The sequence below is a fragment of the Shewanella decolorationis S12 genome (assembly GCF_000485795.1).
In the GTDB taxonomy this organism is placed as follows: Bacteria; Pseudomonadota; Gammaproteobacteria; order Enterobacterales; family Shewanellaceae; genus Shewanella; species Shewanella decolorationis.
The window spans coordinates 1-46,791 of record NZ_AXZL01000001.1 but is presented as its reverse complement, the minus strand read 5'-3'; the positions used below and the strand labels follow the sequence as shown (position 1 = coordinate 46,791).

45 protein-coding genes are annotated in these 46,791 nt (G+C 45.4%); 21 read left to right on the top strand and 24 right to left on the bottom strand.

Going from position 1 to position 46,791, the window contains the following annotated elements; genetic code table 11:
* Nucleotides 1–124: 124 nt before the first annotated feature.
* Together SHD_RS00230 and SHD_RS22155 are read right to left on the bottom strand one after the other, a co-directional pair.
* On the bottom strand, nucleotides 125–1,420 hold the full coding sequence (locus SHD_RS00230) for a tyrosine-type recombinase/integrase (RefSeq protein ID WP_023265297.1): 1,296 nt from the start codon (nucleotides 1,418–1,420) through the stop codon (nucleotides 125–127).
* Between the two features lie 61 nt (nucleotides 1,421–1,481).
* The gene (locus SHD_RS22155; RefSeq protein ID WP_039976895.1) at nucleotides 1,482–1,709 is read right to left on the bottom strand and encodes a hypothetical protein; all 228 of its coding nucleotides are present in this window, start codon (nucleotides 1,707–1,709) and stop codon (nucleotides 1,482–1,484) included.
* Nucleotides 1,710–1,879: 170 nt separating this feature from the next.
* Here SHD_RS22155 and SHD_RS00220 point away from each other — a divergent pair, with 170 nt between their 5' ends.
* Nucleotides 1,880–3,457: a DUF3369 domain-containing protein gene (locus tag SHD_RS00220; RefSeq protein WP_023265296.1), complete on the top strand. Its 1,578-nt coding sequence runs from the start codon at nucleotides 1,880–1,882 to the stop codon at nucleotides 3,455–3,457.
* 107 nt (nucleotides 3,458–3,564) lie between these two features.
* Here the strand turns inward: SHD_RS00220 and SHD_RS00215 are convergent, their stop codons facing one another.
* On the bottom strand, nucleotides 3,565–4,050 hold the full coding sequence (locus SHD_RS00215; protein ID WP_039976894.1) for a hypothetical protein: 486 nt from the start codon (nucleotides 4,048–4,050) through the stop codon (nucleotides 3,565–3,567).
* A 223-nt stretch (nucleotides 4,051–4,273) separates the two neighbouring features.
* On the opposite strand from SHD_RS00215, the gene ccoN reads away from it, so the two are divergent.
* The 11 genes from ccoN (at nucleotide 4,274) to ttcA (ending at nucleotide 14,367) form a co-directional block, all read left to right on the top strand.
* Nucleotides 4,274–5,710 carry a cytochrome-c oxidase, cbb3-type subunit I gene (ccoN, locus tag SHD_RS00210; protein ID WP_011072351.1) on the top strand — a complete coding sequence of 479 codons (1,437 nt, stop codon included), beginning with the start codon at nucleotides 4,274–4,276 and terminating at the stop codon, nucleotides 5,708–5,710.
* A gap of 12 nt (nucleotides 5,711–5,722) precedes the next feature.
* Nucleotides 5,723–6,349: a cytochrome-c oxidase, cbb3-type subunit II gene (ccoO, locus tag SHD_RS00205; RefSeq protein WP_023265294.1), complete on the top strand. Its 627-nt coding sequence runs from the start codon at nucleotides 5,723–5,725 to the stop codon at nucleotides 6,347–6,349.
* Nucleotides 6,350–6,360: 11 nt separating this feature from the next.
* Nucleotides 6,361–6,537 (top strand): CcoQ/FixQ family Cbb3-type cytochrome c oxidase assembly chaperone, encoded by a 177-nt coding sequence (locus SHD_RS00200; protein WP_023265293.1) that lies wholly within the window; start codon nucleotides 6,361–6,363, stop codon nucleotides 6,535–6,537.
* Complete coding sequence (gene ccoP / locus SHD_RS00195; RefSeq protein WP_023265292.1) at nucleotides 6,537–7,505, top strand: cytochrome-c oxidase, cbb3-type subunit III; 969 nt, start codon at nucleotides 6,537–6,539, stop codon at nucleotides 7,503–7,505. The genes SHD_RS00200 and ccoP overlap by 1 nt, the downstream gene beginning before the upstream one ends.
* Before the next feature lie 110 nt (nucleotides 7,506–7,615).
* A complete protein-coding gene (locus SHD_RS00190; RefSeq protein WP_023265291.1) occupies nucleotides 7,616–8,095 on the top strand; it encodes a FixH family protein in 480 nt (159 codons plus the stop codon).
* Nucleotides 8,096–8,117: 22 nt separating this feature from the next.
* Nucleotides 8,118–10,517 (top strand): heavy metal translocating P-type ATPase, encoded by a 2,400-nt coding sequence (locus tag SHD_RS00185; protein WP_039976891.1) that lies wholly within the window; start codon nucleotides 8,118–8,120, stop codon nucleotides 10,515–10,517.
* Nucleotides 10,518–10,537: 20 nt separating this feature from the next.
* Entirely contained in the window at nucleotides 10,538–10,750 is a 213-nt protein-coding gene (ccoS, locus tag SHD_RS00180) for a cbb3-type cytochrome oxidase assembly protein CcoS (RefSeq protein WP_023265289.1), read from the top strand.
* A complete protein-coding gene (locus SHD_RS00175; RefSeq protein ID WP_023265288.1) occupies nucleotides 10,747–11,439 on the top strand; it encodes a sulfite exporter TauE/SafE family protein in 693 nt (230 codons plus the stop codon). The genes ccoS and SHD_RS00175 overlap by 4 nt, the downstream gene beginning before the upstream one ends.
* A 55-nt stretch (nucleotides 11,440–11,494) precedes the next feature.
* Nucleotides 11,495–12,247, top strand: a complete 753-nt coding sequence (gene etrA, locus SHD_RS00170) for an electron transport transcriptional regulator EtrA (protein ID WP_039976890.1) — start codon at nucleotides 11,495–11,497, stop codon at nucleotides 12,245–12,247.
* Between the two features lie 142 nt (nucleotides 12,248–12,389).
* Complete coding sequence (gene uspE / locus SHD_RS00165; protein WP_023265286.1) at nucleotides 12,390–13,322, top strand: universal stress protein UspE; 933 nt, start codon at nucleotides 12,390–12,392, stop codon at nucleotides 13,320–13,322.
* A 76-nt stretch (nucleotides 13,323–13,398) separates the two neighbouring features.
* Nucleotides 13,399–14,367, top strand: a complete 969-nt coding sequence (gene ttcA, locus SHD_RS00160) for a tRNA 2-thiocytidine(32) synthetase TtcA (RefSeq protein WP_023265285.1) — start codon at nucleotides 13,399–13,401, stop codon at nucleotides 14,365–14,367.
* A 699-nt stretch (nucleotides 14,368–15,066) separates the two neighbouring features.
* On the opposite strand, the gene SHD_RS00155 is transcribed toward ttcA, so the two are convergent.
* The 4 genes from SHD_RS00155 to astE all read right to left on the bottom strand — a co-directional run bounded on the left by SHD_RS00155 (nucleotide 15,067) and on the right by astE (nucleotide 20,028).
* On the bottom strand, nucleotides 15,067–16,662 hold the full coding sequence (locus SHD_RS00155; protein WP_023265284.1) for a dihydrolipoyllysine-residue acetyltransferase: 1,596 nt from the start codon (nucleotides 16,660–16,662) through the stop codon (nucleotides 15,067–15,069).
* 9 nt (nucleotides 16,663–16,671) lie between these two features.
* Nucleotides 16,672–17,649: an alpha-ketoacid dehydrogenase subunit beta gene (locus tag SHD_RS00150; protein ID WP_023265283.1), complete on the bottom strand. Its 978-nt coding sequence runs from the start codon at nucleotides 17,647–17,649 to the stop codon at nucleotides 16,672–16,674.
* A 3-nt stretch (nucleotides 17,650–17,652) separates the two neighbouring features.
* A complete protein-coding gene (locus SHD_RS00145) occupies nucleotides 17,653–18,831 on the bottom strand; it encodes a thiamine pyrophosphate-dependent dehydrogenase E1 component subunit alpha (RefSeq protein ID WP_023265282.1) in 1,179 nt (392 codons plus the stop codon).
* Between the two features lie 162 nt (nucleotides 18,832–18,993).
* A complete protein-coding gene (astE, locus tag SHD_RS00140) occupies nucleotides 18,994–20,028 on the bottom strand; it encodes a succinylglutamate desuccinylase (protein WP_023265281.1) in 1,035 nt (344 codons plus the stop codon).
* A gap of 278 nt (nucleotides 20,029–20,306) precedes the next feature.
* On the opposite strand from astE, the gene msrA reads away from it, so the two are divergent.
* Nucleotides 20,307–20,786: a peptide-methionine (S)-S-oxide reductase MsrA gene (gene msrA, locus SHD_RS00135; protein ID WP_023265280.1), complete on the top strand. Its 480-nt coding sequence runs from the start codon at nucleotides 20,307–20,309 to the stop codon at nucleotides 20,784–20,786.
* A 120-nt stretch (nucleotides 20,787–20,906) separates the two neighbouring features.
* Here msrA and pgm read toward each other — a convergent pair whose 3' ends face one another.
* Both pgm and seqA read right to left on the bottom strand, forming a co-directional pair.
* Nucleotides 20,907–22,559, bottom strand: a complete 1,653-nt coding sequence (gene pgm, locus SHD_RS00130) for a phosphoglucomutase (alpha-D-glucose-1,6-bisphosphate-dependent) (protein WP_023265279.1) — start codon at nucleotides 22,557–22,559, stop codon at nucleotides 20,907–20,909.
* A gap of 71 nt (nucleotides 22,560–22,630) precedes the next feature.
* Nucleotides 22,631–23,182 carry a replication initiation negative regulator SeqA gene (seqA, locus tag SHD_RS00125; protein ID WP_023265278.1) on the bottom strand — a complete coding sequence of 184 codons (552 nt, stop codon included), beginning with the start codon at nucleotides 23,180–23,182 and terminating at the stop codon, nucleotides 22,631–22,633.
* A 295-nt stretch (nucleotides 23,183–23,477) separates the two neighbouring features.
* On the opposite strand from seqA, the gene SHD_RS00120 reads away from it, so the two are divergent.
* The 6 genes from SHD_RS00120 (at nucleotide 23,478) to efp (ending at nucleotide 27,316) form a co-directional block, all read left to right on the top strand.
* Complete coding sequence (locus SHD_RS00120; RefSeq protein ID WP_039976887.1) at nucleotides 23,478–24,254, top strand: alpha/beta fold hydrolase; 777 nt, start codon at nucleotides 23,478–23,480, stop codon at nucleotides 24,252–24,254.
* A gap of 101 nt (nucleotides 24,255–24,355) precedes the next feature.
* Nucleotides 24,356–24,577, top strand: coding sequence for a DUF2788 domain-containing protein (locus tag SHD_RS00115; RefSeq protein WP_039976885.1), 222 nt, complete (start codon nucleotides 24,356–24,358; stop codon nucleotides 24,575–24,577).
* Between the two features lie 11 nt (nucleotides 24,578–24,588).
* Entirely contained in the window at nucleotides 24,589–24,861 is a 273-nt protein-coding gene (gene ybfE, locus SHD_RS00110; RefSeq protein WP_011622798.1) for a LexA regulated protein, read from the top strand.
* A 55-nt stretch (nucleotides 24,862–24,916) separates the two neighbouring features.
* Nucleotides 24,917–25,444: a flavodoxin FldA gene (gene fldA / locus SHD_RS00105; RefSeq protein ID WP_023265275.1), complete on the top strand. Its 528-nt coding sequence runs from the start codon at nucleotides 24,917–24,919 to the stop codon at nucleotides 25,442–25,444.
* Between the two features lie 79 nt (nucleotides 25,445–25,523).
* Nucleotides 25,524–26,729, top strand: a complete 1,206-nt coding sequence (gene earP, locus SHD_RS00100) for an elongation factor P maturation arginine rhamnosyltransferase EarP (RefSeq protein ID WP_023265274.1) — start codon at nucleotides 25,524–25,526, stop codon at nucleotides 26,727–26,729.
* A gap of 26 nt (nucleotides 26,730–26,755) precedes the next feature.
* Complete coding sequence (efp, locus tag SHD_RS00095) at nucleotides 26,756–27,316, top strand: elongation factor P (RefSeq protein WP_023265273.1); 561 nt, start codon at nucleotides 26,756–26,758, stop codon at nucleotides 27,314–27,316.
* 247 nt (nucleotides 27,317–27,563) lie between these two features.
* On the opposite strand, the gene SHD_RS00090 is transcribed toward efp, so the two are convergent.
* From SHD_RS00090 to SHD_RS22435, 9 genes are read right to left on the bottom strand one after another with little or no spacing between them, the layout of a single operon-like run.
* A complete protein-coding gene (locus SHD_RS00090; RefSeq protein WP_023265272.1) occupies nucleotides 27,564–28,634 on the bottom strand; it encodes a protein-glutamate methylesterase/protein-glutamine glutaminase in 1,071 nt (356 codons plus the stop codon).
* Between the two features lie 13 nt (nucleotides 28,635–28,647).
* Nucleotides 28,648–29,262, bottom strand: coding sequence for a chemotaxis protein CheD (locus SHD_RS00085; protein WP_023265271.1), 615 nt, complete (start codon nucleotides 29,260–29,262; stop codon nucleotides 28,648–28,650).
* Between the two features lies 1 nt (nucleotide 29,263).
* On the bottom strand, nucleotides 29,264–30,094 hold the full coding sequence (locus SHD_RS00080; RefSeq protein WP_039976878.1) for a CheR family methyltransferase: 831 nt from the start codon (nucleotides 30,092–30,094) through the stop codon (nucleotides 29,264–29,266).
* Nucleotides 30,094–30,627 carry a chemotaxis protein CheW gene (locus SHD_RS00075; protein ID WP_023265269.1) on the bottom strand — a complete coding sequence of 178 codons (534 nt, stop codon included), beginning with the start codon at nucleotides 30,625–30,627 and terminating at the stop codon, nucleotides 30,094–30,096. The genes SHD_RS00080 and SHD_RS00075 overlap by 1 nt, the downstream gene beginning before the upstream one ends.
* A gap of 14 nt (nucleotides 30,628–30,641) precedes the next feature.
* On the bottom strand, nucleotides 30,642–32,582 hold the full coding sequence (locus tag SHD_RS00070; protein WP_023265268.1) for a methyl-accepting chemotaxis protein: 1,941 nt from the start codon (nucleotides 32,580–32,582) through the stop codon (nucleotides 30,642–30,644).
* Between the two features lie 25 nt (nucleotides 32,583–32,607).
* Nucleotides 32,608–34,791 (bottom strand): chemotaxis protein CheA, encoded by a 2,184-nt coding sequence (locus tag SHD_RS00065; protein ID WP_023265267.1) that lies wholly within the window; start codon nucleotides 34,789–34,791, stop codon nucleotides 32,608–32,610.
* Nucleotides 34,788–35,108 carry an STAS domain-containing protein gene (locus SHD_RS00060; protein ID WP_023265266.1) on the bottom strand — a complete coding sequence of 107 codons (321 nt, stop codon included), beginning with the start codon at nucleotides 35,106–35,108 and terminating at the stop codon, nucleotides 34,788–34,790. Before SHD_RS00060 ends, SHD_RS00065 begins: the two co-directional genes overlap by 4 nt.
* A gap of 12 nt (nucleotides 35,109–35,120) precedes the next feature.
* Nucleotides 35,121–35,486 (bottom strand): response regulator, encoded by a 366-nt coding sequence (locus SHD_RS00055; RefSeq protein WP_039976876.1) that lies wholly within the window; start codon nucleotides 35,484–35,486, stop codon nucleotides 35,121–35,123.
* Nucleotides 35,487–35,518: 32 nt separating this feature from the next.
* A complete protein-coding gene (locus tag SHD_RS22435; RefSeq protein WP_039976874.1) occupies nucleotides 35,519–36,694 on the bottom strand; it encodes a methyl-accepting chemotaxis protein in 1,176 nt (391 codons plus the stop codon).
* 569 nt (nucleotides 36,695–37,263) lie between these two features.
* Between SHD_RS22435 and eco the strand changes: the two genes are divergently transcribed.
* Nucleotides 37,264–37,815, top strand: coding sequence for a serine protease inhibitor ecotin (eco, locus tag SHD_RS00045; protein ID WP_023265263.1), 552 nt, complete (start codon nucleotides 37,264–37,266; stop codon nucleotides 37,813–37,815).
* A 204-nt stretch (nucleotides 37,816–38,019) separates the two neighbouring features.
* Here the strand turns inward: eco and serS are convergent, their stop codons facing one another.
* The 6 genes from serS to lrp form a co-directional block, all read right to left on the bottom strand.
* Nucleotides 38,020–39,306: a serine--tRNA ligase gene (serS, locus tag SHD_RS00035; RefSeq protein WP_023265261.1), complete on the bottom strand. Its 1,287-nt coding sequence runs from the start codon at nucleotides 39,304–39,306 to the stop codon at nucleotides 38,020–38,022.
* An 18-nt stretch (nucleotides 39,307–39,324) separates the two neighbouring features.
* Nucleotides 39,325–39,699, bottom strand: coding sequence for a fluoride efflux transporter CrcB (gene crcB, locus SHD_RS00030; RefSeq protein WP_011622732.1), 375 nt, complete (start codon nucleotides 39,697–39,699; stop codon nucleotides 39,325–39,327).
* On the bottom strand, nucleotides 39,692–41,023 hold the full coding sequence (locus SHD_RS00025) for a replication-associated recombination protein A (protein WP_039976868.1): 1,332 nt from the start codon (nucleotides 41,021–41,023) through the stop codon (nucleotides 39,692–39,694). The genes crcB and SHD_RS00025 overlap by 8 nt, the downstream gene beginning before the upstream one ends.
* Before the next feature lie 8 nt (nucleotides 41,024–41,031).
* Complete coding sequence (gene lolA, locus SHD_RS00020; RefSeq protein WP_023265259.1) at nucleotides 41,032–41,652, bottom strand: outer membrane lipoprotein chaperone LolA; 621 nt, start codon at nucleotides 41,650–41,652, stop codon at nucleotides 41,032–41,034.
* A gap of 69 nt (nucleotides 41,653–41,721) precedes the next feature.
* Entirely contained in the window at nucleotides 41,722–44,478 is a 2,757-nt protein-coding gene (locus SHD_RS00015) for a DNA translocase FtsK (RefSeq protein WP_023265258.1), read from the bottom strand.
* A gap of 310 nt (nucleotides 44,479–44,788) precedes the next feature.
* Complete coding sequence (gene lrp, locus SHD_RS00010; protein ID WP_007647640.1) at nucleotides 44,789–45,295, bottom strand: leucine-responsive transcriptional regulator Lrp; 507 nt, start codon at nucleotides 45,293–45,295, stop codon at nucleotides 44,789–44,791.
* Between the two features lie 180 nt (nucleotides 45,296–45,475).
* Between lrp and ald the strand changes: the two genes are divergently transcribed.
* Entirely contained in the window at nucleotides 45,476–46,591 is a 1,116-nt protein-coding gene (gene ald, locus SHD_RS00005; RefSeq protein WP_023265257.1) for an alanine dehydrogenase, read from the top strand.
* The last annotated feature ends 200 nt before the right edge of the window (nucleotides 46,592–46,791 follow it).

Sequence of the window (46,791 nt, the reverse complement as noted above, 5' to 3'; positions counted from 1 at the left end):
AAAACTCAGCCCTTTCAGGGCTGTTTTTTTGGAACCCGATTATCCAAAAAAAAGCAGTTCTACATAACTTTAGGCACATTGTGCGCAGTTTTATGTGGGAGGGATTTGGGAGGCCAACACAGCACTAGCCAATGCCTTGTAGATGGTCTAATGGCTTATTGAATGCGCTTTCGTGTCTTTCGATTTGTGTGGTGTGCAAATATTTCGATGTGGTGTCGATACTCTCATGGCCTGCATCGGCTTGCACGTGTGACAACGGTCGACGATTGATATTGATATCATGGGTGATCCCTGTGTGCCGGATATTATGCGCAGTGAGTTTTCGCATTTGCTCGGCATCGTGATTAAAACCATCTGTTTGCGCATTATCCGCTGCGAGATTAATAATGGTCTGAATATCTTCACGGATTTGCCGGATCCCAAGATTGGCATTCACAAGACCTGCATCTCGGCCTCGACCAGCGGCACGATGACGAACAAATAAAGGATGATGTTCACCTTGACTGGGAAAATCTGACAGCCCTAGAAACTGCCGATATTTTACTAGGCCATCGAGTAATGCTTTGGAAATCGCCACACTGCGCTTTTTGCCGCCTTTACTGAGCGGAATGTGAAAACTCCATATACCTGTCTGTGGATTTTGCCTAAATTGCCCCATAACCGGTGAATAGCCGACCCGCGCCGAAACATCAGAAATGCGCAGATAACAGGAATAAACCAATGAAATCAAGAATAAACTACGTTGATGCAATTCTGGGAACTCAGTTGCCAACTGAGTGACTGTACTCATGACATAGGACCATTGTAATTCTGTGAAAGCCAAGCTGTTTTCATCTTCATCAGTTTGTCTTTGATACTGCTTATTCTGCGCAAAACGGCTGTGATTCAACCAAATTTGCGCGGGATTACGCTCACAAAACTCCTCGCTTATTAAGTAACTATAAAACGAGGATAAAATAGCAATCTTGGTTTTTAGCGCATTATCGCTCAACACATAGGGTTGAATTTGCCCTAACTGTTTCTTGCCCACAAATGGCCGCCAAAGGCTGTTTGGTACCCGTTCATCGCGCAATTTGTCCAATTTAAATTGCGGCACATTAAAATAACCGATCAGTTCTAGCGGCGGCGTCAAACAGTAATCCACATAACGACTCATATCCTTACGTAGCACCTGTGTGGGCGACATTTTCGCGACATCAAAGCACCAATGCAGGAACGTGGTCAGTTCACTTCGATAGGCTTTATAATTGTTTTCACTGTGTTTTTGCTCAAACAACCAATCGGTTGCGTGTTCCATCACTAAACCTGCATCGGGTACATCAGATAAGCTCACTTGAGTGATGTATTGATTCACCACACTGTTACCATATTGTATGAATTCAATTGAATCAAACAGAGGTAAAACTGGAGGAAGCTGCATATAAACTTTAAAATTTAACTATTTACTGCATGATAATACTTAAAGGCAAATGCCGATAACGTTATTTATCGGCATTAACCAAAATATCAATTTTTGAACAACTGGGTTGCGTACATTGACTGCAGCTCAATCGTTTTTGACAACAAATAAGACATAATTGCCAGACTTTTTGTTTTGATTGAGCATCTAAGCATCTGAAGTCAGAGGCGCATAAACTGCCATCACGTATGAGTTGGGCTAACTTTTCTTCTGAGATCGATAAGTTGATCCTTTCAGTTGTATATGCCATATAAATTAAAAAATGAGTTGGTTTACTTTGATATTATACGGATGAGAATAATTATCAATAATATTATTAAAGGTTGTGACCTACCCTTACAAACAATTATTTTTTTACTGATTTTATTAGCTTCAACTACACTCTAATTGTGCGTTGTAACTTTAGCAATGAGGCCTCTGATGGTGATTGATCTTTCAAAGAAAAAGCCGCTCTTCTCAGGAAAAAAAACCATAGAAACTTCTGCATCTCTTGCACCTTGGAAAATTCTCGTCGTCGATGACGAACCAGATGTTCACACCGTTACCAAACTTGCCCTTTCCCGTTTTAAGCTCGATGGCCGAGCGCTCCACTTCATCAATGCTTACAGCGCCAAACAGGCAAAAGAGTTGTTAGTCAAAGAACAAGATCTTGCGATAGCGTTTATTGACGTTGTCATGGAAAGTGACCATGCAGGATTAGAATTAGTTAAGTGGATCCGTGAAGAGCATAAAAACAAAACGATTCGACTCATTTTACGTACAGGGCAACCAGGGCAAGCCCCTGAAGAAGATGTCATAGTCAATTACGATATCAATGATTATAAAGCCAAATCTGAGTTAGACTCCCGTAAACTCATGACGAGTGTATACTCTGCCCTACGTTCGTATAGGGACATTATGGAGATTGAGCAAGCAAGGCGCGCACAGGTGAATCATCGAAAGGGATTAGAGCGCGTTCTTGAGGCCACCTCAGGATTATTTGAGCTCAGAACCTTGTATAAGTTTGCCGATGGCTTGTTAACACAGGTTGCTACCCTGCTTAATCTTGATACAGAAACCCTGCTGCTAACGTGTAATGCGATGGATGCGATTAGTGGCCATGTAGACTCTGCGGAAATAGAAATCCTCGCTGGCACAGGTCAATTTGCTGATAGCCCTCCAAATAAAGCGCTCCCGATGCATATCGACAAATTGCTTCGCACCGCATTGGTGCAAAAACGCTGTTTATACGAAGATAATTGCTTTGTAGGCTACTTCCCTACTAAGAGTGGCCTTATCAATCTATTGTATATGGATGGGATTGATAGAATTGATGATTTAGATAAAAAACTCATTGATATATTTGCGATAAATGTGGGAGTCGCTTTCGAAAATCTACTCCTAAATCAGGAGGTTGAAGATACTCAATCTGAATTGATCCTACGTTTAGGGGATGTGGTTGAAAGCCGTTCAAAAGAAGCCGCCAATCATGTGAAACGCATGGCTGAATACTGTGCCCAACTAGCCCTACTCGCAGGATTATCTGAAACAGAAGCGGAATTATTACGTCGCGCTTCACCTATGCACGATATTGGTAAAATCGCCATCCCCGATGCGGTGTTACTCAAACCCGGTAAGTTAGATGACCAAGAATGGTCAGTGATGCGACAGCACCCAACTATTGGCTATCAAATCCTCGCCAATTCAGAGCGGCCAATCCTTAAAGCAGCGTCGATTATCGCCTTACAACACCATGAAAAATATGATGGCTCTGGCTATCCAGGTAATTTAAAACAAGATCAAATTCACATTTTTGCCCGCATTGTAGCCATCGCAGACGTGTTCGATGCACTCTCTCACGCCCGTTGCTATAAAGCTGCATGGCCACTAGAGGAAGTGATCGATGAAATGCGCAAAGGAGCGGGTAAGCATTTTGACCCCGATTTACTCGAACTTTTTATCAATAACATCGATATTTTCGTGCGGGTCAAAGAGAGTTGGAAGGATCATGATGAATAATGAAATAAGCTGAAAAATCAGTAGAGAACCCATCATCAATCGTTATTTCAACGCGTTTATTGGTTTAAATTGACCAAAAGAGGTTTAATGGGAATTAATAACCCTCTTTAGTGAGGATTATCGGCAAGAAAGTCAAAAATAACGGCGTGTTCCTCTCCGTTTCGGTTAAAACGGATAAATCCTCGCCACACCATGAATCCACTGCTGCAAGAACCGTAAATCATCTGTCCTTCATAGTGAGTTTTATTCAGTTCATTAAGATTGACAGGAATAACACCCATAAACATATCTCGACCTTCTAAACGTATTTGAAGATTGTCAATCGGCTCTGAGGTTAATAGCTTCAATGTTAATGGCTTTTCGCTCGGCGCATGGGCTGGTGATAGGCTAATTCGCAGTTCAACACCTGCGACATTTTTAATGCAATCACCCTGTGTAAAAGCACAAAGTGTTGGGTCTACAACCTTTGTTTCGGCCTGTTGCGTTGCTTTTTCATTACAAGCAGTGAGATTCATCATAACTAGCATGATGGTGAGCGGGAGAAGTTTGCGAGTAAGCACAAAAATTAACCTTGTGATGCAAGATGTTAACATTCTATGGCGTAGGTTGATCTAGATCAACTTTCCAGACCCCATCTTTGGTATCTTTTTTGACATGGCTCAAGTATCATTGCGAAACCTCATATTTGAGCACAAATGTGTAGGGTAACGCATTGACATAGCTTCACAACCCTAATAGGGAAGTGGGCTTTGTGTCATATATAACAGGTAAAGCTTGTCTTTACTAAAAGTAAAAGTAATAAGCAGTGGAAGCATTATGATGAACCATTCCCAGCCAACAGGCGCTGATTACAATTACACCATTGTCCGCCAATTTGCCTTAACCACAGTTTTGTGGGGTATTGTTGGTATGTCAGTCGGTGTATTAATTGCGGCTCAGTTAATCTGGCCACATCTGAACTTTGATACTCCTTGGTTTACGTATAGTCGCTTGCGACCATTACATACCAATGCGGTTATCTTCGCGTTCGGAACATCAGCCCTCTTTGCAACATCCTATTATGTCGTACAACGCACCTGTCAAACCCGACTATTTGCACCTAAATTAGCTGCATTTACGTTTTGGGGATGGCAAGCCATCATTCTGTCAGCAGCAATCACTCTGCCAATGGGTTACACCAGTGGTAAAGAATATGCTGAATTAGAATGGCCAATCGATATCGCTATCACCATCGTTTGGGTCTCCTATGCAATAGTGTTCTTCGGCACTATTATCAAACGAACAACATCGCATATTTACGTAGCGAACTGGTTCTTTGGTGCATTTATCATTACGGTTGCCGTGCTTCACATCGTGAACTCTATGGCCGTTCCTGTTAGCTTGTTCAAGTCATACTCTATGTACAGTGGCGCGGTCGATGCCATGGTGCAATGGTGGTATGGTCACAACGCAGTAGGCTTCCTGTTAACCGCAGGCTTCTTAGGTATGATGTACTACTTCGTTCCTAAGCAAGCGGGTCGTCCTGTTTACTCATATCGTCTGTCTATCGTGCACTTCTGGGCACTGATCGCACTGTACATTTGGGCTGGTCCTCACCACTTACACTACACTGCCCTGCCAGACTGGACTCAGTCTTTAGGTATGGTGATGTCACTGATCCTGTTCGCACCATCTTGGGGTGGTATGATCAACGGTATCATGACCTTATCTGGCGCATGGCATAAACTGCGTACTGACCCAGTACTGCGTTTCTTAGTGGTTTCGCTGTCTTTCTACGGTATGTCGACCTTTGAAGGTCCGATGATGGCCATCAAGACAGTTAACGCTTTATCTCACTACACAGACTGGACCGTGGGTCACGTTCACTCAGGCGCGCTAGGCTGGGTGGCAATGGTGTCTATCGGTTCTCTGTATCACTTGATCCCAGTACTGTTCGGCCATGGCCGTATGTACAGCATCAAGTTAGTTAACGTGCATTTCTGGTTAGCGACTATCGGTACTGTTCTTTACATCGTGTCTATGTGGATTTCAGGTGTAATGCAGGGTCTGATGTGGCGTGCAGTTAACGCTGACGGTACTTTGACTTATAGCTTTGTTGAAAGTCTGGAAGCTTCTTATCCTTTCTACTTCGTACGTTTCCTCGGTGGTTGTTTCTTCTTAACCGGTATGCTGATCATGGCATACAACGTGATCCGTACTGTGAAAGCCTCTAAAGATTCATTGCCAGCACTGGCTGAAGCAAAAGCGGCTTAAGGAGCAAACTCGATGAAATTTAATCATGAGATAGTTGAAAAAAACATCGGTTTGTTAGCGATCTTCACTGTTATCGCTATCAGCTTCGGTAGCTTAGTAGAAATCACGCCGCTGATTTTCCAAAAAGATACCACTGAGCCTGTTGAAGGTTTGAAACCCTACACTGCCCTGCAACTTGAAGGCCGTGACATCTATGTGCGTGAAGGTTGCTACAACTGCCACAGCCAGATGATCCGTCCTTTACGTGCAGAGACTGAACGTTACGGTCACTACTCTGTTGCCGGTGAGTCTGTTTGGGATCACCCATTCCAATGGGGTTCTAAGCGTACTGGTCCAGACTTGGCCCGTGTTGGCGGTCGCTACAGCGATAAATGGCATGAAGTTCACTTAATTGATCCTCGTGCTGTGGTCCCTCAATCGAATATGCCAGCCTTCCCATGGCTTGCCGAAAACAAGTTAGACGGCAAGTTAACCGGCGACAAGATGACTATTCTGCGTAACATGCATAAAGGCGGTTACAAAGGTAAGGATCTTTACACCGATGAAGAAATTGCAGGCGCGCAGAAAGCTGTTGAAGGTAAGACAGAGCTGGAAGCCTTGATTGCATATCTTCAGTCTTTGGGTCACGCACTCAAATAAGGAGGCAATATATGGATTACGGCACATTACAAGGTATTTTAACCATCATTGTGATGCTGACCTTCGTCGGTATATTTGCTTGGGCATATAGCTCGCGTCGTCAAAAATCCTTTGATGAAGCAGCAAACCTTGTGTTTTCCGATGAGGAAATTAACAAGGAATCGAAGGACTCAGGAGAGAATAAGTGATGAGTAGCTTCTGGAGTATTTGGATTAGCGTACTCTCGTTAATTGTGATCGCAGGATGTTTTCTGTTGCTACGTGTGTGTTCAAAGAACACCACTGATGTCAAAGAAGGCGAATCCATGGGTCACAGTTTCGATGGTATCGAAGAACTCAATAACCCACTGCCAAAATGGTGGAGTTATATGTTCTATATCACTATCGTGTTTGGCCTAGTGTACTTAGCCCTGTTCCCAGGTTTAGGTAACTACAAAGGTCTACTAAACTGGACCAGCTCTAACCAAAGCATTGGTACAGAGAAAGGAATTAAAGCCGATTCTGCAGCCGCGATTGAGCTGGCAGCAAAAGAAGGCATGTACGTTCAGTACGACCAAGAAGTTAAACACGCTAACGAAAAATATGGCCCAATCTTCGCGGCTTACTTGGCAACACCACTCGAAGAGTTAGTGAAAAACCAAGAAGCGTTGAAAGTGGGCGGCCGTTTGTTCCTACAAAACTGCGCGCAGTGCCATGGCTCTGACGCACGTGGTAGCAAAGGCTTCCCTAACCTAACCGACAGTGATTGGTTATACGGTGGCGATTTAGCCACTATCAAGACCACTATCATGAACGGTCGTCATGGCATGATGCCACCAAAAGGTGGTTTGCCAATCGACGATAGCGAAATTGCAGGTCTGGCCGAGTACGTTGTTAAGTTATCTGGCCGTGAGCACGACGAGAAACTCGCCGCTCAAGGTCAAGGTTCATTCATGAAAGGTTGTTTTGCGTGTCACGGTATGGACGCAAAAGGCAACAAACTCATGGGCGCACCTAACTTAACTGACGATGTTTGGTTATATGGTGGTAGCCGTGGTGTGATCGAAGAAACGATCAAACACGGCCGTGCCGGCGTGATGCCAGCATGGAAAGACGTTCTCGGTGAAGAGAAAGTCCACGTGATCGCAGCTTATGTTTATAGCTTGTCAAACAAGTAATTAGATGTGAGTAACGCTAAGGCCTCGATAACGTCGAGGCCTTTTTTTTAAAGTGCTAAAGCCACCTTTTAACGGTAAAATGGCGCAAATTTTTATTATGGGTATTTAACATGAGCGAACAACAACCCTGGTATAAGCAGTTTTGGCCTTGGTTTTTAATTATTCTTCCTTTGTGTGCCGTCGTCGCAAGTTTTACCACGCTAAAAATTGCCCTCTCGAACTCTGACTCTCTGGTCGCCGAGGATTATTACAAAGAAGGCAAAGCCATCAATATGGACTTGAGTAAGGTCAAATATGCCAAGCAACTTGGCATGCAATGGCAACTCGAACAGAATCACCATGAACTCCTCTTCACTCAACACGGTGGACCTGCCTACCAAGCCGCATTAAAAGTTGAATTTTATCACCCAACCATTGCTGAAAGAGACATTAAGACCACAGTCACCGCCGATGCCAACCATGTGTATCGCATTACTCTACCCGATGTATTAACCGGTGCTTGGGAAGTCCGTCTGGAAGGTTTTGATGGCAAATGGCGTATTCATCAACGTGTCGAACTCAAAGACAACGTCCAATTGTGGTTGAACTAATTGTGGTTGAATGAATATTGCTATGACACATCCAAGTTGTTTTCACTGTAATGAGCCTGTGCTCACTGGGACTCAGTTTGTCACCCGCATTAATGATCGCGATGAACTCATGTGTTGCCCTGGCTGCCAAGCGGTATCTCAAGCCATTGTGGATGCAGGCTTATTAAGCTATTACAAGTTTCGAACCGAGCCCGGCAGTAAACAAACAGCGCTGGTACCTGATGAATTAAATCAGTTTAGTGCCTACGACTTGCCCGAAGTACAGCAGGACTTTGTCCACTCAGAGGAAAATAGTGACTCTGTGTCGCTGTCCATCGACGGCATTACCTGCGCCGCCTGCGCCTGGTTAATCGAACATAAAGTGAAACAACTGCCAGGTGTCAGCCAAGTGATGGTCAACTCCACCACCCAAAGGGCGATGATCAGCTGGGATAAACAGCAAGTTAAACTCAGCGATATTCTTGGGCAAATTAGCCGTATCGGTTATCAAGCTGCGCCCTATCAAGTGGATGAGCAGGAACTGACCGCAAAGCAAAATAGCCGCAAATTCCTACTGCGCTTAGGCTTGGCGGGTTTTGCTACTATGCAAGTAATGATGTTCGCCCTCGCCCTTTATACCGGTTACTTTACCGATTTGGATGTGCAATATCGGGATTATTTCCGCTGGGTGAGCATGATTTTCGCCACGCCCGTGGTGCTGTATTCGGCGCAGCCCTTCTATTTTAGCGCCATTCGCACCCTGCTCAGTGGCAAACTCAATATGGATGTGTCGGTCTCTATCGCCATTGGCGGCGCCTATATCGCCAGTTGCTTTGCCACCGTTAACGGCACAGGTGAAGTCTATTTTGAATCCGTTTCCATGTTTACCTTCTTCCTGCTGCTTGGGCGTTATTTCGAGCAGAAGGCAAGACAAAAAGCCTCCGTCAGTTCCAGCAATCTCCACAAGTTAGTACCATTGACGGCGCACCTGGTCACCACGCAGGGGCAAGAAGAGATCCCCGCTAAAAAATTACGCCTCGGGGATATTATCCTCATTAAACCCGGCGAAATGGTCGCCGCTGACGGCATCGTGGTTGACGGCCACACCAGCATCAATGAGGCCATGCTCACCGGTGAGCAAATGCCGATTGAAAAAACCGTCGATAGCCAAGTGTTTGCTGGCACTATTAACCTAGACCAGCCTATCAAGGTAAAAGTCACCGCCCTTGGGCAAGATCAATTGGTTGCCGAGATTATTCGTCTGCAGGAGTTAGCCTCAAACACTAAGCCTGCCGTCGCTATGCTGGCTGATAAATTGTCGCGTTATTTCTCGGGCACTATTTTATCGATTGCGACGGTCACTTATCTGGTGTGGCTGCAAATCTCCCCCGAAGATGCCTTTTGGGTCACCTTGTCGGTATTAGTGGCCACCTGTCCCTGCGCCCTTGCGCTGGCGACTCCCACAGCTGTCACCTGTGCGACCGCGATTTTTACCCGCCTTGGGATTATTACCCGCAAAGCTGGCGTCTTTGAAAAACTGCCACAAATTAAGCATGTGGTATTTGATAAAACTGGCACCCTCACCTGCGGCACCCTATCGATTGCCAAAGTTGAGTGCCATAACGATTTCACCAAAGAGCAAGCACTAGCGATTGCAGCGGCGCTAGAATCAGGTTCTCGCCACCCTATCGCCGCAGCCTTTGCCAGCTTTAGCCAAACCGATGTAATTGCCGAGCAAGTTCACCATGAAGTGGGCTTCGGAGTAAAAGGCCTGATTAATGGCACCGAATACCGCATTGGTAACGCAAGCTTCACGGGTGCTACCGCCAAGCCCAAGCTTGCAAATCAGCTGATTTGGCTCGCCTGTAGCAACAATGACCAGCTAGATGTCATCGCCACTATTGAGATCCAAGATAATATCCGCGTCGATAGCAAAGAAACCGTCGATATTTTGAAGCAACAAGGTTGCAAGGTCAGTATCGCCAGTGGCGATAGCTCAGGACATGTGCATCAATTGGCTAAAGAACTCGGGATTAGCGATGTCCACAGCGGTCTCACTCCAGCCGATAAACTGGCACTGGTGACTAAATTGCAGCAATCGACACCGGTCGCGATGTTCGGCGATGGTATCAATGATGCGCCAGTACTCGCGGGTGCAGATTTATCCGTGGCTATGGGTAGCGGCAGCGCGATTGCCAAAAACAGCGCCGATCTTATTCTGCTTGGCGATCATCTCTCTCGCTTCACCCAAGCAGTTAAGGTTGCTAAACTGACCACACAAATTATTCGTCAAAACCTCGCTTGGGCATTAGGCTATAACGCGCTGATTTTACCGCTGGCGGTAACTGGGCATGTTGCGCCTTATATTGCCGCCCTTGGCATGTCGGCAAGCTCTTTGATTGTTGTGGGTAACAGTTTGAGATTATTACGAATTAAATTATAACAACGAAATAGGCTTAGGTTATGAGCATCATTTATGTACTAATTCCTATCGCGATGATCTTTGTGTTGATCGCCGTAGCCGTGTTCTTTTGGGCGGTAAAATCCGAACAATTCGATGACTTAGACCGTCAAAGCGTGTCGATTCTCTTCGATGAAGATGCCGATAAACCGAGCCAAGCAGCTAACCCGAATCAAGAGAAAATCACAAGCCAAGACAAAGGCATGCCTCTGTGATTGAGTATAACGTCACAGGCGCATTCCTTGTTGGTTTAATGGGCGCAGCCCACTGCTTTGGCATGTGTGGCGGCCTCGTTGGCGCCTTTTCCTCCCAGCTTCCAAATCCAAAACAGGGCAATCACTTAGCCCATCAACTCACCTACTTATTAAGCTATAACCTCGGCCGGATTTTAAGTTACACCCTCGCGGGCGCCTTAGTTGGTGGCTCATCGGCCATGCTTGGGCACTTATTCGAACTCGACAGTTACCTGTTAATCCTGAGAATAATTGCTGGTGTTATGATGATCGCGACCGGACTTTACATTGCCAAAATCTGGGTGGGGATAGTGCAGATTGAGCGCCTCGGCCAAGTGTTGTGGCGATACCTTAAACCCTTAGCTCAACGTCTCGTGCCCATCACCTCACCATTGCAGGCCATCACCGCTGGATTGATTTGGGGCTGGCTGCCCTGCGGGCTAGTGTATAGTACTTTAACCTGGTCGGTGGCGGCTGGATCTGCTAGTCAAGGCGCCTTGATTATGCTTGCCTTTGGTTTAGGAACACTCCCTGCGCTCTTAAGTGCCGGAGTGGCTGCCAAACGCTTAGCCAATTGGGTGCAGCAAAAAACCGTTAGATTATTGAGTGGCTTACTTTTAATTGCCTTTGGTGCACAAACTTTATATATCGCCCTATCGCAGCTAAACTAGCCCAAGCGAATGAATTGGTTTAACATGACTGCAGTGGATTAACTTGAGAACCGACATGACAATAGAGCAGAATAAAAACCGCCGTCCCGCCGCGAGTGGGTGCACAATTCATTGTCACGATTGCAGTATGGGTACGCTTTGTATTCCGTTTACCCTTAATGCCAATGAGCTCGACCAACTCGACGATATTATTGAGCGTAAAAAACCAATTCAAAAAGGCGAGCAGATTTTTAAATCAGGCGATCCGTTGAAATCCCTGTTTGCCATCCGCTCTGGCACCATCAAAAGTTATACGATTACCGAACAGGGCGATGAGCAGATCACGGGTTTTCATTTAGCGGGTGATGTGATTGGTTTTGATGGTATTCACGCTCAGTCCCATCAGAGTTTTGCCCAAGCCTTAGAAACCTCAATGGTGTGTGAAATCCCCTTCAATATTCTCGATGAGCTTTCAGGCAGTATGCCCAAGTTACGTCAACAAATTATGCGCTTAATGAGTAATGAAATCATGAGCGACCAAGAGATGATTTTACTGCTCAGCAAGAAAAACGCCGAAGAACGCCTCGCCGCGTTTATCAGTAATCTTGCTAACCGTTTTGGCAACCGTGGTTTCTCCCCTAAAGAATTCCGCTTAACCATGACACGTGGTGACATTGGTAACTACCTAGGTTTGACGGTAGAAACCATCAGCCGGTTATTAGGCCGTTTCCAAAAGTCAGGTTTGATTGAAGTCAAAGGCAAATATATCACCATAGTTGACCACCACGAACTCAATCTCTTGGCGGGTAATGCCAGAATCGCCAGATAAGTCACCCCCTCCCACATTAGTGCTTTGAACATGGCAAATTATGCGCTAGGCACTGGTTTTGAAAAGAGTTTTGATCTAGAACAATACAGATAATTGCCAAAGGCTCATGATGAACATGAGCCTATGACTAAAGGAACATGTTATGAAGGATTATCAAAAAATACTGGTAGTAGTCGACCCCACGACAGAGAATCAAGTTGCACTCGCCCGAGCTGTTACCTTGGCCAGTAAAAGTAACGCCCATGTGACTGTGTTTCTGTCTATTTTTGACTTCTCCTATGAAATGACATCGATTCTATCGAGCCAAGAGCGCGAAGCTATGCGCCAAGGCGTGATTGATCAGCGCCTAGCGTGGATCCAAGATCTGCTGGCTGCTTACAACCATTTGCAACTCGATATAGATACTCAAGTGATTTGGCATAATCGCCCATTTGAAAGCATTATTAACCATGCGATTGCCGGACAATATGATTTGATCGTTAAGGGCACCCACGCCCACGATAAGTTAAAGGCGGTGATCTTTACTCCAACCGATTGGCATTTGATGCGCAAAGCGCCTGTACCTGTGTTGATGGTCAAAGATCATGATTGGCCAGAAGCGGGTAAAATCCTCTGCGCCGTCAACGTGGCGACTGAAGATACCGATCATCAAATGCTGAACGGCAAGATTATCGAACATGCCAAGGATTTAGCCGCAAAATTTGCAGCCGAAGTGCACTTAGTCAATGGTTATCCAGGTACACCGGTGAATCTTGCTATTGAACTGCCCGATTTTGATGCACAAACCTATAACGACACTATTCGCATGCAGCACGAACAACGAGTGCAATATCTGGCCAATGCCTACGGTATTGATACCCTGCACTGCCATGTGAAAGAAGGTTTACCAGAGGATGTTATCCCTGAGCTTGCCGAACAGCTTGATGCTGAGCTGGTGATTTTAGGCACTGTCGGTCGGACTGGATTCTCGGCGGCACTTATCGGCAACACCGCAGAGCATGTAATTGATAGCATTAACTGTGACTTATTAGCCATTAAACCCGATGGTTATAAATCGCCGCTTGAAGAGGCGTAACGCACGCCGCTCTTTACCCCGCCTTCGATAGCTGGAATAATACGCGCCCTGAAACTGAGTTACTGGGCGCTTTTTTATGTTGCAAGCTATGTCTGAAGTTACGGCGAGTCAAATGCCTGAAGAATTATCAAAAAAACAAACTACCCGTCTGAATAAATTACAGAAGCGTCTACGCCGTGAAGTCGGTAGTGCCATTGCCGACTACAACATGATTGAAGATGGCGATCGTGTTATGTGCTGTTTGAGTGGCGGTAAAGACAGCTATGCCATGCTTGATATTCTGCTTAATCTGCAGCAACGCGCACCTGTGCAGTTCGAAATTATTGCCGTTAACTTAGATCAAAAGCAGCCTGGTTTCCCTGAACACGTGCTGCCCGCCTATTTAGACAGCTTGAATGTTCCCTATCACATCCTCGAGAAAGACACTTACTCGATTGTGAAAGAGAAGATCCCTGAAGGCAAAACCACTTGCTCGCTGTGCTCACGCCTGCGTCGCGGTACCCTCTACGGCTTTGCTCAGCGCATTGGTGCTACCAAAATCGCGCTAGGCCACCACAGAGACGATATTATTGAAACGCTATTCCTCAATATGTTCTACGGTGGCAAGATGAAAGCTATGCCACCTAAGTTGCTTTCAGACGATGGCGCAAACGTAGTTATTCGCCCACTCGCCTATTGCCGCGAAAAGGATTTAGAAGAATATGCGGAATTGAAAAAATTCCCCATCATCCCATGCAACCTTTGTGGCTCGCAGGAAAACCTCAAGCGCCAAGCTGTGAAAGACATGCTTAATCAGTGGGATAGACTCTATCCTGGCCGTATTGAAACCATTTTCACCGCCATGCAAAATACCGCACCTTCACAGGGTGTTGACCGTGAGCAGTTTGACTTTGTGTCTTTGAAGCGCGATCCCAACGCACCGATGAAAGGTGATGTGGCCGAAGCCGATTTACCTGCGTTTGACTTTCTGGATATCGCCAACAGCGGCCATATCGATTTAGATGCGGCAAAACGCATCAATATCGTCAACGTTTACGAAGCGTAAACGCAACACAGCTAGAAAAGCCCATTTATGTGGTACGCTTGCCAGTTATTGAAGGCCTAATCGCTTCGTGATTAGGCCTTTTATCCCCCCTTGAATAGCTTCGTTTCGGTAATACAAAACTCTTCGCCAACTTCAACATTTTGGGGTTCGTCCTGCTGCAACCTTGGGAAGCATTTATCATTGGCTGACGATGAAAATTGACGCGGCTTTGAATCCCTGCCAATGAATGAGCCATTTGGAGTCCAAAAGCATCGCCCGTTACGTCTGCTTGATTAGTGCTAAAGTTTTGCTTTTTAACGTGAGTGCTACTCGGCTGAAAACTGATGGAATCTTATTAAATATCTGTTCATTCAGCGGGAGTTAAACGGGCTTTAGACAAGGCAAAGGCTGGCACTCTCGAAAGCCTTAAACGCAGTATAAAGCATGTTCAACCCCGCCCTTCGGGAGACTCACTGACATCTCACTCCTGTGTTACATTGACTTAAAAGGGAATCACCATTTCTTCGTCAATGCGCCTTGGATTGAGATGCCTGTGAGGCTCTGAACTGATTAGATATTTAATGTGATTGGTATTAGAAGCATAAAAAATCCGAATGCTGTTATACACTCGGATTTTGGCAGTATGGAAAAAACAGTCAACTGTTCATTTAACGATAAATGGTTTTGCAGGATTGGCTGTAAGTATCGGCTGAAAGCCGATTAGCGCATGGCTAATAGCATATCCTGCGGCTGCTCAAGGTATTGTTTCCAAAGGTTACAGAAACGGGCAATGGTGCCGCCATCGATTACACGGTGATCCCCAGACCAACTCACTTGCATGATCTGACGCGCTTCCACTTCACCTTTCGCATTAAAGCGAGGCAAGGTTTGTAACTTACCTAATGCGACAATCGCGACTTCCGGTTTATTGATAATCGGCGTTGCGACTGTGCCACCCAATGCACCGATATTCGAAATCGAAATCGTGCCTTCTTTAAGATCTGCCGGCGCCACACGGCCGCTACGGGCGGCATTGGTTAAGCGAGTGATTTCGGCAGCCACCTCAAGGATGCTCTTATCTTGCACATCCTTCACGTTTGGTACCAATAATCCCACCTTAGAGTCGACCGCCATACCTATGTTATGACGCGCCTTGTAGGTGATTTCCGTACAATCAGCATTCACTTGGCTGTTAAGCACAGGGAACTGCGTTAAGGCTAACGACATGGCTTTCATAAAGAATGGCATCATAGTCAGCTTAACTTCGTCGGAGGAATACTTGGCCTTCATGCTTTCACGCAGTGCGACTAGGTCAGTCAAATCAAACTCTTCGCAATAGGTGAAGTGAGGAATGGTTGATACCGATTCCACCATCATTTTCGCCATCACGGCTTTCACGCCACGGATAGGTTCAACAATGTCAGCCCTTACAGAGCTTGCCACAGCGGTAGATACGGTCGATTGAGCCACAGTTGAGGCTACCGCCACTGGCGCAACGGCAGGCACTGCGCCGCCTTGCGCTTGGAAGCGAGTAATGTCTTCCTTATACACACGGCCATGTTTGCCACTACCAGGTACACGACTTAAATCGATATCTAAGGCACGTGCCATACGGCGAACAGCTGGGCTGGCTAAGGCTTTGCCTTGGCGAGCAGGCTCCGAGGACACCGCCACGCAAGCTGCTGGTGCAGCGGTATTCGCAGCGGTGACACTTGCTTCCTGTACATGGCTGACTGGCGCACTAACGCCGCCTTCAACCTCAATCGCAAATAGTGGCGCATGGACTTTAGCTAACTGGCCCTTACGGTAGTGCAATTTGACAATCTTACCCGCTTTGATGGCGGGAATTTGCACTAGGGCTTTATCTGTCATCACATCGGCGATGGGTTGGTCTTCAACCACAGTATCGCCTTCTTGTACGAGCCATTCGACCAGTTCGCACTCAACAATGCCTTCGCCAATATCGGGCAGCAGAAACTCTTCCACGCTAGTACCCGCCACGCTGGCTTGGCTTGCGGATGTTTGCGTCGCTGTGTGTGCTTGAGGTTGAGACGCTGCAACAGGCGCAGCTTCGTCAGACTCAATCTGCACGGCATAAAGCGGTGCATGCACCTTCGCGATATCGCCTTTGGCGTAATACAGCTTGGTCACAACTCCTGCAAAAGGCGCTGGAATTTGCACTAAGGCTTTGTCTGTCATCACATCGGCAATGGGCTGATCTTCAACAATCGTATCGCCCTCTTGCACCAACCACTCAACGAGTTCGCACTCGACAACGCCTTCACCAATGTCCGGCAAAATAAAATCTTTAATCATACCGGACTCCTAGAAGTTCACTGATGCCTTAATGGCTTCAAAGGTCTTGAGCGCATCGGGCATATATTCTTTTTCGTGGACCAGTGGATATGGGGTATCTAGACCACATACACGGCTGATGGGGGATTCTAAATACAAGAAACACTCTTGCTGAATCGTGGCGGCGATTTCACCCGCAAAACCACCCGTTAATGGCGCTTCGTGGTTGATCAGTAAGCGGCCGGTCTTCTTCACAGAATCGGCAACTGTATCTACATCCCAAGGAGCGAGTGTACGTAAGTCAATAATTTCGCAGGAAATCCCCTCTTTTGCCGCCATGTCTGCCGCCTTTTCGATGATTTCCATCTGTGCGCCCCAGGCCACTAAGGTGATATCTTTCCCTTCACGCACCACTTCGGCTTTACCCAGCTCGATTTCATAATCGCCCGCAGGGACTTCACCCACAGAAGCACGGTATAAACGCTTCGGCTCGAAGAACACCACAGGGTTTTTATCGCGAATAGAGGCTAATAATAAACCTTTGGCTTGCGCAGGATTACGCGGCACAACCACTTTTAAGCCTGGGGTTTGGGTAAAATAGGCTTCTGGCGATTGCGAATGGTAATGACCGCCCGCAATACCTCCACCATAGGGTGTACGGAACACTAGGCTTCCCACGTTAAATTCATTACCGCTGCGGTAACGGAACTTAGCAGATTCATTCACTATCTGATCGAACGCAGGAAAGATGTAATCAGCAAACTGGATTTCCGCTACGGCAGTCATACCATTAGAGGCTAAACCGTTAGCAAAACCCGCAATGCCTTGTTCAGTCAGCGGCGTGTTAAAGCAACGGCTACGACCAAACTTTTCCTGTAAACCAGAGGTTGCGCGAAACACTCCGCCGAAGTGGCCAACGTCTTCACCAAACACCACCATGCGTTCATCAGATTGCATGGCGATTGACAAGGCCTCATTGACGGCCTGTAACATATTCATTTCTGCCACGGCTTATAGCCTCCCTGCACTTTTGGGATAGGATTGCGGATATTTCTTGATGTGTTCTTTAAGCTCACTCAACTGCTTTTTCAGCGCTGGCGTCGGCTTGTCGTACACGTCTTCAATAATCTCATCCAGCATAGGGATAGGTAATTTTTCAGCGACTTTAACGGCGGCTAACACTTCTTCACGGTACTTTTCGTAACGCTGAGCATCATCGGCCTCGGCCAACCAGCCTTTGTTGATTAACCACAATTTGAAGCGTTTGACCGGATCATGTTGTTGCCATTTCGCCTCTTCTTCTTTTGAGCGATAACCAGAAGGATCGTCAGAAGATGAGTGGGCGCCGAGGCGATAAGTCATGGCCTCAATCAACACGGGGGCATTGTGCTCAATCGCATAGGCACGCGCTTGTTGCGTTGCCGCTAATACCGCCAGCATATCGTTACCGTCGACACGAATGGTGTGCATACCGTAACCCACACCGCGGCTAGCAATACCGTTACCGGCAAATTGCTCTTCAGTTGGGGTGGAAATCGCATAACCATTGTTACGGCAGAAGAAAATCACCGGGCATTTTAACACCGCCGCCATATTCAAGCCGGCGTGGAAGTCACCTTCAGACGCAGCGCCTTCACCGAAATAACAGACGGCAACATTACGTTTGCCCTGCATTTTCAAGCTATAACCGACACCTGTCGCTTGCGGAATTTGCGTAGCCAGTGGCGATGAAATGGTTTGGTAGTTTAACGCCGCACAGCCATAGTGGATTGGCATCTGGCGACCTTTACCTAAGTCCTTCTCATTGCTGAACATTTGGTTCATAAACTGCTCAGTGGTAAAACCACGGTAACGCAGCGCCGCATGTTCGCGATATTGCGCGAGGATCACGTCCTCAGCGTCCAGCGCCGCGACACTACCAACGATCGCCGCTTCTTCACCTGTACAGGTCATATAGAAGCTGATCCGCCCCTGACGCTGCGCGCCTAACATACGTTCGTCGAGTACCCGCGTGAATACGCAAGTATCGTAAATTTTGGTGGCTAAGGCTTCATCTATTACAGGCAAAACCGCGGTTTCATAGGTAGTGCCGTCTGCTTGTAGAATTCGAAGGATAGGAATGTGAAGCGATGCCTTATCCAAGAAGCCGACACGGTGCACTGTATCAGTGTTGAGTGTTGCTTTGCTCATATTGTGCTCTTGTTATCTCGTTACGCCATGGAAAATCCACAACGCCTAATTTATACGAATATGCCGGATGAACATTACGTTAACGTAAACTACCTATCAACCGTTGGCACAGTTCAAACGACAACTAATCCCCTGTGGGCATGTATATAATGCTTTACAAAACTAGCGAACATCTGGCGCGACTGAAGGGATCAGGCATATCACAGTGCGATTGCCGATGGGCACCTTAGCATTAGGGAAAACAATCGCTTCAAATTCCTGTTCGACTTTAATTTCCTGTCCACCCTCTCGGGCCAATACAAAGCCTTTCGGGAACGATCGGAAGTTTTCGACATCGGTCGCGAAGGTAAATTCAAAATCATCAAAATGTTTGTTAATCACCCGACACACTTGATACAAATTCACCTTATTCGCCGAGAATGGCTCAAGCGCTAAGGGTTTGTCTGTGATAAGGCGCATAAACATCTCTTGGGCGGCAATAAAACGCGTCATATCGTTTTGCCCCATGGGATATACCTTACCTAATTCAATGGTAAAGGCATCGGCGCCATACTGCTCGGAGGAAAAATAACTAAAGGTCGTCGTCGGCTCGTGGTGAAATAACACGGTATCCACGCCACTGGCCGCTAAAAACATGATTTGCTCAGCGCTGTAAGCCCGACCGGGACGATAGGGATAAATCGCAAACTTTTCGTGTTTTGAAGCACGCATCGCCGTGTGTAAATCGTAGTGGATGCGCTGGCGCCCTGCGGCTGCGCCCTTAAAGAAGCGGTCTACATAGGCTTCTAATTTTTTCGCCCGTACCCGCTCTGGATTCACTAATCCCGGCGGATTTGAATGCTCACCACTAAAGAGACGATTCATATTCTCGTCGATAATACGAGTGCCATTATTAATCGCTAAAGGGTTGCCAATAAGAAACAGCGTGCGTTGTTTGGCGATGATTTTTTGTTGGAGAAGCTGTTTGATTAAGGTATTGCAGAGTTCGATGGGGGCGGTTTCATTACCGTGGACACCGCAGGAGAGAATGACATCCTTACCTTGGGCTTGTGCTGGCTCAAAAACGATGACCCCCGTGTCCCACACCTCGACTCGGGTATGTTCCCCTAAGGTGAAACTAAACTCATCCCCGAGGGTTTCAGGATTGGCGAGGGTCAGCGCGAGAAAATCCTTCGAATCTAACAGAGCTTGTAACACAGAATTCTCCTTAAAATAGCGTGTTAGAGACGGGAGTGATGGCAATAACTACCTGTTTCATTGCACTTATCGTTACCCGCCTTAAAAAGCGCATCCATACTAACACAAGTTTTTGGGCCGTTACTCTGTCATTCTGGTCAAACAAGCGCATTTCACGGCAAAACAACAGCATCTTAGCCACATTTGGTCGACATAGGATTAATTTTGTCGACACACTTGCTTTTAGGCATGAGTTTTATCACAATCCTTAGCCATCTAGACTTCTATCAGGATTTATCATGGCGTTAGCAACTTTCGGTGCCGGCTGTTTTTGGGGCGTGGAGTATTTCTTTAGACAAGTCAACGGCGTGACCAACGCGACCTGCGGCTATATGGGTGGCAATAACGAAGCGACCACCTATGAGGAAGTCAAAAAAGGCAAGACAGGTCATGCCGAAGTCGTGCAAGTGGAGTTTGACCCTGCGATTGTCAGCTACGACGAGTTATTGGATGTGTTTTGGAAGAACCACAACCCGACCACGCTCAATATGCAGGGCGGCGATATCGGCACTCAGTACCGCAGTACCATTTTCTTCCACGACCGTGAGCAAAAAGCCGCGGCCGAAGCCTCCAAACTGGCCTTTGCCCGCTCGGGCCGCTGGGGATTACGCCACATAGTGACTGAAATCGTGCCTTTACAGCAATTCCATGTCGCTGAGGAATATCATCAAAACTATATCGATAAGAACAACTTACCAAGTTGCCATCTCGAGTACTGATCATAACCATTTAGCATCCGAGTGAGCAGCTTTTGCTTCTCATCGCTGTCAATAAAAACGCACCCATAGGATTTCCATGAGTGCGTTTTTTATCTGTAAAGAGAATGCGTAAACGCTAAATCAAGCGCTTAGCGCCTTATCAATCAAGGCCTGTGCGTCTTTAATGATATCGGCAAGATGCTGCTCACTGATAAAGCTCTCACCGTAAATCTTAAATAACGCCTCAGTACCCGACGGCCGCGCCGCGAACCAACCATTGGCCGTCGTCACTTTGATGCCACCTATCGAGGCATTGTTACCTGGGGCGTGGGTTAATACGGCATCAATCTTCTCACCCGCCAGCATAGTGGCGTTTAAGGTTTCGGCATTAAGCTTGGCAAATTTTGCTTTGTTCTCAAGGCTAATCGGACTGTCGATACGCTTGTAGAAGCTTTGACCGAACTGCGCCACTAATTCTTGATGGCGTTGCCCCGGCGTCTTGCCAGTAACCGCAAGCATTTCGGCCGCAAGCAGCACCAGAATAAAACCGTCTTTGTCGGTACACCAAGTCGTGCCATCACGGCGCAGGAAGGCGGCGCCCGCACTCTCCTCACCGCCAAAGGCAATAGTCGCCTCAGCTAGCCCATCGACGAACCACTTAAAGCCAACGGGGACTTCGAGTAATTTTTTGCCGTGGAAGGCACAGATTTTATCGATAAGCGCGCTCGATACCAGCGTCTTGCCGATAGATAACTGCTCGCTCCATTCAGGTCTGTGGGTCAGCAGATAATCAATCGCGACCGCTAAATAGTGGTTAGGATCCATCAGCCCCGTGCCCGGACACACAATACCGTGTCTGTCGTAGTCAGGGTCGTTACCGACACATAAATCGAAGGATTCTTTGTGGGCCAGTAAACCTGCCATCGCATAGGGCGAAGAGCAATCCATGCGGATCTTGCCGTCTTTATCCAGCGACATAAAGCTAAAGCTTGGGTCGACCTTATCATTAACTAAGGTGATATCGATGCCATAGTGCTTGGCAATCGGCGCCCAATAATGGATACCCGAACCGCCTAATGGGTCAACGCCCAATTTCAGCTTAGCCTTGGCGATAGCGTGCATATCAACCACATTGACTAAATCCGCCACATAGGGGTTAATCAAATCGATGGCATGCACATAACCCGAGGCTAACGCGTCGGCATAGGTGAGCTTATTAACGCCCTTCAGTCCTGCGCGCAGGTAATCATTGGCGCGGGATTCAATCCATGCAGTAATATTGCCTTCGGCCGGGCCGCCATGGGGAGGATTGTACTTGATGCCACCATCCTGCGGTGGGTTGTGAGATGGGGTAATAATCAAACCATCGCTTAAGGCTGCACCCGTCAGCGCCGCTTCACGATTGGCGCAAATAATCGCATGGGACACCACTGGTGTTGGCGTAAAACCATCATGTTGCTGAATATTGACAGTCACCTTATTGGCCGCTAACACTTCAATCGCCGACACGTAGGCTGCATAAGACAAGGCGTGGGTATCGATACCTAAAAATAGCGGACCGTCGATATTCACCGATTGGCGATAATCCACCACGGCCTGGGTAATCGCCCAAATATGGTCTTGGTTAAAACTTGCTTGAAACGCAGTTCCGCGGTGACCCGAGGTCCCAAACGTCACGCGTTGCTCGGCAGCATCCACATTAGGTTTGATGCTGTAATAATGGCTCATCAGCTTTGGAATATTCACCAGATCCGTCTGACTCGCGGTTTGTCCTGCCCGTTGATGTATTGCCACCTGATCCTCTCCTACTGGAAAATCGGTTAATTAAATGGAAACGCCGCATCATTGCGGCGTCGATAAAGGCGTTATACGCGTTCGGCAATGCCGTTGGCGATTTCGGCATCGCAACCAAATTGCACTAAGGCTTCGACTAAAATCGCTCGTTTTTTGGCGGTGTTATTGTTGGTCGTCACCCAAAATCCGGTATTACCGATTTCCTTCGGGTTGGCGGTAGCACTCGCCTTGAGTAATTCTTCCCGAGAGCGCGCAAAATAGAGGCGATCGCGACCTTGGATCTGTAAAATTTGCGAGAATTGCGCTTGGCTCTGTTGATATAAACTCTCGAGCAAGAATAAGAAACGGCCCACGGCGCCTTTTTGCTGCGCTAACTTATGCTCATCCACCAATTGATTGAAATCGGTCGCAGAGACTAAGGTTTCTACCTGAGGTGCAACCTGTGGCTCAGGCGTCGCCGCCTCTAAACTCGGTTGGCTAATAGCCTGTGGCTGCGTTTGTTCAACCGCATCGATGGACAGGCCGAGTAATCGACGGAGAATGTCAGAGGCGCTCTCACCAATACGTTCCGTTTTGCTGGCAATATGACGATAGAGCTCTTCATCCACTTCGATGTATTTCATAACCTTATTATCCTTTGTTATTCGATAGGCTTAACCGAAAAAGTACACCACAGGCGATCCTCGCAAAGGATCTGTGCGATCGTTGCCCCAGTGTATCTATCTCTATCAATCTGATAAAGCATCATTAATCTAAAAATGCGTGAAATCGCACATCAAATTAGCACAAGCGCGTTAATCGCTGAAAAAGCCAGCAAGTTCGGCGCACTACGCCTCAAAATCGCCTCAAGACTTGTCAAACTTAACCCATTAGGGGCACAATCCGCAGCACTTTATGTACCACAGCACAGGCGACTTCATGAATTTTGCATCCACAGGTCAAGGAGAAGCAGTCCTCCTTATCCACGGACTCTTTGGCAATTTAGATAATCTTAAGGGGCTAGGACAGGTCCTCGAAGCAAATCATCAGGTTATTCGTGTCGATGTGCCTAATCACGGCTTAAGTGAACATTGGCAAGAGATGGATTACCCAAGCTTAGCTAAGGCGATGGTGGCATTGTTAGATGAACTTGCGCTTGAGCGCGCGCATATTGTTGGTCACTCCATGGGCGGCAAAATCGCCATGGCAACTGCCCTTGCCTATCCAGAACGCATCATCAGCCTGGTGGCCGCCGATATTGCTCCTGTTGCTTACAAACCGCGCCATGATGCGGTATTCGCCGCACTCGAAAGTTTGCCACTCGAAGGCCACACCGACCGCCGCTTCGCGTTAGCGCATTTATTAGCGGGTGGCATCGATGAGCCGACCGCGCAGTTTTTACTTAAAAACCTTCAGCGCACCGATACTGGTTTTCGATGGAAGATGAACCTCACTGGCTTAAAAAGCTGCTATCCCAACATCATTGGTTGGCCTAATCAAAAGCACGAAACACAGCAAGTCTTTAACGGACCGAGCCTTTTTATCCGTGGTGGCGACTCCAATTATGTGACCGCCGAGCACCGCGATGAGATCATGCGCCAATTTCCCGCGGCGCAGGCCAAAACATTAGAAGGTTGCGGCCATTGGCTACATGCCCAAAAACCGGCTGTTTTTAATCGAATTGTGTCTGAATTTATTGACAAACACTCAGTGTAAATGACAATGATTCTCGACCTAAATCATATAGCCGACACCTTGCTGATGTGATATATTCGCGCCTCTTTTAGCCTTAGAAGACTCTAGAGGACTAAGAAAGTATGTTATCTCAGTACATGGAACAAATTGAAACCATCGGCCTGAACCTGTTTTTTGCCGCGATATTTTTCTTTATCGGCATGGCCATCCACGATGTGCTTAAACAAGGTAATGTGCCGAAATTTGGTCGATTTATTGTGTGGTTAGTGTTATTTCTCGGCTGCGCCGGGTTTATTGCAAAAGGTATTATCCAGATGTCCTGGGAAGGTTCAGGCGTCGGTTAAACAATAAGAACATGGCAAAAGAAGCAACAGATAGAACTACCATTGACCTTTTTGCCAATGAAAAGCGCCGGGGCCGCCCACGTAGCAATCCTTTGTCCCGTAGCCAGCAACTTAAGGTCAATAAGCGCAACCAGATCCAGCGGGATAAAGCCAAAGGATTAAAGCGAATAGAGTTAAAGGTGTCACAAGATTTATATGACGCCTTGAATGAGCAGGCATTGGCCAGTAACATCAGCCGAAGCCAGTTAATCGAATTAATTCTTCAGCAAAAAATAGAATGCTGAGCAATCGATAGCAGCAAGATTAACGTATAAGTGAACTAGACATAAAGGATAGACAATGGCAACTGTAGGTCTTTTTTTCGGTAGCGACACAGGCAACACCGAAGCTGTCGCCAAGATGATCCAGAAGAAACTGGGTAAGAAAATGGTTGAGGTGAAAGATATCGCCAAGAGCACCAAAGAACAGATCGCAGAATATGACCTGCTGCTGTTCGGCATCCCAACCTGGTATTACGGTGAAGCGCAGTGCGACTGGGATGACTTTTTCCCTGAGTTAGAACAGATTGATTTTACTGACAAACTGGTTGCTATCTTCGGTTGTGGTGACCAAGAAGACTACGCAGAATACTTCCTCGATGCCATGGGCATGATAGGCGATATCGTTCAAGCCCGTGGCGGTATCATCATCGGCCATTGGCCAACTGCTGGTTATAATTTTGAAGCCTCTAAAGGTTTAGTCGATGACGACCACTTCATCGGTTTAGGAATTGACGAAGACCGTCAACCCGAGCTGACAGAAGAGCGTGTTGACGCTTGGGTTAAGCAAATCTACGAAGAAATGTGCTTAGCTGAGTTAGAAGATTAAATTTATTACCGTAAAAAAAGCGGCCTAAACGCCGCTTTTTTTATGCTTATTTTACGTAATATCAAAAGTGATAACTCCGATGACAACATACCACCAAGATCGACACTGGGACATCTTCTGCACTGTCGTCGATAACTACGGCGATATCGGTGTCACTTGGCGTTTAGCCAAACAGTTAGTCAATGAATATCAGATCCCAATTAATCTTTGGGTCGATGACTTAAACAGTTTTTCGCATATTTTACCGAGTCTTGACCCAAAGCTTAACAGCCAAGTCTTTAACGGCGTCACCATCAATCATTGGACAACACCCCTGCCCGTGGCATTTGTGCCTGGTGCAGTATTAATTGAAGCCTTTGCTTGCGAATTACCCGAAGCAGTAAAACAACAACTTACAGCACTGCATATTCAAACGCCTAAATCTGTGCCTTTATGGCTTAATTTAGAGTATTTAAGTGCAGAAGATTGGGTTGATGGCTGCCATGGTTTACCGTCGATGCAAGCAAGCGGCATCAAAAAGTATTTCTTTTTCCCGGGCTTTACACCTAAAACGGGTGGACTGATATGTGAGCGGGAACTATTTGCCGAGCGCGATGCATGGCAGCGGGATAGCGCAAATAAATTGCAATTATTTGAACGGCTTGGCCTTAAGGATATTCAAGCACAAGATACTGTCTATAGCGTCTTTAGCTATGAAACGGATTCTCTGCCCGCGTTATGCGAGCTCTGGCAAGCCAGTGCAACAAGCGATGACAAAATCCATGCTCTCATTCCCAAGGGACGCAGCTTAAATAGCTTACAACACTTATTGCCCTGCAAGGTTGATGAACTCAGTCCTGGGCAGCAAATTAAGCTTGATAATTTGACCTTGCATATTTTGCCAATGACGGACCAACAAGGGTTCGATCGCCTGCTGTGGAGCTGCGACTTTAATATTGTTCGCGGAGAAGACAGCTTCCTTAGGGCACAATGGGCTGCTAAACCTTTCATTTGGCATATTTATCCGCAAGAAGATGATTATCATCTCATAAAATTAGAAGCTTTTATTAAACTTTACTGCGATAATCTGCCCCCTAATATTGCTGATACTTGGTCTAAATTGAATGTTGCATTTAACCAAGGTGAGCAATCTGCCGTGAAGAATCACTGGCAAAACATTAATCCAGTCAGTTTGCCACTCTTGCAACATGCTAAAGATTGGCCAATTGACGCAATAAATGCTGCAGATCTTGCGACTCGGCTAGTCCAATTCGTGAAAAAAAGCTATGATGCTGCGCTGATATAGAAAATCGACATATAGGAAATTGTGTAATGAAAACTGCTCATGAAGTCCGTCCTGGTAACGTGATCATGTTTGAAGGCAGCCCATGGGTTGTACAGAAAACAGAAACAACTCGTTCTGGCCGTAACGCTGCTATCGTTAAGTTAAAGCTGAAAAACTTACTGCTTAACTCTGGTACTGAAACCACTTTCAAAGGTGAAGATAAGTTAGAAGACATCATCCTAGATCGTCTGGATTGTACTTATTCTTATTTTGCTGATCCTATGTATGTGTTCATGGATGCAGAATACAACCAATACGACGTAGAAGCTGAAAACTTAGGTGATGCAGCAGCTTACATCGTTGACGGTATGGAAGAAACTTGCCAAGTGACTTTCTACGAAGGCAAAGCAATTTCTGTTGAAATGCCAACCACTATCGTACGTGAAGTGATCTACACTGAGCCATCAGCTCGTGGCGATACTTCAGGTAAAGTGATGAAGCCAGCAACTATCACTGGTGGCGGTACAATCAGCGTGGCTGACTTCGTTAAAGTTGGCGACAAGATTGAAATCGACACTCGTACTGGCGAATTCAAGAAGCGCGTATAATCGCCCTTCCCAGTCCCAGATAAAAAAGCCAGTGCCTGCACTGGCTTTTTTTATTGCCTAGGGCGTGTTGACGTTTCGAGATTAGATTTTATTCGTTCTGGCAAGCACGTGCTCGCGAAACGAGGAATGATGTGTCGTTATTCTACTCAAATGACGAATGGTTCTGTTATCGTCCGTTTATGTAGAAGGCATGGACTTTGCCTTGCATAAAAGCTAGCCAAATTGCTGCAAAAATTCCCCTGAAACGTCAACACGCCCTAGTAAAATTGATTATTTCTTCCGCTATATTGGCTAAAGCCACTTGTCTGTTTGCTGCTCCAAGCTTTACAGCTTCTTTTGGCATACCGTATACAACACAACTGGCTTCATCCTGTGCTAATGTTGTCGCGCCAGCCTGATGCATGTCTAATAAACCGCGCGCACCATCATCACCCATTCCAGTCATAATAATTCCAAGAGCGTTGTTACCAGCCGCATTTGCCACTGAGCGAAATAGCACATCAACTGATGGTCGATGCCGACTAACTAAAGGTCCATCCTTTAACTGCACGCGATATTGAGCTCCACTACGTTGGAGAAGCATATGTTTGCCGCCGTTAGCAATCAAAACCAGCCCGGGCATTACCCTATCATTATCCTCAGCTTCTTTAACTTCCATTTCACATAACGCATTTAATCGGCTAGCAAATGCCGCGGTAAAATGCTCTGGCATATGCTGGACCACAACAATGCCCGCGCATGTGCGTGGTAAAGCGGTTAGCACATACTCTAGTGCGTGGGTTCCACCGGTTGAAGTACCTAAAGCAACGACTTTATCCGTTGTCTGATGCAATGCTTGAGGTGAAGAAGACAGTAGGATATCTGCATCGTGCTTAGCAACTACGGGCATGGGTTTTACTGGAGCTGCACGTAGCTTTGCAACAGAAGCTTTTGCAGCGGCACGCACGGCTTGTAATAAACGAGTCTGTGATTCTTCTAAGAACCCTTTTAACCCCAGTTTTGGTTTTGTAATGATATCAACCGCACCGGCTGCAAGTGCCGAAATCGTTACTGAAGCACCTTTTTCTGTCAGCGTAGAACAGATCACTACAGGTGTTGGCTTTTCTGACATAATTTTTTTTAGGAAAGTAATTCCATCCATTCTTGGCATTTCAATGTCGAGAATAATGACGTCAGGCCATTGCTGTTCAAATAGTTTTAAGGCAAAGAGAGGATCGCGAGCACAGCCTAAAAGAGTAATATCCGGCTGATTTTCTAACATGCTGCTGAGCACTTGCCTAACAACAGCAGAATCATCGACGATGGCAACCTTTATCACATTATCTCCTTGGTTATTCAGTATCCTGCCAAATCACTACTGGCACGCCAGCAGAATGAATATCTTCGCTAGCCTGATTAAAGTACCGATATTCTTCATCTTGAAGCGAGACAATTTCTTCATATTTATTTTCGATTAAACTACGATAAACGGAAAAATCTGTGGGATCGAAGTAAATTATTCGACCAGAATGTCCCCCAAGATCTTCGCTCACGATTGGAATTTGTTCTCGTTTTAAAAACTGCCTAACAAAATCAATGTTCATCCCGCCAATATCATAGTGATTGAGAATATTATCAGCACACAAAGACAGTACATTTGCACCTCCGAATATTTTACTTTGCAAATATTGCCTTTGAGCACCTAGCTTTAACATTGCATTGATTAAGATCTCCATAGCATGTACACCATAATATCCTGCACGGGAATCAAGAAACTGTGTGACTTTTCGACGATCTGCGGCTAACAAAAAATGGTTCATGCCAATGACTTCAGCCTTGGGGTCAAATAAACAAACCGCAACGCATGAACCCAATAAGGTCTTTATAACCTCATTTTTTGCTGTGGCGTAATGTTGGCCAGGACCTATCATGATCACATTTCTTTGATTGAACTCTATTCTTCCCACATTAAATCCTCTGATAAATCGAGGGTTTAATTTGCTTCAATCTATGATTTACATGCATCAACGATTCAGTGTGTGAGATAAAGAGGTAACCGCCAACCTTTAACTGTTTTACCACGTTATTTATGACCCGCTGTTTAGAATCTGCGTCAAAATAGATCATCACATTACGAATAAAAATAACGTCACACATTCCAACACTTTCGCAGGATTGGGTTAGATTCATCGTAAAAAAAGAGACTTTATCTTTTAATATATCATCGATTAAAAAAGTACCACTTTGCCTGCCCACTCCTTTTAAACAGTATTTTTGTAGTCTTTCAAAACCAATCCCTTCATTTCGCTCAAGTAGATAGTGTGCCAATTCCGCTTTTGCCAACACCCGTTGACTGATATCAGAGCCTTGAACCTGCCATTGCCCATCAATACCTAAAATATCTGCAAATAACATTGCTAAGCTATATGCTTCTTCTCCCGAAGAACAAGCCGCCGACCATGCCTGCCAAGATTTTTTTTGTGAATGGTCTTTGATTAATTGTTTTACGAAGTCAAAGTGTTCATTTTCACGAAAAAAAAAGGTTTCATTTGTCGTTAAGGCATCGATAAAATGATGGTATTCAATATGTTGTAAGTTATTCTTAACGAACTCAAAATAATCTCCATAATTCTGATAACCAGTTTCCTTCAATCTCTTGCATAAGCGACTCGCAACTAATGACTTCTTGATATCACTTAAGAATATGCCTGCTTCTTCATATAAAAATTGCCGAATTTGCTCAAATTCCCTTTGTTTTAAGATTGAAAATTCAATAGGGAGTTGTTGATATGGTTTCATCATTCTTCATTGACAACGTCAGTAGCATGAAAACTCAGCTGACTGATTGCACTAATATCAGCAACCGAAAGCACATAATTAATATCAAGCAATATCATAAAGTGTTCACCTACACGTCCCATTGCACGAATAAAGTCAACACGAAGATCAGCGCCAAAATCTGGTGGAGGTTGTGTATGCTCATCATCTATTTCAAGGATTTCATTCACTTCATCCACTAGCATACCTATGATTTGTTGCTCTTCCTCATGACTCACCTCCACCAACACGATACAACTTTTTTTGGTCATGACCGTTGTATGGCGACCCAGCCTTTTGGATAAATCAATAACAGGTACGACTCTGCCCCGTAAATTAATAATACCGCACAAAAACTCAGGCATCATAGGCACTCGAGTGATACCTTCTATTTCAATGATTTCCTTTACATCTAGGATATCAATGGCAAAAGTATCATTTGCTGATTGAAAGGTCAGATATTGGGTAATATCGCCAGCAGTGCTAGCTTGGGCCATTTTCATTAACTGCTCCATGATATTGCCCCTTATCAGAATCGCTCAAATTCAGAACGTTCAACATATTGCTTGGTTTTTGCTGATTTACGCCCAGAAACAGTAGCACGAGTCGATTTTCCTTGTGACGGTCTTTCATTATTGGTGGCAAGTTTAAAAAACTCTACAGCTTCAAGGAGTTGATTTGCTTGGCCATTAAGCTCTTCCGATGTAGCAGCCAACTCCTCTGATGCCGAGGCATTCTGCTGGGTTGCTTTATCGAGTTGCAGCATAGAATCATTAATTTGGCTAATTCCAATTGCTTGCTCATCGGAAGAAGAACTGATTTCCTGGACCAAATCAGATGTTTTTTGAATATTAGGCACAATATTGGCAATTAATCGGCCAGCATTTTCAGCAATTCCAACACTCTCACTGGCGAGCTTATTAATTTCCTGTGCAGTGAGACTGCTATTTTCAGCCAGCTTTCTGACTTCAGAGGCGACCACGGTAAAGCCTTTTCCATGTTCACCAGCTCTTGCGGCCTCAATTGCGGCATTAAGACTAAGTAAATTGGTTTTATAAGCAATATCCTCAATAAGACTAATTTTCGCGGCGATTTGTTTCATTGCGGCTACGGTTTGTTCAACCGCAATTCCGCCTTGCCTTGCTTCTTCAGCGGCAACCGTTGCCATGTTATTTGTCACTCTGGCATTTTCTGAGTTTTGTTGTACTGAAGCATTGAGCTCTTCAACGGCACTTGTCGTTTCTTCTACGCTAGCCGCTTGCTCAGTTGCACCTTGACTTAAACTCTGTGCTGTACTGCTGACTTGCGATGAAGCGCTCGATAAATTATCAGCCCCGCTTCGCACCTGTGCGATTACTGAGGTAAGGCTGTCAATCATATCAATCATTGCCTTATATACCCCTGTAGCCTGTTCACTCTGTTTTAATTCTACCGTTAAGTCCCCATTGGCAATTGCACGTGCAATGGTTTCCATATCCCTTGGTTCACCACCCAATGGTTTTTTAATTATTTTCACTAAAAACCAAGCCAGTAAAATGCCAATAATGATTGCCGCGAGGGAAACGCTAATCACTGTATTAAGGGTTTGCTCGTTTTGCGCTTTTACGAGTGGACCAAGAGCATCTTGTTTTTTTAGTATACTTAATTTGATATCTTCAGTAAGGCGTGAAACTTCATCACCGATACGGTCAAGTTGGTTCTTTACAATATCATTTCGCTCGTTGATGGTGTTGTAAACCACTTTTAAGGAAGCAGCATAACTATCTAAACTGCTTGCAAATTGAACCAATTTAGCCTGTGTATCTAAATCAGTTAAAGTAGCTTTTAACGTTGAAAGCCTCTCACCTTTTGCAAGCTCTAATGCTGCTAATGCCTGCTGTAAATCTGTATCTAAGTTAGTATCTAGGAATTTAGCTGCAGCCAATCGAGCACTCAATACCGATTCAAGTACCTCCCCAGCGCGATAGGCAACTTCAATTTGTCCCTTATTAAAAGAGTGATGCATTGTATCTGAGGCTAGAGCAACGATCTCGATACCCTTTGGAACTAATACATTAGTGACCTCATCATTTCTAAGTTTAATTAGCTTAACGATTGAATCAAAGTAACTATTATAATCAACAATATCTTTGCGAATATCGGCAATCTGTTGACTTAATTCTGGGTCACTAACTTCAGTCATCGCCTTCTGGATGACATCGTTAACCGTTGCATTTCGGTCATTAAATTGTTTATAGGCAGATTCTTTATTTTGAAAAATATAATCGTATGCTTGTATCTGGATAGTCAACATATTTGCTTGGATCCTGCCCGCCATATTCGCATCGCGTGCTAATGTGCGGTAATCATTAAAACCTTCAATGGCTTTATTCAATCCAAAATAAGCGGCTAGAGATATTACTAATAACAGCAATAACACTAATGCATATCCGCCAGAAATTTGCATACTGAGCGTCATCTTCTTAAACATAGTCAATATTCCTTTTCAACATAAGCTAGTCATCAATCATTGCGACATGATGATGTTTTTTCGCGCCAATACTTACTTCCGTAATTAAACCTTGAATATCGAGAATTAGAGCGATATCCCCCGTTCCGAGAATGGTGGCACCACTTAATCCTTTTAGATGTTGAAACATTTTCCCCAGGGGTTTAATCACCGTCTGTTGTTCACCAAATAACTTATCAACAACAATTCCAGCCTTAGAACGACCAAAGCGAACGACGACAAGGCTCTCTCTTTTGTGTTGATTGGTTTGGGAAATGTTGAAAAAACTAGTAAGACGTATAAATGGCATCAGTTCACCACGTAAACTGATGTAGTTTTTCTGTTGTTCATGCCATTCACCCTGATTAAGCTCAACGCACTCTTCTACCATGTTCAAAGGAATAACATAGTTTTCGTTTGCGGCTCCGACCATAAAACCATCAATTATGGCAAGGGTTAATGGCAAGGTAATTGTAACTTTTGTGCCTTTACCTAATTCACTATCGAGCTCAACTGAACCACGAAGCGCTTCAATATTGCGTTTAACGACGTCCATGCCAACACCACGGCCAGAAAGATTACTGGCTTTTTCCTTAGTGCTAAGACCTGGCTCAAAGGCGAGTCTTAATATTTCAGCATGACTAAGGACTTGGTTTGCCTCTATGACTCCTAATGACTCTGCTTTGCGACGGATACGTTCAGGATCAAGACCTGCACCATCATCTGTCACTTCAATAACAATATGACCCGAATCATGGTATGCATTCAGCATCAAATGACCAGTGGGACTTTTTCCTTTACTGATTCGTTGCTCAGGTAACTCAATTCCGTGGTCGAGGGCATTGCGTACTAAATGAGTCAATGGATCGTTAATTTTTTCGACGACAATTTTATCGAGTTCAGACTCTCCTCCCTGGATAGTCAATTCAATTTGTTTACCTAACTCATTACTGACATCTCGAACTACGCGTCTAAATCGCGAGAAGGTTTCACCAATTTGAACCATTCTTAGCTGTAGGGCATTTTCTCTAATTTCTTGAACTAAATGCTCAACGCTGCTGACCTGATCATTGGCATCCAGCAGATGATATTTATCGACCATCACCCTCATTGCAGCACTGGCAGTGACTAATTCTCCCACTAAATTAATTAACTGCCCGAGACGATTCGAATCAACCCGAATTGTTTGAGCCTGCTCCCTCGCTTGGGTTTGTTTTTTTAGGGCTTGCTCAACAACTGGTTGATCGACAAGTTGGTTTGCTATTAATACTTCACCAAGTTTTTTTGATGCGCATTCTGGAATATGGCCGGATTGAAGATTCAGTGATTTGGTTAATTCCCTTTCAGTAATAGCACCAATTGTCAGTAAAATTTCACCTAGCCGTTGATTTTCTGACGGATTGAGTTCATCAATGAGGTTTTGGAATGACTCAGAAATCTTTTGTGAAGGTAAAATCAGAATATCACAATCATCTTGGGCAAATTCAAAAACAGCTTCTATCTGCTCTTTAGAGCAATCACCTGAAAAAACAATTCGGTAACTCAAGAAACAGCTTTCAAAGTCGCACACTTCAAATGCGGGTAATCTATTACTTAAGCAAATAACCTCAAGCACTTGACCCAATTGTTGCAAATAACGAATAAAATTTAACGGGTCTAGACCATTACGCAATGCATCAACTTTAAAGTCTAACGAAATGAGCCAATGACCAGAATCAGTATAACGCTCATCGATGCGTTCTGGACTAATTGGCTGAGTTTCAAAGGGTTGTGGACAACTCGGTAATGCTGGCGAGATTGGTTCACTTAGGTTGAACTCGGCTAGGATGTTTTGACTTTGGATCATTAAACTTGTTAGGTCTAACTCATCTTCGGCCACAGAAGCATTAACCAGCGCCCATGTGTGGTCTTTACATTTGAGGAGTAGCGCAATCAGTGTGCTGTTGATCTTTAATTCATTTTTACGAACTCGATCAATTGTCGTTTCAATAGGATGAGTAAAATCAACAATAGCATTGTAGTTAAAAATACCTGCCGCACCTTTAATGGTGTGCATCGCTCTAAAGAGTTGATTTATTAATTCTATGTTTTCAGTATCAGACTCTAATGATAATAAGGCATCCTCCATGTCTAGTAATAATTCTTCGGTTTCTGTCATAAACAGTTTTTGAACTTCAGTCGTGGCGCTCATGACCGAGCCTCCGAGGCTAACACGATAGTATCGTCAAATGTGCCTGATAACCCTGACAGTTCGAGGGCATCAACGATAGCCTTACTGTGATGACAAAACTCAACACTTTGTGCCATGCTCCATGCTTTGAGGGCGAGTAGCCATTGGAGACCCGCAGTATCAACTTCTGTCACTTGGGAAAGATTTACACTAATATCAACGCTTGGCTTAAGATGACTGATTAATGCATCTCTAAACTCGATAACACTGTAAATAGTTAATTCTTCACTCAAACTAACTCTTACACTTAGGTCATTCGTTGTGATGTCGATCGGCATAAACAGCTCCCTTTACGGCAAGCAAAGCTTTGCCACGGCATCAAGCATTTGCGGGGGCTGAAATGGCTTAACCACCCACGCTTTTGCGCCTGCCATCCTTCCCTCTTCCATTTTATCTCGACCAGCCTCTGTCGTGAGCATAATGACGGGCGTAAACTTATAACGTGGATGCTTTTTAACTTCTTTAAGGAAACTAATGCCATCCATATTAGGCATATTCACATCACTAATAATAAGATTAATTTTTTCACCATTGAGTTTATTGAGCGCATCTTTACCATCGCAGGCATCAATCACTTCATAACCCGCACCGCGAAGCGCAATGCTCACAACATGTCTGATTGATGCTGAATCATCCACTACCAGTATTTTTTTCATGTCAACTGCCATCCTTGCATTAGAAATCTGAACTAAAAGAAATTAATGGAACTTTTCTCTGCATGTTTGAATTGGTGATCACTTGTTGCACCATGGTGAACGTGCTGCTCAGTAGCAACATACCTTTGCTTCATCATGGCCAATAAAGACTCAACATCTCCTTCAGGAATGGGTAACCCCTCTTCCCTTGCTTGCTGCTGTACACGGATAAGCTCAGTAAGTTCTTCAATACTTGCGACAAGTTGTCTGAGCATTTGGTCACAACGATCTTGAAATTGAAAATCCACTAAAATTTGCTCAATTTCTCTTTTAACTTGGCGACCGAGTTCTAGCGCTTGAACTCCTTCGTCCCTCATTTGCAAAGTACGATTCTCTAAGTGTTCAATCACTCGACTCAGAATTGATTCTCCGCCCTCTAATGCCTGAGTTTCTTGTAAAGTTGCCGCATTCGTTATCTGATAAAGCGCCGTCATTCGTTGATTTAACTCATTGATTTGTTGAGTTATCCGCTCACCGGTCTGTCCTGATTGTGCCGATAAAGTTCTAACCTCATCCGCAACAACAGCAAAACCTCTCCCCGACTCGCCCGCCCTAGCGGCTTCGATTGCAGCATTTAGAGCAAGTAAATTGGTTTGTTGTGCAATTTTTCTCACTTCAGCGGCGAGGCCATCAAGCGCTTTGGTATCATTAACTAAACCAGTTAGCTGTTCTAGATGCTCCAGCTTTGCAGTGTTCATTTGGTTAAGATCATTAAATAATGCAGATAACAGTGCCTTATCATCCTCTATCCCAGGTGCAATAGATTGACTTGAAATCTCAGTAGAGTTTGTTATCACTTTTTCAATTTCATTAATTATGGAGGCAAAACGTTCTGTCATGTTGGCAACACTTTGGTTCATCTGTTGGTCTACGGAAACTATATGTCCTTGCCAAACAGGTACTAAGCGTGAAATTATCGCCTCGAGTTTGGCGACTTGCTGATCAACATGGCGGCGTTTTTCATTTTCATAGGCGAGTTGTCGTGATTCATACAGATGAGTAGATTTGTTGATTTGGGTGCGAAGTACCCAAGCAAAACCTAAGGTGGAGACTAAACATAATCCCGCAGGCCACCATAATGTAAGCCAGATTAACCAACAAAAGAGAATGGCTCCAACCATGAAGGTTAAGGTCGTGATAGAAAAAAAATGGCGCTCCATGCTTGTCATTTTAACTGTCTCTTTTACTTATATTTCTGCTTTATGTTGAGTAAAAACTTTTCCCTGATATTAAACGTAGTACCTTTTTCTGTATTACGCCAAATGACTCATTACTTCATGAGCAAGATCACACAATATATTCTGCATCGTCATGGTTTGGTTTAAGGGAGATGGATAGCTATGGGAATATTTGGTCGAGAAAGAATGCTTAAACTGAGTTAAAGCGCTATCGATTGGTATCAATGTCCATGTAGGATATGAACTGCGCAGCAAGGCAGATAGAACTCCTTTCAGATATAACAGCTAAAAATCCATAAAAAACTTTTGCGCAGTAGTAAATTGTCACCTTCAGTTTTTACGGATAGCAATTGAGCAATAGTCAAAAACGCTGTTTTACAACTTAATACAGAGTTTTTATTTAACTATTAAGGTATAAATATGGCATTCATCCTTAAATGATATTTTTTTAAATTATTAACCCTTTTTTTCAGCAGTAGCGTTTATAGGTAACGTAATGATGCCAAAAATGGCAGTACCTTGTACCTTGGGCCGCCATTTTTAACACTAAGGAGAAATGAATGAAATTAACTCAATTGAGTCGCCTTGCGGCAGTACCACTGGTCTTTACCTTGCTTTCTGTTAATGCCGAAGCCGTCAGCCCGCCTCACCCCACAGGACTTAACGCCCCAATGATTAGTGTTTTAAGCATGAATGCCAATAATTATGCTCCGGTGGAAGCTGTTAAAATGTTCCCAGCCCCCAAGAAAGGCATGGTTCAACATATTTTGACATTACCTAAACTTGAGAATGAAGCTGACTACATGGTCGAGATCCAGATTGGTCAAACTCAGTTGGTTGACTGCAATAAACATGGACTTAATGGCCAACTTAAAGAACTCACTGTTGATGGATGGGGTTATAACTACTATCAGGTAGATGAAATATCAGCGGGTCCAAGCACTATGATGGCCTGTTTTGAATTAGCCAAAAAAGAAGCCTTTGTGCAAATTCCTGGTGAATTAACACTGCGTTATGATAGCCGTTTACCCAAAGTATTTTATTTACCCGAAGGTGCCGAGCTTCGCTTTAGGACATGGAAAGCGGATTCAACCTATCAATATTCGAAATAAGCGAGTTGAAAAAAGGGATATCTAATATAGATATCCCTTTTTTAAGTCAAATAACAGATTGTGCTAATTAACGTTTTCTAACACAACCCAGACGGCTTTGCCTAACGTAGCCAGCATAACTGCACCAAAGATAGCGATGATGGCGGTATAGGAAAGCCAACGAAGATAACGTTGACCTTTATCCATGGTGTTGTGTTACGCCAATTATCCTATCTGAGTCAGTCCACCCATGTATGGGCGCAGTGCTTCAGGAATTGTTACGCTACCATCGGCATTTTGATAGTTTTCTAAAATCGCAACTAAGGTACGACCTACCGCCAAACCAGAACCATTCAAGGTGTGTAGCAAGGCTGGCTTGTTATCGGCCTTAACGCGGTAACGTGCTTGCATACGACGTGCTTGGAAGTCCTTCATGTTTGAACATGAAGAGATCTCACGGTAAGTGTTTTGGCCTGGTAACCACACTTCGATATCGTAGGTTTTGCTTGAGCCAAAGCCCATGTCACCAGTACATAAAATCACTGTGCGGTATGGTAGACCGAGGCGTTGCAGTACAGTTTCAGCGTGACCGGTCAGTGCCTCGAGCGCCGCCATTGAGTCTTCGGGCTTAACCAGTTGCACTAATTCCACCTTATCGAACTGGTGCTGACGGATAAGACCACGGGTATCTTTACCGTATGAGCCCGCTTCACTGCGGAAACAGGCGGTATGTGCGGTTAACTTGATTGGTAATTCGTCTTCATCGACAATGCTGTCACGCACTAGGTTTGTTAATGGCACTTCTGCGGTTGGGATCAGGCTTAAGCCTTGGCCTTCTTCGGTCGCAGGTTTAGTGTGGAATAAATCTTCACCAAATTTAGGTAATTGGCCTGTACCCAGTAAGCTTGCTTCGTTAACCAGTAATGGCACGTAAGCTTCGGTGTAACCGTGCTCAGTGGTGTGCAGATCTAACATGAACTGACCTAATGCGCGGTTTAAACGGGCGATTTGGCCTTTCATAACGATAAAGCGTGAACCAGTGATTTTAACTGCGCTCTTAAAATCTAAACCGTTTAGGCCTTCACCTAAATCGATATGGTCTTTAACTGGGAAATCGAAGCTGCGTGGTGTACCCCAACGACGGATTTCGACGTTTTCAGTCTCGTCAGCACCGACAGGCACAGACTCATCCGGCAAGTTTGGCATCGACATGGCAATCGCGTTCACTTCTTCAAGTACCGCGGCCAGCTCGACTTTCTTCGCATCTAATTGCGCACCTAAATCGCCAACCTGCGCCATGATGGCATCCACATCTTCGCCGCGGGCTTTTGCTTGTCCGATGGACTTGGAAATAGCATTACGCGAAGCTTGTAACTCTTCAGTCGCCACTTGCAGTGACTTACGTTTTTCTTCTAATTGGGTGAGATGAGCGACATCTAAAATAAAACCACGGGTAGCTAATCGCTCAGCGGTAACTGCTAATTCGTTGCGCAAAAATTTAGGATCTAACATGTGATATATTCTTAATAGTTAAATGCGAGAAAAAACCAGTTGTTGGCCTAAGTAAACCATAAACAAACATAGACTTAGGTTCAACACCACATTCAAAGCCGCCTTCAACCAATCTCCTTCTTGCATCAGCAATAAAGTTTCGTTTGAGAAAGTTGAAAACGTTGTCAAAGCGCCTAACAGGCCAACACCGATCAGGGCTTTGAGTTCTGGGCTGATATGACTCATTTGTCCCAGTGCGTAAATGACGCCCATTAAAAATGAACCGAGGACATTGACCAACAGTGTACCAAAAGGAAAACTGCTGCCAAATACTTGGATCATGAATATTGAAATAAGATAGCGAAAAACCGCACCAATGGAACCACCCAAGGCCACAAGTAGGAGATTATTCATACCTTTTTCTCCCACTGGCTTGATCTAATTGCGCTAATTGCGCCAATTTGTCCTTAATTCGCTTCTCAAATCCGCGTTCTGTCGGGAAATAAAATTGCGATGCTTGTAAGGATTCAGGGAAATAATTCTCGCCACTGGCATAGGCATTGGGTTCATCGTGGGCATAGCGATATTCTGCGCCAAAACCCATTTCCGCCATGAGTTTGGTCGGCGCATTGCGCAGATGATAGGGCACGGCCTCTTGGCCCGTTTCGCGTGCCAGTGCCCTCGCCGCTTTGAAGGCGGTGTAAACGGCATTACTCTTAGGCGCACTGGCTAAATACACAATTGCTTGGGCAATCGCCCGCTCACCTTCGGCAGGTCCGACGCGGTGGAAACAATCCCAGGCATTGAGCGCGACTGTCATAGCATTAGGGTCCGCATTGCCCACATCTTCCGAGGCTATGGCTAATAAGCGTCTGGCGACATATAGCGGATCGCCGCCGCCTTCTAAAATACGGCAGAACCAGTACAGCGCGGCGTCGGGCGCAGAACCTCGAATCGATTTGTGTACTGCCGAAATCAGATCGTAAAACTGATCGCCATTTTTATCGAACCCTGCCACTTGATGGCCGGCAACTTGCACTAGCATCTCAGTGGTAAAACTGCCGCCATCGGCCACCATATCGCTCATCAATTCAAGCAGGTTTAGCGCTTTGCGCGCATCGCCGTCACAGAGCTGCGCCAGCTTATTAAGCACATCCGTTGGCATGACTAACTGACGTTGTCCTAACCCACGCTCGGGATCTGTTAAGGCTTGGGTGATGATATGGACTATCTCATCTTGGCTTAAGCGCTTGATAAGATAGACACGCGCCCGCGACAGTAAGGCGTTATTGATTTCAAATGAAGGGTTTTCAGTGGTCGCCCCAATAAAAATCACAGTGCCATCTTCAATGAAGGGCAAAAAGGCGTCCTGCTGACTCTTATTAAAGCGATGCACTTCATCGACAAACAACAAAGTGCGTTGTCCACGGGATTGGGCAACGGCTTGCGCCTGCTCGATGGCGGCGCGAATATCTTTAACACCCGAGGTGACCGCCGAGATGCGTTCAACATGGGCATTGGAATAATGGGCGATAAGTTCGGCAAGAGTCGTTTTACCTGTGCCCGGCGGTCCCCATAACATCATCGAATGGGCACGGCCCGCTTCTAATGCTTGGCGCAGTGGTTGGCCTTCCCCCAACAAATGGGCTTGACCTATATACTCGGCAATCGTCCTTGGCCGCATACGCGCGGCTAAGGGACGAAAATCAGGCGCAAAATTAAACGATAAACTGCTCACGCGTAAACCTATCGGGTTCTAATACGTTGATCATCCACATCAACGTTTTCTGGCAACACGAACTTAAACAGCGCTTTATCCGCTGCGCTAATGCTGTGTTGATTGCTCAAATCAAACTGGCTCAGGTTGCCTTTATCATCGAGCACATTGAATTTATTGAGTATGCCTTTGTCAAAACAGACATTAACTGAGGATATCCCAGCATCCGTGGCCTTAGGTTTGATTTCATAACAGTCTTGCTTTTTGGTCACACTATATTGCGACCAAGTGGCATCATCGCGGTGAACCAATAAGGCAATCGGCGATGCATTAATGGCTTCGGCAAAATCCATGATCACCACTTCTTCGGCGAAGGGATTATAAATCCATAAATCTTTACCGTCGGCGACAATTTGGGATTCATCGGGTGCGGTTAAATGCCAATAGAACTGGTTTGGATGGGCCAGTGCGAATACACCCGCGCCCGTTTGGATAACCTTTTTATTGATATCGGTAACGGTTTGCTTGAAATCCGCCTTGAGTGACTCAGTGCCGTTTAAGGTTTCGCGCAATTGCGTTGCGTCATCGGCCAATACTGCATTGCTGTATAACAATGGTGATAACAACACAGCACACAACAGTTTTTTCATAGGTATCCTTTGGACTAAAAGTTGAACTCGCCGCATTATGGCGAGTTCAAACTGACATCTAGCTTAACATTAATAGTGTTTCGGGGCCGGCGGTGCCAGCACTTCGCGGTTACCATTATGGCCCTGCACCGAGACCACGCCCTGCATTTCCATTTGTTCGATAATACGCGCTGCGCGGTTATAACCAATCTTAAACTTACGCTGCACGCTCGAAATCGAACCACGGCGGGTTTCGGTCACGAAGGCGACGGCCTCATCGTAAAGCGGATCGTATTCTTCATCGGATTCGGCGGTTTCACCCGGCAAGAGCACTTGTTCACCTTCACTCACGCCATTGAGGATCTCATCAATGTATTGTGGCTTACCACGGGCACACCAATCGGCCACCACACGGTGAACCTCATGATCATCGATAAAGGCACCATGGACACGGTTTGGCACCGCGGTGCCGGGCGGTAAATACAACATGTCACCCATGCCCAATAAGGTTTCAGCACCCTGCTGATCCAAAATAGTACGGGAGTCGATACGGGAAGAGACTTGGAACGCCATCCGTGTCGGGATGTTGGCCTTGATTAAGCCCGTGATCACATCCACCGATGGACGTTGGGTCGCAAGGATTAAATGGATACCAGCAGCACGGGCTTTTTGAGCGATACGGGCGATCAGCTCTTCTACTTTCTTACCGACAATCATCATCATGTCAGCAAATTCGTCAACGACAACAACAATAGAAGGCAACTTATCTAGCGCTGGCGCCTCTGGCGCCATGCTATCTGATGACTTCCACATAGGATCATAAATTACTTCACCATTGGCTTTTGCTTCAGCAATTTTTGCGTTATAGCCCTTGATGTTACGAACGCCCATCATAGACATGAGCTTATAACGACGCTCCATCTCACCCACACACCAGCGCAGCGCATTGGCCGCTTCCTTCATATCAGTGACAACTTCGCAGAGTAAATGTGGGATGCCTTCGTACACCGATAATTCCAGCATTTTCGGATCGATCATGATAAAGCGAACATCTTCAGGGCCAGACTTATACAGTAAGCTAGTGATCATCACGTTTACCCCGACCGATTTACCCGACCCCGTGGTACCGGCAACCAGTAAGTGCGGCATTTTGCCTAAATCAACCACCACAGGTTCACCGGAGATATCTTGCCCCAGCACCATGGTTAGGTTCGATTTGCTCTCGGTAAAGGCTTCACAATCAAGTACATCGCGCATGTATACGGTTTCGCGGAACTTGTTCGGCAGTTCGAGACCCACATAGGACTTCCCCGGGATCACTTCAACTACACGAACACGCTCGGCCAAAAGTGAACGTGCTAGGTCGTTTGCGAGGTTTGAAATCTTAGAGGCTTTAATGCCTGGCGCTAAATCCAGCTCAAAACGGGTGATTACGGGGCCGGGATAAACCCCCACCACAGTGGCCACAATATTAAAGTCAGCAAGTTTAGCTTCAACCAAACGGGCAACTTGCTCTAATTCCTCAGGGCTTATCGGATTCTTTTTGCGATTAGGCACATCCAGCAAACTGATACTTGGCAGCGGGTCCATGGGTTTTGCTGGGACAGGTTTATCTTCTTGCCCAGGTAAAACAACTATGCCATCAATAATCTTGGCTTTAGGTGCTTGTTTTTGACGTTGTGCCTGAGCCACCGCGCCCGTTGAGGCTTTAGTATCAAAATCGATGACATCTTCATCGTTGAAGCCTAATTCGTCGTCTTCATCCTCGTCATCGAGCATGGTTTCACGGTGGAATACGGGCTCATCATCGCCATCGTCATCTTCGAATAGGTGCGTCTTGAAGTCTGTTTCATCTTCATCTAAATCGACCTCTTTCGCATGAGCTACCCAAGGCGGTGCCTCAAAATGACCATGTTCAGCTACGGCACTGGCTTGATCTAATTGGGGCTCAACTCGTTGTTGGCCTTTAGGTTCAGACTTGGCTTTATTGCTGTTTAAACTCAAGATTTTTGCGAGAGCAGACAGCTTGCCCTTACCGGTAGTTGCTTCGGTGATGATTTCGTCGCTTGCTTCTTCATCCTTTTCTTCCTTCACAGGGCGAGAGGTAAAGATGCGACTCGGTGCGGCCTCTGGTTCACGCACTCTGGCTTTTTCAAGCTGGTGCTGTGAATCACGGCGCTGCTTAAACTTATCAACGACCGTCATGAAGCCACGGGTATCTTCGGTTTCGTGCTCACGTTTAAACGCCTGTGGCAGACGTTTTAGCTGTCTAAAGCACCAAATGGAGACAAAGCCGACCTTCTCGACCACAGTTAACCAGCTGATCCCCGTTAATAGCGTAAAGCCCGAGCCTAAAAAACACAGTAGCAATAAGGTCGTGCCGAGCTTATTAAAATACGGCAACATGGCTTGGCCAATAACATCACCTGCCACGCCGCCTGCGGAAAACTCATAGATATTATTGGCGTTCATACTGGCTAATGCCGAAAAACCAAGAATAAGCAGCAGAAAACCTATGATGCGTAGTGCAACTGAAAAGTAATCAATTTCCAATAAATCATGGGCGCGTTTGAAAAGCAGCCAACCTGTCGAGGCCACAATGATCGGCATGATGTAGGCAGTGATGCCAAAAAAGTACAGCAGAATGTCGGCAATCCACGCCCCTACCGCGCCCGTCCAGTTTTTGATATCGCCTTGAAAATGAGACTGGCTCCAGCCTGGATCCGACGGACTAAAACTGGCTAAGGCAAGCAAAATATAGGTGGCTAAAACACAGCAAATGATGAGTCCGCCTTCGAGCAGACGCTGCAGCCCTGAGAGCGTGCGTACACTATTTCCTTGAGACAAACGACTTAATCCATAAAAATGAAAACAGGTGGGCTAACGATACCAGAATCCCACTAAATGTGGAGCATCTTAGGGCGTTTTTATCCTAAGAATTACTAGTACAAGGCAAAAAATCGGCGCTAATGACCTAAAGCACAGGTATTCAGCACTAACTGGTTATTACGCAACCAATTTACCAACTGAACAGAAGATAAAAATTCGCCCTTAAGCTGGCAAACCTAAGGGCTAAACAAGGTCATTTTTGAGTTCGAAACGGCGAGCGAAGGAATAAATAAGGGGCCTAGGCCCCTTATTGTAAACGTTCAGGGTATTAAATATCGGAGAGCAAATGGTTTATTGCGACGCGACTAGTATGTTTCACTTCTTCCATCACCACGTAAGTACGGGTATCGGATACTGAAGGTAGTTTAAGCAGCGTTTCACCTAACAAACGGCGATAAGCTGACATATCAGAAACACGTGTCTTTAATAAGTAGTCAAAGTCACCAGAAACCAGATGACACTCTTGAATATCATCTAACAGTTGCACAGCGCGATTAAACTTATCAAATACTTCGGGAGTATCACGGCTTAATGTGATTTCCACGAATACCAGTAGGGATGCACCCAAGAAATGAGGATTGACCAAGGCGGTATAGCCGTTGATATATCCTTGCTTTTCGAGTCGTTTCACTCTTTCTAAACACGGAGTAGGACTTAATCCTACTCTTTTAGATAGTTCCACATTTGAAATGCGTCCATCAATTTGTAATTCATTAAGAATGTTGCGATCGATGCGATCCAAGTCTTTTACAGGACTCTTTTTATTATATGCCATTTATTTAACCTTGCTTTATCACTAAAACAACATTTTATTCTACGTATATCAAAAGTTCAGCAGCATAAACTGCGTCGCCGATACTATACTAGATATCCCTGAATTAATCACGTTCAGGTCACGATAAAATAACAATTATGCCCATTAAAAGTGGGTTTTTCAGGCAATTGAGGCTCAAAAATGATTATTGGTGTACCAAAGGAAATTAAAAACCACGAGTATCGTGTCGGTATGGTTCCTTCAAGCGTTCGTGAATTGACCATCAAAGGTCATGAAGTGTTTGTCGAAACTAATGCCGGCACGGGAATTGGTTTTTCAGATCAGGATTATGTTGATGCAGGCGCCAAAATATTAGCAACTGCTGCTGAAGTCTTTGCTAAAGCAGAGATGATCGTAAAGGTAAAAGAGCCTCAAGCAGTTGAACGCGCTATGCTGCGTCATGACCAGATTTTATTCACTTATCTGCATTTAGCGCCGGATTTACCACAAACTGAAGATTTAATTAAAAGTGGTGCCGTATGTATCGCTTACGAAACAGTAACTGATGACCGTGGTGGCTTGCCTCTGCTAGCTCCAATGTCAGAAGTGGCTGGCCGCATGTCTATCCAAGCGGGTGCGATGGCGCTGGAAAAATCTTCCGGTGGTCGTGGCATGCTTTTAGGCGGTGTTCCAGGTGTTGAGCCAGCAAAAGTAGTGATCATCGGCGGTGGTATGGTCGGTACCAATGCTGCACAAATGGCTGTGGGTATGGGCGCTGATGTTGTAGTGCTTGACCGTAGCATCGATGCACTGCGTCGCTTAAACGTACAATTTGGTTCTGCAGTTAAGGCTGTTTACTCAACTGCCGATGCGATTGAGCGCCATGTATTAGAAGCTGATCTCGTGATTGGTGGCGTATTAATTCCAGGTGCTGCGGCGCCTAAGCTTGTGACACGTAGCATGATCGCACGCATGAAGCCTGGTAGTGCTATCGTTGACGTAGCAATCGACCAAGGTGGTTGTGTGGAAACTTCACATGCAACGACTCACCAAGATCCAACCTACATCGTTGATGACATAGTGCACTACTGTGTGGCAAACATGCCAGGTGCTGTTGCCCGCACTTCAACCTTCGCCCTGAATAACGCGACTCTGCCTTATATTCTTAAGTTAGCTAACTTAGGTTATAAAGCTGCCCTACTACAAGACAAACACTTACTGAACGGCTTGAACGTGATGCACGGCAAATTGGTTTGTAAAGAAGTGGCGCAGGCATTAAATCTTGAGTACACCGCGCCAGCAAGTTTATTAGCTTAATCATATGAGAGCCTAGGTCCTTCTGACCTACTCTGCTTTGTTCGGCCTCACTCTGTTGAGGCCGATTTTTTATGCTGATCACAAATATCTTCACCCGTGCGGGGTTTAATACCAATCGTATTAAATATCTGCTCATTCAGCGGGAATTCAACGCGCTTTAGACAAGGCGAAGGCTTGAAGGTATAGTGGTGCTCTGTCGA

Excerpts from the sequence above, each read along its gene's own strand:
- SHD_RS00230 (WP_023265297.1), bottom strand. The coding sequence starts at position 1,420 with ATGCAGCTTCCTCCAGTTTTACCTCTGTTTGATTCAATTGAATTCATA.
- SHD_RS22155 (WP_039976895.1), bottom strand. The coding sequence starts at position 1,709 with ATGGCATATACAACTGAAAGGATCAACTTATCGATCTCAGAAGAAAAG.
- SHD_RS00220 (WP_023265296.1), top strand. The coding sequence starts at position 1,880 with ATGGTGATTGATCTTTCAAAGAAAAAGCCGCTCTTCTCAGGAAAAAAA.
- SHD_RS00215 (WP_039976894.1), bottom strand. The coding sequence starts at position 4,050 with ATGTTAACATCTTGCATCACAAGGTTAATTTTTGTGCTTACTCGCAAA.
- ccoN (WP_011072351.1), top strand. The coding sequence starts at position 4,274 with ATGATGAACCATTCCCAGCCAACAGGCGCTGATTACAATTACACCATT.
- ccoO (WP_023265294.1), top strand. The coding sequence starts at position 5,723 with ATGAAATTTAATCATGAGATAGTTGAAAAAAACATCGGTTTGTTAGCG.
- SHD_RS00200 (WP_023265293.1), top strand. The coding sequence starts at position 6,361 with ATGGATTACGGCACATTACAAGGTATTTTAACCATCATTGTGATGCTG.
- ccoP (WP_023265292.1), top strand. The coding sequence starts at position 6,537 with ATGAGTAGCTTCTGGAGTATTTGGATTAGCGTACTCTCGTTAATTGTG.
- SHD_RS00190 (WP_023265291.1), top strand. The coding sequence starts at position 7,616 with ATGAGCGAACAACAACCCTGGTATAAGCAGTTTTGGCCTTGGTTTTTA.
- SHD_RS00185 (WP_039976891.1), top strand. The coding sequence starts at position 8,118 with ATGACACATCCAAGTTGTTTTCACTGTAATGAGCCTGTGCTCACTGGG.
- ccoS (WP_023265289.1), top strand. The coding sequence starts at position 10,538 with ATGAGCATCATTTATGTACTAATTCCTATCGCGATGATCTTTGTGTTG.
- etrA (WP_039976890.1), top strand. The coding sequence starts at position 11,495 with ATGACAATAGAGCAGAATAAAAACCGCCGTCCCGCCGCGAGTGGGTGC.
- uspE (WP_023265286.1), top strand. The coding sequence starts at position 12,390 with ATGAAGGATTATCAAAAAATACTGGTAGTAGTCGACCCCACGACAGAG.
- ttcA (WP_023265285.1), top strand. The coding sequence starts at position 13,399 with ATGTTGCAAGCTATGTCTGAAGTTACGGCGAGTCAAATGCCTGAAGAA.
- SHD_RS00155 (WP_023265284.1), bottom strand. The coding sequence starts at position 16,662 with ATGATTAAAGATTTTATTTTGCCGGACATTGGTGAAGGCGTTGTCGAG.
- SHD_RS00145 (WP_023265282.1), bottom strand. The coding sequence starts at position 18,831 with ATGAGCAAAGCAACACTCAACACTGATACAGTGCACCGTGTCGGCTTC.
- msrA (WP_023265280.1), top strand. The coding sequence starts at position 20,307 with ATGGCGTTAGCAACTTTCGGTGCCGGCTGTTTTTGGGGCGTGGAGTAT.
- seqA (WP_023265278.1), bottom strand. The coding sequence starts at position 23,182 with ATGAAATACATCGAAGTGGATGAAGAGCTCTATCGTCATATTGCCAGC.
- SHD_RS00120 (WP_039976887.1), top strand. The coding sequence starts at position 23,478 with ATGAATTTTGCATCCACAGGTCAAGGAGAAGCAGTCCTCCTTATCCAC.
- SHD_RS00115 (WP_039976885.1), top strand. The coding sequence starts at position 24,356 with ATGTTATCTCAGTACATGGAACAAATTGAAACCATCGGCCTGAACCTG.
- ybfE (WP_011622798.1), top strand. The coding sequence starts at position 24,589 with ATGGCAAAAGAAGCAACAGATAGAACTACCATTGACCTTTTTGCCAAT.
- fldA (WP_023265275.1), top strand. The coding sequence starts at position 24,917 with ATGGCAACTGTAGGTCTTTTTTTCGGTAGCGACACAGGCAACACCGAA.
- earP (WP_023265274.1), top strand. The coding sequence starts at position 25,524 with ATGACAACATACCACCAAGATCGACACTGGGACATCTTCTGCACTGTC.
- efp (WP_023265273.1), top strand. The coding sequence starts at position 26,756 with ATGAAAACTGCTCATGAAGTCCGTCCTGGTAACGTGATCATGTTTGAA.
- SHD_RS00080 (WP_039976878.1), bottom strand. The coding sequence starts at position 30,094 with ATGAAACCATATCAACAACTCCCTATTGAATTTTCAATCTTAAAACAA.
- SHD_RS00075 (WP_023265269.1), bottom strand. The coding sequence starts at position 30,627 with ATGGAGCAGTTAATGAAAATGGCCCAAGCTAGCACTGCTGGCGATATT.
- SHD_RS00070 (WP_023265268.1), bottom strand. The coding sequence starts at position 32,582 with ATGTTTAAGAAGATGACGCTCAGTATGCAAATTTCTGGCGGATATGCA.
- SHD_RS00065 (WP_023265267.1), bottom strand. The coding sequence starts at position 34,791 with ATGAGCGCCACGACTGAAGTTCAAAAACTGTTTATGACAGAAACCGAA.
- SHD_RS00060 (WP_023265266.1), bottom strand. The coding sequence starts at position 35,108 with ATGCCGATCGACATCACAACGAATGACCTAAGTGTAAGAGTTAGTTTG.
- SHD_RS00055 (WP_039976876.1), bottom strand. The coding sequence starts at position 35,486 with ATGAAAAAAATACTGGTAGTGGATGATTCAGCATCAATCAGACATGTT.
- SHD_RS22435 (WP_039976874.1), bottom strand. The coding sequence starts at position 36,694 with ATGACAAGCATGGAGCGCCATTTTTTTTCTATCACGACCTTAACCTTC.
- eco (WP_023265263.1), top strand. The coding sequence starts at position 37,264 with ATGAAATTAACTCAATTGAGTCGCCTTGCGGCAGTACCACTGGTCTTT.
- serS (WP_023265261.1), bottom strand. The coding sequence starts at position 39,306 with ATGTTAGATCCTAAATTTTTGCGCAACGAATTAGCAGTTACCGCTGAG.
- crcB (WP_011622732.1), bottom strand. The coding sequence starts at position 39,699 with ATGAATAATCTCCTACTTGTGGCCTTGGGTGGTTCCATTGGTGCGGTT.
- lolA (WP_023265259.1), bottom strand. The coding sequence starts at position 41,652 with ATGAAAAAACTGTTGTGTGCTGTGTTGTTATCACCATTGTTATACAGC.
- lrp (WP_007647640.1), bottom strand. The coding sequence starts at position 45,295 with ATGGCATATAATAAAAAGAGTCCTGTAAAAGACTTGGATCGCATCGAT.
- ald (WP_023265257.1), top strand. The coding sequence starts at position 45,476 with ATGATTATTGGTGTACCAAAGGAAATTAAAAACCACGAGTATCGTGTC.